50 protein-coding genes and 3 pseudogenes (1 of these 53 running past the window's edge) are annotated in these 57,671 nt (G+C 63.1%); 23 read left to right on the top strand and 30 right to left on the bottom strand.

Features of this window, described 5'->3' with window-relative positions; genetic code table 11:
* The 3 genes and pseudogenes from HMPREF2559_RS05645 to HMPREF2559_RS05655 form a co-directional block, all read left to right on the top strand.
* Positions 1-560, top strand: a 560-nt coding sequence (locus tag HMPREF2559_RS05645; protein WP_148138781.1) for an ImmA/IrrE family metallo-endopeptidase, incomplete at its 5' end; no start/stop codon positions are given.
* Between the two features lie 36 nt (positions 561-596).
* Positions 597-2,156 carry a hypothetical protein gene (locus HMPREF2559_RS05650; protein WP_070539831.1) on the top strand — a complete coding sequence of 520 codons (1,560 nt, stop codon included), beginning with the start codon at positions 597-599 and terminating at the stop codon, positions 2,154-2,156.
* A gap of 232 nt (positions 2,157-2,388) precedes the next feature.
* Positions 2,389-2,865, top strand: a pseudogene (locus HMPREF2559_RS05655) (response regulator transcription factor); the annotation flags it as partial.
* A 100-nt stretch (positions 2,866-2,965) separates the two neighbouring features.
* Here HMPREF2559_RS05655 and HMPREF2559_RS05660 read toward each other — a convergent pair.
* The 4 genes from HMPREF2559_RS05660 to HMPREF2559_RS05675 form a co-directional block, all read right to left on the bottom strand.
* A complete protein-coding gene (locus HMPREF2559_RS05660) occupies positions 2,966-3,553 on the bottom strand; it encodes a CAP domain-containing protein (RefSeq protein ID WP_066512897.1) in 588 nt (195 codons plus the stop codon).
* A gap of 141 nt (positions 3,554-3,694) precedes the next feature.
* Positions 3,695-4,165 (bottom strand): hypothetical protein, encoded by a 471-nt coding sequence (locus tag HMPREF2559_RS05665; protein ID WP_066486402.1) that lies wholly within the window; start codon positions 4,163-4,165, stop codon positions 3,695-3,697.
* Complete coding sequence (locus tag HMPREF2559_RS05670; RefSeq protein ID WP_070539834.1) at positions 4,165-4,485, bottom strand: hypothetical protein; 321 nt, start codon at positions 4,483-4,485, stop codon at positions 4,165-4,167. Before HMPREF2559_RS05670 ends, HMPREF2559_RS05665 begins: the two co-directional genes overlap by 1 nt.
* A gap of 168 nt (positions 4,486-4,653) precedes the next feature.
* A complete protein-coding gene (locus HMPREF2559_RS05675) occupies positions 4,654-5,349 on the bottom strand; it encodes a hypothetical protein (protein WP_070539836.1) in 696 nt (231 codons plus the stop codon).
* Between the two features lie 676 nt (positions 5,350-6,025).
* Here HMPREF2559_RS05675 and HMPREF2559_RS12385 point away from each other — a divergent pair.
* A complete protein-coding gene (locus HMPREF2559_RS12385) occupies positions 6,026-6,718 on the top strand; it encodes a TIGR02391 family protein (protein ID WP_148138783.1) in 693 nt (230 codons plus the stop codon).
* 369 nt (positions 6,719-7,087) lie between these two features.
* Here HMPREF2559_RS12385 and HMPREF2559_RS05685 read toward each other — a convergent pair whose 3' ends face one another.
* The 5 genes and pseudogenes from HMPREF2559_RS05685 to HMPREF2559_RS05700 all read right to left on the bottom strand — a co-directional run bounded on the left by HMPREF2559_RS05685 (position 7,088) and on the right by HMPREF2559_RS05700 (position 11,850).
* Positions 7,088-7,783 carry an IS3 family transposase gene (locus tag HMPREF2559_RS05685; RefSeq protein ID WP_083297786.1) on the bottom strand — a complete coding sequence of 232 codons (696 nt, stop codon included), beginning with the start codon at positions 7,781-7,783 and terminating at the stop codon, positions 7,088-7,090.
* Positions 7,784-7,993: 210 nt separating this feature from the next.
* A pseudogene (locus HMPREF2559_RS13245) lies at positions 7,994-8,312 on the bottom strand (transposase).
* A 58-nt stretch (positions 8,313-8,370) separates the two neighbouring features.
* On the bottom strand, positions 8,371-10,350 hold the full coding sequence (locus HMPREF2559_RS05690) for a TRAP transporter permease (RefSeq protein ID WP_070539842.1): 1,980 nt from the start codon (positions 10,348-10,350) through the stop codon (positions 8,371-8,373).
* A gap of 24 nt (positions 10,351-10,374) precedes the next feature.
* Complete coding sequence (locus HMPREF2559_RS05695) at positions 10,375-10,848, bottom strand: DUF1850 domain-containing protein (protein ID WP_083297787.1); 474 nt, start codon at positions 10,846-10,848, stop codon at positions 10,375-10,377.
* An 18-nt stretch (positions 10,849-10,866) separates the two neighbouring features.
* Positions 10,867-11,850, bottom strand: coding sequence for a TAXI family TRAP transporter solute-binding subunit (locus tag HMPREF2559_RS05700; protein WP_070539849.1), 984 nt, complete (start codon positions 11,848-11,850; stop codon positions 10,867-10,869).
* A 1,144-nt stretch (positions 11,851-12,994) separates the two neighbouring features.
* Between HMPREF2559_RS05700 and HMPREF2559_RS13250 the strand changes: the two genes are divergently transcribed.
* Positions 12,995-13,873 carry a hypothetical protein gene (locus HMPREF2559_RS13250; RefSeq protein WP_233423575.1) on the top strand — a complete coding sequence of 293 codons (879 nt, stop codon included), beginning with the start codon at positions 12,995-12,997 and terminating at the stop codon, positions 13,871-13,873.
* Between the two features lie 66 nt (positions 13,874-13,939).
* Here HMPREF2559_RS13250 and HMPREF2559_RS05715 read toward each other — a convergent pair whose 3' ends face one another.
* From HMPREF2559_RS05715 to HMPREF2559_RS05745, 7 genes are all read right to left on the bottom strand, one after another.
* Positions 13,940-15,184 carry an NAD(P)/FAD-dependent oxidoreductase gene (locus tag HMPREF2559_RS05715; RefSeq protein WP_070539852.1) on the bottom strand — a complete coding sequence of 415 codons (1,245 nt, stop codon included), beginning with the start codon at positions 15,182-15,184 and terminating at the stop codon, positions 13,940-13,942.
* Between the two features lie 408 nt (positions 15,185-15,592).
* Positions 15,593-15,865 (bottom strand): hypothetical protein, encoded by a 273-nt coding sequence (locus HMPREF2559_RS12970; protein ID WP_070540000.1) that lies wholly within the window; start codon positions 15,863-15,865, stop codon positions 15,593-15,595.
* 20 nt (positions 15,866-15,885) lie between these two features.
* A complete protein-coding gene (feoB, locus tag HMPREF2559_RS05725) occupies positions 15,886-17,868 on the bottom strand; it encodes a ferrous iron transport protein B (RefSeq protein WP_070539855.1) in 1,983 nt (660 codons plus the stop codon).
* Complete coding sequence (locus HMPREF2559_RS12405; RefSeq protein ID WP_246817225.1) at positions 17,865-18,173, bottom strand: FeoA family protein; 309 nt, start codon at positions 18,171-18,173, stop codon at positions 17,865-17,867. The genes feoB and HMPREF2559_RS12405 overlap by 4 nt, the downstream gene beginning before the upstream one ends.
* Positions 18,174-18,582: 409 nt before the next feature.
* Positions 18,583-19,398 (bottom strand): endonuclease domain-containing protein, encoded by an 816-nt coding sequence (locus HMPREF2559_RS05735; RefSeq protein WP_070539858.1) that lies wholly within the window; start codon positions 19,396-19,398, stop codon positions 18,583-18,585.
* A gap of 139 nt (positions 19,399-19,537) precedes the next feature.
* The gene (locus HMPREF2559_RS05740) at positions 19,538-21,304 is read right to left on the bottom strand and encodes a DEAD/DEAH box helicase (protein WP_066486451.1); all 1,767 of its coding nucleotides are present in this window, start codon (positions 21,302-21,304) and stop codon (positions 19,538-19,540) included.
* A complete protein-coding gene (locus tag HMPREF2559_RS05745; protein WP_066486456.1) occupies positions 21,301-21,555 on the bottom strand; it encodes a DUF3039 domain-containing protein in 255 nt (84 codons plus the stop codon). The genes HMPREF2559_RS05740 and HMPREF2559_RS05745 overlap by 4 nt, the downstream gene beginning before the upstream one ends.
* A 49-nt stretch (positions 21,556-21,604) precedes the next feature.
* On the opposite strand from HMPREF2559_RS05745, the gene HMPREF2559_RS05750 reads away from it, so the two are divergent.
* The 6 genes from HMPREF2559_RS05750 (at position 21,605) to galE (ending at position 27,535) form a co-directional block, all read left to right on the top strand.
* A complete protein-coding gene (locus tag HMPREF2559_RS05750; protein WP_230384119.1) occupies positions 21,605-22,078 on the top strand; it encodes a DUF3099 domain-containing protein in 474 nt (157 codons plus the stop codon).
* Positions 22,079-22,087: 9 nt separating this feature from the next.
* Entirely contained in the window at positions 22,088-23,638 is a 1,551-nt protein-coding gene (locus tag HMPREF2559_RS05755; protein ID WP_066486458.1) for a DUF7782 domain-containing protein, read from the top strand.
* A gap of 14 nt (positions 23,639-23,652) precedes the next feature.
* Entirely contained in the window at positions 23,653-24,105 is a 453-nt protein-coding gene (gene dtd / locus HMPREF2559_RS05760; protein WP_066486460.1) for a D-aminoacyl-tRNA deacylase, read from the top strand.
* A 193-nt stretch (positions 24,106-24,298) separates the two neighbouring features.
* On the top strand, positions 24,299-25,306 hold the full coding sequence (locus tag HMPREF2559_RS05765) for a sigma-70 family RNA polymerase sigma factor (protein ID WP_066486463.1): 1,008 nt from the start codon (positions 24,299-24,301) through the stop codon (positions 25,304-25,306).
* 329 nt (positions 25,307-25,635) lie between these two features.
* Positions 25,636-26,313, top strand: a complete 678-nt coding sequence (locus HMPREF2559_RS05770; RefSeq protein ID WP_066486468.1) for an iron-dependent transcriptional repressor DtxR — start codon at positions 25,636-25,638, stop codon at positions 26,311-26,313.
* A gap of 232 nt (positions 26,314-26,545) precedes the next feature.
* A complete protein-coding gene (gene galE / locus HMPREF2559_RS05775; RefSeq protein ID WP_066486471.1) occupies positions 26,546-27,535 on the top strand; it encodes a UDP-glucose 4-epimerase GalE in 990 nt (329 codons plus the stop codon).
* Between the two features lie 75 nt (positions 27,536-27,610).
* Here the strand turns inward: galE and HMPREF2559_RS05780 are convergent, their stop codons facing one another.
* Positions 27,611-28,768, bottom strand: a complete 1,158-nt coding sequence (locus HMPREF2559_RS05780; RefSeq protein WP_082723188.1) for a DUF4192 domain-containing protein — start codon at positions 28,766-28,768, stop codon at positions 27,611-27,613.
* 298 nt (positions 28,769-29,066) lie between these two features.
* Here HMPREF2559_RS05780 and HMPREF2559_RS05785 point away from each other — a divergent pair, with 298 nt between their 5' ends.
* Positions 29,067-30,149, top strand: a complete 1,083-nt coding sequence (locus tag HMPREF2559_RS05785; RefSeq protein WP_066486475.1) for a PAC2 family protein — start codon at positions 29,067-29,069, stop codon at positions 30,147-30,149.
* Positions 30,150-30,182: 33 nt separating this feature from the next.
* Positions 30,183-32,735, top strand: coding sequence for a DEAD/DEAH box helicase (locus HMPREF2559_RS05790; protein ID WP_066486477.1), 2,553 nt, complete (start codon positions 30,183-30,185; stop codon positions 32,733-32,735).
* Positions 32,736-32,782: 47 nt separating this feature from the next.
* Here the strand turns inward: HMPREF2559_RS05790 and HMPREF2559_RS05795 are convergent, their stop codons facing one another.
* Positions 32,783-33,355 (bottom strand): hypothetical protein, encoded by a 573-nt coding sequence (locus tag HMPREF2559_RS05795; protein WP_066486479.1) that lies wholly within the window; start codon positions 33,353-33,355, stop codon positions 32,783-32,785.
* Positions 33,356-33,441: 86 nt separating this feature from the next.
* Between HMPREF2559_RS05795 and HMPREF2559_RS05800 the strand changes: the two are divergent.
* Positions 33,442-34,005: pseudogene (locus tag HMPREF2559_RS05800) on the top strand (PTS sugar transporter subunit IIC); the annotation flags it as partial.
* 200 nt (positions 34,006-34,205) lie between these two features.
* Here the strand turns inward: HMPREF2559_RS05800 and HMPREF2559_RS12975 are convergent.
* From HMPREF2559_RS12975 to HMPREF2559_RS05810, 3 genes are all read right to left on the bottom strand, one after another.
* The gene (locus HMPREF2559_RS12975; RefSeq protein WP_168162237.1) at positions 34,206-34,349 is read right to left on the bottom strand and encodes a hypothetical protein; all 144 of its coding nucleotides are present in this window, start codon (positions 34,347-34,349) and stop codon (positions 34,206-34,208) included.
* A 223-nt stretch (positions 34,350-34,572) separates the two neighbouring features.
* Positions 34,573-35,097 (bottom strand): alkylhydroperoxidase, AhpD family, encoded by a 525-nt coding sequence (locus HMPREF2559_RS05805; protein ID WP_066486484.1) that lies wholly within the window; start codon positions 35,095-35,097, stop codon positions 34,573-34,575.
* A 116-nt stretch (positions 35,098-35,213) separates the two neighbouring features.
* Positions 35,214-35,807: a peroxiredoxin gene (locus HMPREF2559_RS05810; protein ID WP_066486487.1), complete on the bottom strand. Its 594-nt coding sequence runs from the start codon at positions 35,805-35,807 to the stop codon at positions 35,214-35,216.
* 170 nt (positions 35,808-35,977) lie between these two features.
* Between HMPREF2559_RS05810 and HMPREF2559_RS05815 the strand changes: the two genes are divergently transcribed.
* Complete coding sequence (locus HMPREF2559_RS05815; protein WP_066486490.1) at positions 35,978-36,934, top strand: hydrogen peroxide-inducible genes activator; 957 nt, start codon at positions 35,978-35,980, stop codon at positions 36,932-36,934.
* Between the two features lie 83 nt (positions 36,935-37,017).
* Here HMPREF2559_RS05815 and HMPREF2559_RS05820 read toward each other — a convergent pair whose 3' ends face one another.
* The gene (locus HMPREF2559_RS05820; protein WP_066486493.1) at positions 37,018-38,064 is read right to left on the bottom strand and encodes a hypothetical protein; all 1,047 of its coding nucleotides are present in this window, start codon (positions 38,062-38,064) and stop codon (positions 37,018-37,020) included.
* A gap of 177 nt (positions 38,065-38,241) precedes the next feature.
* Here HMPREF2559_RS05820 and hrpA point away from each other — a divergent pair, with 177 nt between their 5' ends.
* Complete coding sequence (gene hrpA / locus HMPREF2559_RS05825; RefSeq protein WP_070539861.1) at positions 38,242-42,138, top strand: ATP-dependent RNA helicase HrpA; 3,897 nt, start codon at positions 38,242-38,244, stop codon at positions 42,136-42,138.
* Between the two features lie 106 nt (positions 42,139-42,244).
* Here hrpA and nrdR read toward each other — a convergent pair whose 3' ends face one another.
* Entirely contained in the window at positions 42,245-42,703 is a 459-nt protein-coding gene (nrdR, locus tag HMPREF2559_RS05830; RefSeq protein ID WP_066486500.1) for a transcriptional regulator NrdR, read from the bottom strand.
* 197 nt (positions 42,704-42,900) lie between these two features.
* A complete protein-coding gene (locus HMPREF2559_RS12730) occupies positions 42,901-43,101 on the bottom strand; it encodes a hypothetical protein (RefSeq protein ID WP_141629113.1) in 201 nt (66 codons plus the stop codon).
* Positions 43,102-43,656: 555 nt separating this feature from the next.
* Between HMPREF2559_RS12730 and lexA the strand changes: the two genes are divergently transcribed.
* Positions 43,657-44,358, top strand: a complete 702-nt coding sequence (gene lexA, locus HMPREF2559_RS05835; protein WP_066486503.1) for a transcriptional repressor LexA — start codon at positions 43,657-43,659, stop codon at positions 44,356-44,358.
* Positions 44,359-44,732: 374 nt separating this feature from the next.
* A complete protein-coding gene (locus HMPREF2559_RS05840) occupies positions 44,733-45,518 on the top strand; it encodes a DeoR/GlpR family DNA-binding transcription regulator (RefSeq protein WP_066486512.1) in 786 nt (261 codons plus the stop codon).
* A 180-nt stretch (positions 45,519-45,698) separates the two neighbouring features.
* On the opposite strand, the gene ptsP is transcribed toward HMPREF2559_RS05840, so the two are convergent.
* Complete coding sequence (gene ptsP, locus HMPREF2559_RS05845; protein ID WP_070539863.1) at positions 45,699-47,384, bottom strand: phosphoenolpyruvate--protein phosphotransferase; 1,686 nt, start codon at positions 47,382-47,384, stop codon at positions 45,699-45,701.
* 234 nt (positions 47,385-47,618) lie between these two features.
* On the opposite strand from ptsP, the gene HMPREF2559_RS05850 reads away from it, so the two are divergent.
* From HMPREF2559_RS05850 to HMPREF2559_RS05860, 3 genes are all read left to right on the top strand, one after another.
* Positions 47,619-48,581, top strand: a complete 963-nt coding sequence (locus HMPREF2559_RS05850) for a 1-phosphofructokinase family hexose kinase (RefSeq protein ID WP_066510088.1) — start codon at positions 47,619-47,621, stop codon at positions 48,579-48,581.
* A gap of 33 nt (positions 48,582-48,614) precedes the next feature.
* Positions 48,615-50,672 carry a PTS fructose transporter subunit IIABC gene (locus tag HMPREF2559_RS05855; RefSeq protein ID WP_066486528.1) on the top strand — a complete coding sequence of 686 codons (2,058 nt, stop codon included), beginning with the start codon at positions 48,615-48,617 and terminating at the stop codon, positions 50,670-50,672.
* Between the two features lie 90 nt (positions 50,673-50,762).
* Positions 50,763-51,029 (top strand): HPr family phosphocarrier protein, encoded by a 267-nt coding sequence (locus HMPREF2559_RS05860; RefSeq protein ID WP_066486533.1) that lies wholly within the window; start codon positions 50,763-50,765, stop codon positions 51,027-51,029.
* A gap of 313 nt (positions 51,030-51,342) precedes the next feature.
* Here HMPREF2559_RS05860 and HMPREF2559_RS05865 read toward each other — a convergent pair whose 3' ends face one another.
* The 3 genes from HMPREF2559_RS05865 to hflX form a co-directional block, all read right to left on the bottom strand.
* Positions 51,343-51,798, bottom strand: a complete 456-nt coding sequence (locus HMPREF2559_RS05865; RefSeq protein ID WP_066486540.1) for a GyrI-like domain-containing protein — start codon at positions 51,796-51,798, stop codon at positions 51,343-51,345.
* Complete coding sequence (locus HMPREF2559_RS05870; protein WP_066510086.1) at positions 51,798-53,081, bottom strand: uracil-xanthine permease family protein; 1,284 nt, start codon at positions 53,079-53,081, stop codon at positions 51,798-51,800. The genes HMPREF2559_RS05865 and HMPREF2559_RS05870 overlap by 1 nt, the downstream gene beginning before the upstream one ends.
* A gap of 61 nt (positions 53,082-53,142) precedes the next feature.
* Positions 53,143-54,660: a GTPase HflX gene (gene hflX / locus HMPREF2559_RS05875; protein WP_066510083.1), complete on the bottom strand. Its 1,518-nt coding sequence runs from the start codon at positions 54,658-54,660 to the stop codon at positions 53,143-53,145.
* Between the two features lie 157 nt (positions 54,661-54,817).
* Here hflX and HMPREF2559_RS05880 point away from each other — a divergent pair, with 157 nt between their 5' ends.
* A complete protein-coding gene (locus tag HMPREF2559_RS05880) occupies positions 54,818-55,597 on the top strand; it encodes a hypothetical protein (RefSeq protein ID WP_066486554.1) in 780 nt (259 codons plus the stop codon).
* 154 nt (positions 55,598-55,751) lie between these two features.
* Complete coding sequence (locus HMPREF2559_RS05885; protein WP_068801840.1) at positions 55,752-56,333, top strand: hypothetical protein; 582 nt, start codon at positions 55,752-55,754, stop codon at positions 56,331-56,333.
* A gap of 158 nt (positions 56,334-56,491) precedes the next feature.
* Here HMPREF2559_RS05885 and dapF read toward each other — a convergent pair whose 3' ends face one another.
* Entirely contained in the window at positions 56,492-57,340 is an 849-nt protein-coding gene (gene dapF / locus HMPREF2559_RS05890; protein WP_070539866.1) for a diaminopimelate epimerase, read from the bottom strand.
* Between the two features lie 9 nt (positions 57,341-57,349).
* Positions 57,350-57,671 carry the 3' end of a tRNA (adenosine(37)-N6)-dimethylallyltransferase MiaA gene (gene miaA / locus HMPREF2559_RS05895; protein WP_148138784.1) on the bottom strand. Its footprint extends 590 nt past the window's final position, so only the last 322 of its 912 coding nucleotides appear in the window; its start codon lies off the right edge, out of view; its stop codon occupies positions 57,350-57,352.

Here is a 57,671-nt window from a genome sequence, read left to right on the forward strand (position 1 = left end):
TCAGAGGTGTCTACCTAACGGGGGTCAGGTCCCCTGTCGATGCCTTTTCATTGTGGGATGACGGTCGCCCCTACATCTTTACTGCGCGTCGCCGTAGCCCCGAAGGCGAGAGGTTCACGCTGGCTCACGAGCTCGGCCGCCTCGTTATGCACCCCAACGATCCCACGACGCCTGAGGCTGAATCCGAGGCCGATGCCTTTGCCGCAGAATTCCTCATTCCGCACACGGCGTGCTTCGAATACCTTCCCTACAACCCATCGTTGGAAAGGCTGCTCGAGTTCAAAACCGCCTTTCGCGTCTCAGCCATCGCAGCCGCACGGCGCGTGCACGAAGTCGGTCGTTGCTCAGACTGGCACTACACGGAGCTCAATCGCATTCTCACGCTGCGCGGATTCCGCTCCGCTGAACCTGGCGGTCGTACCTTTTACGAACGCTCGCGCGTCTTTGACACGATCGCAGGCAACGATAAGTATTCGCTTCACGATATGGCGACTGAGCTTGGCCTTCCCACCGAATTGGCCCGCAGTTTCGCGCTCCAAATACGCCTTTCGGTGGTCTAGTCTCGCACCTCGTCGCGTCACAGTACAGTATCCAGCATGACCACACCACCGCCTGCACCGGATGTACGCCAGTTCCTCAACGACGAATCCCCCGTCGACCTCATCGAGTTTCTCAATGGACTCTTCTACGTCGAGCGCGTCGCTCGCGAGGAGGGCATAGATGAAGGCACGCCCGTCGGCACGACATACTTCGAGGAGCTCTGGGGCGAGGATTCTCCGGAGTCCACCATGGCGCTGGCCGTGGCGGCAGTTCTAGATCCCAACGACGAGCGTAAGTCGCGAACGCAGGAAATACTCGCCTCCCGCGAGCACGAACTTCCGGCGTGGGCCGAAGGCCTCACCCAGGCGAGCATCGGCGAAGTCATCGAGTCCACGCAGTACGCCGGCGACATCGTCTACTACGCACTCGAGCTCGCCATCCCTGGCTCGGAGCCGGTGGCCGTGAACGTCTCGATCGACCTCACGGAGACCAACGGCGCCATCTACGACTGTTTCGCGACGGCACTCCCGCTCGACGCCGTCCGCGACGTCATGCGCCGCAATGAGGATCAGGAACGCACCATGACGGTCCCAGTAGCAGGTCTGAAGAAGGTGCTCAGCAACGCACTCTACCTCGACGAAATCACCATCCCCTCCCATGAGAACGAGTCGTGGCCGCTCAACCGCCCGCTGCTCACCTGGGTCATCTCGCTACTGCCCGACAATGAAGCACCAGCGAACGGGCAGACTTTCGCCGCAGCCCGCGCCCGTCAAGAAAACGATGACTTCAGCGACCGTGACAAGGTCCTCAAGGAGTTCCTCAAGGCCGAAAAGCTCACCGGCGATGATCGCGATGCCGCCGAGCAACTCTTCGAGATCGCCTCCAACTACACCATGGCCGACCTGCTTCATTGGTCCCCGCTGCGCATCGAGATCGTCCTCGACACCATCGCCCGCAAGGTGATCGCTGCGCAGGACTACCTGGAGGCCTTCCCACTCGTTCTGGAACGCCTCCTTGTGTGGTCGAAGAAGCAGATCAAGCGCCCCGCCGATCTCCACACGCGCCTCATGGAGGAGCTCGAGGAGCAGCACAAGAACTTCGCCAAAGAAGTCACGGAGGAACCGAAGTACGCCGAGGGGACGATAGGCGCTCTGCTGCAGAAGGGACGCCCACGCCTCGACGAGTCGCCGCTCCCTCTCGAGGCGCTCAACACCGAGGACCTCTCCCCGGAACTCGTCGACCGAGTCAAGGCGACCGGCAAACAGATTCTTCGATGGTTCCGCACCCATCAGACCGCCGATGTGGAAATCCTTACGGCCACCCGTCGTCTTCTCCACGATGTCGCCGTCGTGCGTCCCGACCTCATCTCCGATCCCCGGTACACACCCGCCCAACTCGGTGCCCTCATCGTGCTCGTGACCTATGACAACTCGCTCGTGCTCATCGACGAGGATTCGGTCCTGCGCGGGTTTGATCTCGCAGAACCTATCGACGAGGAGGTGGAGGACTTCTTCGAGGCTCTCGACGATATCGACGAGGAACTGGCTCGCCCCGCGGGTTATTTCCTCACCTCCGAGATGCGCAGGCGGTGGAACGTGGTCTATAAGACCACGTAAGCCTCACACGCGCCGAAGTAGGATCGACAGTAGAGACCCGAGCTCCCTGAAAGGCGGCAATCATGGCTTCGCCATGGTGACGTGCCACCTGGCGCACCTGCTACCCCGCCCTCTTTGCGGTCGGCCTCGGCTGCGCGTGCGCTGTCCTCGTGACGCTGTCTATTCCGGTGGGACTCCTCCTTGATTTCAGCGAAGCGGGGTGCATCTGGCTCCACGCCGCCTTCGTGTCTAGCGCGTCCTCCAGGTCGGCGTGCCCATAATCGTGCTCACCGCCCGCACCAATATCGAAGCCCGCGTCAAGGCCTTGGAGGGCGGCGCGGACGACTACGTGCCCAAGCCTTTCCAGTTCGCCGAGCTCTTAGCCCGCGTGCCCCTGCGGCTTGCCCCACGCGCCCCGGCGGCTGAGACGAGTTCAGCTCCCGAAACTTTCACCATCACGCACGAGGACGTGAGCCTCGACCTGCGCACCCAACGCGTGGAGGTCGCCGGCACGTCCAAAGACCTCTCCCGCCGCGAGTTCGGCCTGCTCGAGACCTTCCTGCGCCACCCCGGCCAGATTCTCTCGCGCGCGCAGCTGCTCTCCATGGTCTGGGAGATGGACTTCGATCCTGGTTCCAACGTCGTGGACGTCTATATCCGGACGCTGCGCAAGAAAATCGGCCCCGAGCGCATCGAGACCGTCCGCGGCTCCGGCTACCGCCTCGTCTAGTCTGCACAACCCCGTTGCGCATTCACGAAAAACACCGGAGAACATCAACGACCCCACCTCCCATATGACCATGGGAAGGTGAGGTCGCCGCATTCAAGCGTTAGCGCTCGTTGTGGTCATGCCAGAACTGCACGATGATCCAGTCGCCCTTGTTCGGGCCCGCGGTGTACTTCGCGAAGCCATGGCCCACGGCAACGGAGGTCGTGTAGTACATGCCCTCGCGGTGACCATCCTTCGAGCGCTTCCAGACATCGATGGCCGCGGTCGGGTCGCCGGCGATCGCGATGTGCTCGTGCGGGCAATCCGTGTAGGTCCAGCACTTCAGGGTGCTGTGGTTGAACGTGCCCTGCGCGGCCTCGTGCTCGGCCCACTTCTGCGCGATGGCGTTGAGCTCCGCAGACTCAGACACGGGTGCAACCCCCTGCGAGGCACGGAACTCGTTGAGCTGCCGCATAAGCGACGCACGCACCTGCTCCGGCGTGCGCTCCACCGGCTTCGGTGCCGGCTGCGGTGCCGGCTGCGGTGCCGGCTGGGAATTGGTCCCGCCCGACTGCGCGGTGCCATTGCCACTGATGCTCGAGGAAGCAGTATCGCCCTGGACCGCGCCGATGATGGCGCCGATAATCGAAATCACCGTAACGATAAGGCCGATGATTTTGTTGATGTCAATATTCATATTGACGTTCATAAAAACTCACTCCTGAAGAGACGATGAAGGAAATAGGGGTGCTGAGCAGACTGAGAAAGAAAAGCCTTAACGAGCACTCAGTTTAGTTTAAGGATTATGACAGGCGCCATTCGTGCCCCTTATCGGGGCCACGGGCGGCGGTCATCCTGGACCGTCACGCAGAAGTGCCTGTACGTTGACCCGCAGCTCCTCCGCGCCGAGGACGCTGCGCAGACGCTCCGGCTCATTCGGGGCGGTGCGCACCCGCACCGCCGCAGCCATAATCTGCTCGCGGATGCGCTCCGCCATGCGCGGGTCCTGTGCGAAGGCCTCCTGCAACGGGCTTCCGATGCCCTGGGTGACCGCCGCGTAGTCCCACTCCAGCAAGAGCGCATCAAGGTCCGCCGCGGATTCCACGCCCAGCGCGACAATCTCCGCGTCGAGCTCATCCTGGACCGCGCCCTTGCCGGTGTCTTTCCACGCGCGGTAGATGAGCACCCCGGCGTAGCCCACACCGACCACGGCCACGGCCAAACCCGCGACCCACAGCGCAATGGCAAGCGCCCATACTGCAATGGCGATGAGAAAGACGAAGGCGATAATCCCGCCGCAGCCGCTACTCTTCGAGTTCATTAGCTGCCCTCCCTCAGGGATTGCATCCACTCGGCCGCGCCCTGCATGATGGTGATACCGACGAGCACGGCCACCGCGGCGAGCACGAGTGCCGCCACCGTAATGATGACGGCGGTGCCAACGCTCTTGCCTCGGTCCACGCGATACTCCGCGACGGCATCGAGCGTCGCCTCACGAAATTCGGCCAAGATGACCGGCCCCTGAATCTGCGCGCGCAACCACCGCAGCTTCGCCACATCAGCAACCGTGAGTGGCTGTGTCGCCGGTGCGGACGGCACCGCGGGCTGCTCAGCAGCAACTGGGTCGTACTTCTTATTCATGCTCCCTACCGTAAAGCCCACCCCCAACACGACCCCGCGACCGGACACTGGGCTTCGAACGGTTGTTTCTCTTGCCAGCTTCAAGACGTGAAAGAACCCCGCGTGGCGACCGTTCATTGAACGAGCCTCAGCGGGGTTCGTGCGACAAGAAACGCCGCAGCAGCAGTCTTACTGACCGAAGGAGCTATTGATGTTATCCTCGACGCACTTTTGCTGCTCGGCGGGATCCGTGATGTTCATACACTCTTCCAGGTTGGCGCTGTTGAAGATACCCACGCCAATAACCGCGAGGACAACAATGAACAGCAGCGACAGGACGGAGAGCACCAGACCCGTAACAGACATCCACGTGCGGCGTGCTTCCTTGGGCAGCTTGCGCGCAGTCACGAGCGCCACGATGCCCAGAATGATGCCAATCGGGCCCAACACGACGGGCGGAATGACGAACAGGCACGACAGCAGCGCGATGATACCCACGCCGAGTACCCACGGCGCGAGCTTCGACTTCTGCGCCGCAGCCGCGCCCCAGTCACCGGCGCCCTGGTAACCCTGGCCGTAGCCCGGGGTGCCTGTTGCACCATAGCCCGTGTAGCCAGAGCCAGCACTCGCACCGGTGCCATAGTCAGCGCCTGCGCCAGTACCTGCACCATAAGCGGTGCTGCCCGTGCCACCGGCCGGGTACGAGGTACCCGTCGGGTTCGCATCGCTCGAGCCGTAATTGGGCAGGCCCTGGCCGGCACCGGCGCCGGGGCTCGTGGAACCGTTCGAGGGCGTCGCACCGTTTGCGGCACCATCGCCAGCACCATTCGCGCCAAAGCCGCCGTTCGATGCGGAGTCGCCGTAAGGATTATTCGGGGTGGTCATCGTCGAGCCTTTCTCGTGGTCGCTATCACTAATTCAGTGTCCCCACCCTACTGGTAGCCAGTGTCAGTGTGCTGGGGACTACCCCCAGGTGATGGTAAAAACGAGCTCACAAAAAGGGAACACCCGACAGATACTCACGCCCCTGCCACCCACGTGACTATTGGCTTCATCCTTTGCTTCGCTGTTTCGCGGACACACCGGTATCCCTTCGGCGCAGCAAGCTAGCTCAGTCCCGTCAGAGAGGGTCGAGCCGAATTGCACTTGGGCTCTGCAAACAGATGTACGCATGCTCACTCCTATACAAACGCTGACTGGTACCCTAAACACAGCTCGACCACGTCCGGAAATAACCGCTGGCTAAACCGAAACCCCCTGTCCATTTCGGGCCATATGCCCCAAATAAAGGATACAACAAACGCCGGCGACACTCGTGGTGCAATCTTGTAGCCCCTGATGTCTTTGAAGCCGAGACTTCAGCTACACTGACCAAAGCAGCATAGCTAACCCCCGACGTGTCCACTTTCCGGGGGTCAGGCCCCTCGCCGGTGCCGCTCCAGTGCGATCCATCTACGAAGCTTTCATGCCACGACGGATACAAAACGAGCGCGAACCTCGTTTTGGTGGCGTGACTGGTTAAAACTTGAGCTGATTGTTTCAGATTAGAGAGGAGATTTCCGTGACCGTTGAGCCGCCAATGTTCCGTACGTTTGGCCACGAAACTGTTGAAGTAGTTCACGCCGAGGGCACTGCCGACGAGAGACGTTTTTCTGTCGAGGCACATGTCCAGCCCGATTCGGGTTTCGTCGCGGTAGACACGCCTATCTACGAGGGAGACATTGTTGAGATCAAAGACCCCCGTGGCAGCATTGAACGCAAGCTCGTAAGCGAAGTTAAAATCTACGATCCCAAAGGGGTTTCATTTCGAAAAATGCGTTATACGGAGCTTAAATGGGGCAAGGCTCCGCAGGCGCGTATTGCACCAGTTCGACGCCTCACCATTGAAAACTTTCACCCTCGCGTCATTGAGTCCGCAGGAAAGCTCTTCGCGGACGGCCATTTCAGTAGGGCCGTAACTGAAGCATTCGTGTCAATTGAAGTACGAGTTCGTGGTCTCTTGGGTTCTGATAATTCGGGCACGAAGCTGATGGATGAAGCCTTCGGCGGCAAAAACCCGAAGCTCTCGATAGCGCGGCATGAAGGACGTTCCGGCGAAGATGAGCAAGCTGGATTCCACGCACTATTTCGTGGAGCAATGTTAGGTGTCAGAAACCCTGGATCGCATGAGCTTGCGTTCGAACAGGATCCGCAAGAAGCCCTAGAATTTATAGCACTAGCCAGCTTGCTACATCGAAGGCTCGACTGTGGTTAGTTTGAGGCGACCGCGGCATCACTGACGTAGTTTTACGCTTACGCCTAGGCGGTGTGAGCCTAAGCGATTTCACTCTTCTAGTTATTCCTACTAAAAAATTGAAAGAAAAGACGAATGAGCCAACTGGGATCCTTTGTCCGCTTGCCCCCAAGACATCAACCTCCTCCAGGCACTGCTTACAGTTGTTCGAGAATCTGGAAGAACTGCGAGCTCGTATATGCGCCCTCCAGCGGTTCGACACCGTCTTGGAAAACCATGTAGTAACGGAACCCCTCACCAGCCATGGACGCCCACACGTTTCCAAGCCGCACCTTGCGACGTGAGTCATCGTTCTTTAACTGTGCACCTGAAGTGCCCCAGGTTTTGTTCCTAGGCTTGTGCCTTGATTTCCATTATTTCGCGACTGGGGTGGTGTTCCCCAAACTCAGTTTCCACTTCAGCCGGCGTGCGGTAGGCCAGGCTCTGGTGGAGCCTTGACTCATTCCGCCTATTCACCCACTCGAACGTCGCGATTTCCACATCGACGAAATCGGCCCACGTTCGCCTATGAATCAGCTCATTCTTGTAGGCACCATTGACATTCTCAGCCAAAGCATTGTCATGGAAGTCGCCCACCGTCCCAGTAGACGCTGCGATACCGTGTTCCGCCAAGCACTCGTTGTAGACGATGCTCACATATTGTAAGCCGTGGTCTGAATGGTGAATCAGACCCGTTGTTTCCTCAGCACATACGATCGCCTGGTTGAGCGCTTGCAGCGGCAGGGCTTCGGTGCGCATCGAATCCGACAGCGCCCATCCGACGATCCTCCGGGAGTACACATCGGCCACGAACGCGGTGTACACGAACCCTTTCCTGGTGCGCACGTAGGTAATGTCCGCCACCCGCAGCCGATGAGGGCCAGGAGCCCTAAATTCACGATTTACCAAGTCTGGGCGAAGATCCGGGCCTGTGGGTTTGCGCGTTGTCATTGGTGCCCTACCTTTGCCCTTGCCGGAAAGTCCAGCGCTGCGCATCAGCCAGGCTGTTTCATCGCGTCCAATGTCAATGCCCAGGCAGGCCAGCACGCGCTACATCTTCCGCACGCCGTAGACGCCGTAGTTTTCGGAAATGAACGTCGCGACTATGTTCCACGAGAACAGCGTCGCGAAGAGCGCGGAAGCTTAAAGCCCCTGGCCTGGGATTGGCGGTACCCACGCGAGCTAAGAAAACCGCCTTCGCGATGCGTGTTGAACCTCTGGCAGAGGAACTCGATTAAGAAACGATTCCCATACTCATCAATGAACCGGATCATTTCTTAGTGTTTCGGGCCTGGTTCGGATGCGAAAAGCTGAGGCGGCTTTCAACAACTCATTGATGTCCCGCAGCTCTTGATTTTCTCGACGCAGCTTGACGACCTCTGCCACAAGGTCCTCGGGCATTGATTCCACAACACGTCCCCCACGTCGAGCGGCCTGCGTCCATTGCCTCGCCGTATGCCACGAAACACCCAGCTTTGGAGCTACTGCCTGGCACGCGGCTTGCATCGACATGTTTTCCGCCAGAATGCGATCTTCAACGAGGCGGACGACTCGGTCCTTCGCATCCGGATCACATTATCTCGGCATGTGCCTTGTTTTCCCAGCTACTCAAACGGAACAAACCCTGGGGCGCTTCAGATCGCCTTGAACGACAAACTGTTTTCCTTCTTCGCAAGCACTGCCTGCACTGCAAGGCCGACGACAGCGAGCACAATTCCGATGGCATCTGTGATCAGGGTGGGCGACATCATGGTGAGTGCGGCCGCGAGGAAGACCAGGCGGAGGAACCACGGGATCTTGACCATAAGGTGGCCTTCGACGGCGACCGAGAGGAGCAGGACACCGATGGTGCCAGTGATGATGACAGTGAGTCCACTGACGAAGCTGACGTCGATGAGGAGCATCGCCGGGTTAAAGACGAATATGAACGGGATGATGTAGCCAGCTAGGGACAGTCGCATGGACTGCAGACCGGTGCGCATCGGGTCTGCACCCGAGAGACCAGCGGCAGCGAAGGCGGCGAGGGCGACCGGAGGCGTGATGTTGGCGAAGAGTCCGAAGTAAAAGACGAACATATGCGCCACGACCGGTTCCACGCCGAGGAGGCCGAGGGCTGGTGCGGCCATGGTGGCGGTGATGATGTACGTCGGGATGGAGGGCAGGCCCATGCCGAGGATGATGCACGCGAACATCGTGAGGATGAGCGAAAGCAACAGGTTGCCCGCGCCGAGAGCAACGATGGCATTGGACAGCGTTACGCCGAAACCAGTGAGCGTCACAACACCGACGATGACGCCAACGGCGGCACAGGCGATAGACACGGAGACGGCGGTCTTGGCTCCATCAGCAAGCGACTCAAAGATTTCCTTCACCGACATGCGGGTGCTGGGACGCAGCTCCGCCACGACGATGGTCACGATGATAGTGAGCAGCGCCGAGAACAGGATGGTGCGACCGGAGAAGAAGAGCATGTAGATGAGGAAGAGCAACGGCAGGACGAGGTGGCCGCGTTCTTTCATCACTTCCATGGCGGCGGGCAGGTTCTCTTTGGAGATGCCGCTCAAGCCGTCCTTTGTGGCGCGCAGATGCACCTGAGCGAGGATGCCGAGGTAGTAGAGCAACGCTGGAATTAGTGCCGCGATGGCAATCTCTTTATAGGGAACGCCGAGAGTCTCTGCCATGACAAAGGCGGCGGCGCCCATGACCGGCGGAAGTATCTGACCGCCAACGGACGCAGACGACTCGACGGCACCGGCAAAGACTGGCTTGTAGCCAACGCGCCTCATGAGCGGAATGGTAAACGCACCAGTGGTCACGACGTTGGCGACGGCGGCGCCGTTGATGGAGCCGAGGAAGCCGGAGGCGACAACGGCAACCTTGGCCGGGCCACCGCGCCCGCGGCCGGCGAGTGCCAGGGCGATGTCATTGAAGAACTGGCCCATACCAGACTTCTGGAGCACCGCGCCGAAAAGAACGAAGAGGAAAATGTAGGACGCGGCCACGCCGGTAGCCGTACTGTAGATACCCTCGCTGGTGAGGTAAATGAAGTTGACCGTGTCATCCCAGGAGTAGCCGCGGTGGCGGAACATGCCAGGCATCTCGCGACCAAAGATGGCGTAGCCCAGGAAGAGGACGGCGAGGATGGGCAGCGCCCAACCGGTGATGCGACGGGCGGCTTCGAGGACCGCGACGATAAGGATGACACCGAAGACAAGATCGAGCTGCGTGGGGTTACCGGCACGACGGACGATGGAGTCATAGTCCATGAAGATATAGACCGTCGTCGCGAGCGAAGCAGCGATGAGAATCCAATCGTAGAAAGGAATCTTCTCACGCGTTGCCTTCTTCAGCGGCGGATAGAGCGCGAAAGCCAGAGACAGGATGACCGCGACGTGGAGCGAGCGGTGCTCAAGCAGCGGCGGCGCTCCGAAGTAGGCCGTGTACATGTGGTACAGCGAGACGGCAACGGCGAAGACCGTGACGATGGACGTGATGACCTTCGAACGGAACTCGCGAGTGCGTGATTCGCGGTCGAACTTCTCAAGGACCTTATCTGCCTCTTCTTGAGTCGTCAGATGCTGGTCCTTAACGGGACTGGTGGTGGGCGCTGTCATTGCTGCCTCCTGGTCGCAAACGAGTTAGTGAACAACGAGCTCAACGAAGCTCTGGTGCGGGATTTCGGTGGTCAAAGTCGTAGTGCCAACTGTGATCCCGTGCTGGGTTTTGTGCGAGTGGACCCATCGCAGTTGATCGAGACGGCGGCCGATGTTGTACATGCGCACTACCCCATCCTTCGTTTCGACGTCGCCTTCAATCTGGGCCGGGACGCCGGCGCCATAGCCCTTGATGAGAACCTCGTCGAGGACCAGGTGCGTGTCTTCGACGTGGTAGCGCTCTACCCACGGCTCGTGCTCGATCGAATGAATCCAGCTGAGCTCAATGACCGTATCCGGGGAGATATTCGCTTGCTCGAGGAAGACCTCTCCACCGCGCTGATCGCGGACGTAGAGGGTGTGTCCCTCGCTGCGTGCCGCGACTGCCTGGGTGCCCACGATGATGAGGGCCACGGCAAGGACAAGCGCGGCGAGCGAGGACGCCTTCCTTCGAGACATGAGCTTTATCCCAGCTGTCTAGAGAGCACCTTGCTCTTCGAAATAGCGCTTGGCACCGGGGTGCAGTTCCGTCGCGAGACCATCCTCGACCGAGTCAAGCGTGATCTGCTTTGCTGCGTTGTGAGCTGCGTGGATGGTGTCCAGGTTCTCGAAGATGGCCTTGGTTATCTCGTAGACCTGGTCATCGTTGAGAGAGTTCGAAACGAGCAGCTGGTTGGTAATCGCCGCCGTAGGCACATCCTCTGCCTGGTCGTAGGTACCGCCCGGGATAACCGAGGCGTCGAAGAACGGGTACTTCTCCTTAAGTTTGTCCATGCCCTCTCCCTCGATGGGGACGATCTCCACGTCCTCGCTCGTGGCAAGATCCATGACCGAAGCGTTCGGCAGACCGGACGTGACGAACGCGGCGTCCACCTGGCCGTTCTTCATCTGGTCGATGGCATCCGAGTAAGACAGGAAGTCTTCCTCGATGTCGTCATAGTTCATGTCGTGAGCGTCGAGAATCATCTGAGCGTTGAGCTCCACGCCGGAGTTCTGGTCGCCGACGCCAACACGCTTGCCCTCGAGGTCTGCAACGCTCTTGATGCCGGACTTGGCAGTAGTGACGATCTGGACGTAGTTCGGGTAGAGCGCGGTAATCGCCTTGAGATCCTTGAGAGCGTTCTGGCCCTCGAACGGGCCGGTGCCTTCGATTGCCTGGCGGGTGGCGTCGCCCATGACGAAAGCGATCTCGGCACGATCCGAGGTGATGAGCTGGATGTTTTCCACCGAGGCACCCGTCGCTTGGACCGATGAGTCCGCACCGAGAGTATCTCCAATGACTTGCGCCAGCGCGGCACCAATCTGGTAGTATGGACCGGACGTGCCGCCCGCGGCGATGGTGACGAAGTCGACCTTCGCGTCGCCGGAACCACCGCTGGCGGAATCAGCGTCTGAGGACGAGCAAGCCGTGAGCGTCAGGACGGCAGCGGACAGAGCCGCGAGGGTTGCGCGGATTTTCATGTTGTCTCCTTTGAGATGCTCCAAGGTGGAGGGTGATAGAACGAGAGTTCACCGACTATGCGTCACCCCATATGCATTCCACAGTGTGACTCATCTATCAGTGTTGGAGCTAACGTATCACATACCACAGGGCCAACATGCTAATTTTGTAAACGATGATCGCGGATTACCCCCGTGCCCCCCACTCTCCACCCGCGTTCCTTTTCGACGCGCCAACCAAGTGCTTCCATGCGATACATTCCCACTTGAGCCGCGAAAAAGAAAGTAGTCCTCCCAACTTTTCTGCGAAAGAACTTCTCATGGTTTTCTCGGCCCGATCCTCGCGGCGCATCGCTGCGCCAGCCAATACTCTGGGCATGGCGGCAGCATCCCTCTCCGTTCCAGCTAACGCCATGGTCAACGCACCTATCACGTTGCCGCAACTAGCTATGCGGACTAATTGAGGTCAGCCCCTAATGCCTAGGCGGCTGCGAACATAATCAAACGGTCCGCGGGCCATGGAAACGCGGTAGACGCACCGAGTTATCCCAGTTTCACTGAGTGCTGAATGCAGTTTTGACAAGCCGACGCCTCCCGAGAGTTATGTAAAAAGAGGCACTGAACAAAACGGTCAAGTCCGCGTAGGTAGTGTATGAGTTCGCCAGAGGGCCGCCCACTGCTCACGCACCGCCGACTGGGAACAGAACTCACCATCAGTGCGGGTAGCAAGCACACTGGCAATCCGCCACAGATGGCGAACTTCCACAACGCGCGCGGATCCGGAACCGAACGTGCGGCCGCGCATCAGCCGGAGCTATTCACCTTCGCCTCACCAGACTTCGCTACAAACTCGCACCCGGAGGAACTCGAGCGCGATGATCTTCGCGGGACATGGGTGTAGCTCTACCGAATCCACGGGCCGCACGCTATCTCGCATGAATTCTCCTGTCCGGTAAGCCTCACATACGGCAAGGTCGAGCATTGGCGAGCGCGCGTCATGGTGCCGACGCTTCAGCGTGACGGTACGCGGCTCAGCATCATGAACCGGAAATAGCCGCAGCTCCGATGAAGTCCCTGGGCATAGACGTATCCAAGACAAGTCAGGCGCATGCAAATGTGCGACCAAAACCACCCCGAGGATCACTGCAAGGATTACACTCTTCTCATGATTAAAGACTCTCGTCTTTCTCTGCACACTCAGTCGCGCGCTGTTGCCCTCGGTGTTGGTGTTGCAATTGCCGCTTCAACGGTTGTCGCGCCGGCACATGCCGCTATCGTCTCCGGAAACACCTCCACCTGCACCCGCGAATTCACGTGGGCGGAAACGAATGAATTCAGCAATGGTCCGTTCCACTTCTTCGACGCACTGCGCGATGAAATGGAGAAGTCCCTATCTTCTGATGAGGCGCGTGCGCAGCTTGACGAGTACCAGCAGGCCGCGTACAGCGGCCTCAACGACGAAGCGCCGACCGACAAGGTCGTCGCGGAAGCGCTCGCTGCTGGCTACACGAAGGATGAAATCGACAACTACTTGCTGCTCATCATGGACTCGGAGCGTTCAGAAGCAGGTGTCGTCACGACGCACGAGCTCGCCCAGGATCCTGTCGACATGATTAGCTCTGGCGAAGCCAACTCTCACCTTATGCCCGTGCTGCCCGCCGAGTCCGAGCGCAGTGACGCTCTGAAGAAGGCGATTGCTGGAATCGATCCCAAGACCGCCGCGGAGTACGCGGCATGGTCGAAGACAGTCGCTGCCGCAGACGCGAAAGCCGTGGAGTTCTGCGAGAAGGGCACCATCGGCTCCTCCATCGTCGACTACCCCACCGGCGGTGCCAGCGATGCCGACATCCTGTCCTCTGAGGAAAAGATTGCGCTCTCCAGCGACGACCCGTCGAACCGGGTTCCGGAGTCAGTGTCCTCGCAGGCAGCCATCGCGGGTCCGATCCTCGGGGTGCTTGCGATCATCGCGGCCGTGGCAGGAGCGCTGCAGCTGCCGCAGGCTCAGCCCATCATGCGCCAGCTGCGCTCGTTGCTCGGGGTGTAAAACTCACGCGACGCCGAGGTTGGGGGCTCGGCGTCGCGAGGGGCATCGGCAAGCAGGGCGGGCTTGCTAGCGCAGCGGGTCGAAGTCCCGGATCTCCGGCAGGGTCTCCCCTGTCTCAATGAGGTGAGCGAGGGCGCGGCCGGAGGCGGGGCCTAAGACGACGCCCCACATGCCGTGGCCGCCGGCAACAAAGACGTTGGGGGCTTTGGTCACGCCGATAAGCGGCAGGCCGTCCGGGGTGACGGGGCGGGAGCCCACCCACTCGTCTTGGCGGTTGTCGAAGTTGAGGCCGGTGAACATTTCCTTGGCGGCCTTGACCATGGACTGGACGCGCTTGGGGTCGAAGGGAGCGTCGGCATCGCGGAACTCCATGGTGCCGGCAATGCGGAAGCGGCCCTCGTACGGGGTGCAGGCCAGGCGCTGCGCGGGCAGGTAGACGGGATACTCGGCGGGGTGCGCGCCGGTATCAACGCTGAATGAGTAACCACGTCCGGCTTGGACGCGGGTGCGCACGCCGAGCTTGCGGGCGAGCTTGGGCAGCCACGCGCCGGTGGCCAGGACCACGTGGTCGACTTGGAGACGCTCGCCGGTGGAGAGCTCCACCACGGGCTTGCGGGTGGACTGGACGTCCACGACGGAGGCGCCGGTGCGGATGGTGACGCCGCGGTCGCGGAGGGCATCGGCAAGCTTGTGGCAGAACGGACCCGGCTCAAAGTAGCGCTGGTTGCCCAGCTGGAAGACGAGCTGCGCGTTATCGCTGAGGAAGGGCACGAATTCGCGAGGATTGGCGACCTCCTCAAAGGGAACATCCTGGCCGTGGCGCACGGCGCCTTCGACCTCATGAATAAACCCCTCGGCCTCCTGCTCGTTCTTGAAGGCGATGATGAACGGGCTCTTCTTCGTCCAGGACTCGACGCCGCCGTCGACCATCTCGTCATAGGCGTCGAGTGCCTTGAGATCGATGGGAGTGAGCGCAGCCATCGTCTTATCCCAGGCCTTCTGGGTGGCGTGCGCCATAAAACGCACGCCAAAGTCGATGACCTGCGGGCTGGGCGGAAGCGGGACGTGGAGGGCGGCATCCGGATTGAAGAAGGCCTGCGGGGTGTAGCGCCACAGCTCCGTGTTGGCGAGCGGAATGGTCTTACCGGGGCTCAGCCACCCGGCATTGCCCCAGGAGGAACCGGCTGCGACGCCATCGCGGTCAATGACGGTGACCTCGTGGCCTTTCTGCCGGAGGAACCAGGCCGTGGACAAGCCGACCATGCCTGCGCCGACGACGATCGAATGTGGGGTGGACTGGGGTGCTGCCATGGAATGCTTCCTCTCAGGGTGTCGAGTGGGTGTGTTGTGCGTAGAGCCCTTGTGAGGCTCGCACAGTGGGGTGTGGATTGTGAGACATATTACTACCGCATTGGTGGTTGTGTGGGCGAAATGACGTCTGGATTAAGTGGGTGCTGTGGGGCCTCGGCAAAGGTGGCTGATAGTTCGGTGCGGCGGGGTGAGTGATGGCCCGGCGCGCGCGAAGCGCCGCCATCAAGGAAGGATGGCGGCGCTGTATGTGGTGACTGTTAACGGAGGTGATGGACTTCGGCCAGCTTGTAGACCGGGGTGTCAAGTCCCTCGTAGCGGGCCTTCAACTGGAGCGCGAGGTAGCGCGAATAGTGGCGCGACTGGTGGAGGTTACCGCCGTGGAACCAGAGGTTGTCCTTGTCTCCCCATCTAAGCCGGGCGGTGAAGGTGCAGCTCGATGGGAACCGTGCGGCCTGGAACGTGGGCTGCGCAGTTGCCGGCCCAGGAACAGCCGTCGCAACTCGAGGCCGCGCACTCGCCGAGCGCCGCGCGCGTGAGCTCGCCGGTGGCCTCGAGGTGCGCCAGGACAAGGTCGACGGTCTCGGCGTCGAGCCCGGTCGCGGCGGCCAGCGCCGGGGTTCCGCTTATCCCCTGGGCCAACGCGGCGGTGACGGCGCGGGACGGTGGGAGGGATGGGGGCATCGGAAGGCTGCGGCGGAACATTACAGCACCAGCTTGAGGAGCTGGAAGGCGATGACGGAGAGCGTCCACGCGAGGGCGAGCTGCACGCCGAAGCCGAAGAGGGTCCACCGCCAGCCGATTTCGCGGCGTTGCGCGGCGATGGTCGCCACGCACGGGGTGTACGAGAGCAGGAAGAGCATGTAGGCCCACACCGCGGCCAAAGCATGGCCTTCCGATGCCGCCTCAAAGTCAGCGCGGATATTGCCGGCGAGGGGGCTGGCGGCTTGCTCGGTGGGATCGGCATCCGTGACGTCCGCGACGGCATAGGTCTGCGCCCACGTGGAGATAAGCGCTTCCTTCGCCACGAAGCCGGTGACGAGCGGGCCAGTGAGCGACCACGAGTCAAAGCCAGCAGGCGCGAAGGCCGGGGCGATGGTGCGCGCGACGGTGCCGTACGCGGAATCCTGTGGGGCGACCTCACCAATCCGGGCGTCCGTGCCGACGGGGATGGCCATGAGCAGCCAGATGACGATGACGGTGGAGACGATAATGCCGCCGGCGGTGCGCAGGAATCCTCTGAGACGAATCCACATGACGGACAAGGCCAGGCGCGCGGTGGGCAGCTGGTAGGAGGGCAAATCAATGACAAGTGCCTCGGCGGGCAGGGCGCGCCACAGCGTGTGGCGCAGGAGCAGGCCGGTGAGCACGACGAGTGCGATGGAGACGACGTACATCGTGAAGACGGCGCTGCCTGCATGCGCCGGGAAGAAGGTCTGCGCGAGCATGAGGAAGACGACGAGTCGCGCGGAGCATGACGTGAATGGAATGAGCAGTGCGGTGAGGATCCGCTGGCGTGGTGCGGCGAGCACGCGCGTGGCGGCAATCGCCGGGACATTGCAGCCAAAGCCCACGATGATGGGGATAAACGCCTTGCCCGGCAGCCCGATGGCGCGCATGACGCGGTCGGTGACCACCGCCGCCCGCGCCATATAGCCGGAGTCCTCCAGCACGGCCAGGCAGATGAACATGAGCGCCATGAGCGGGGCGAAGGTGAGCACGGTGCCCACGCCGCCGATGAAACCGTCGACAAGGAGGCCTTCCACCAGTCCCCCGCCCAGGCCGACTTTTTCGAGCCCGGCGCGCGCCGCATCAGAGACTGGCCCCAGGATGAACGCCTCGAGGCCATCCTGCAGCGGTGCCGCGACAGTGGTGGTGATCTGGAAGACGAGCCACATGACGCCAAGGAAGAGAATGGGCCCCAGGACCGGGTGGAGGGCGAAGCGGTCAATCTTCTCCGTGGCGGTGGTCGCGGCGGGACCGCGGGTGACGGCGGCCTTCACAGCAGCATCGACATCTCGGAATCGATCGTCGGGATCATGGGAGGTGCGGAGGGTGGTCTTAGTCGTGGCCAGTGCTGCGCGGACGGCGCGCTCTAGTTCTGCGATGCCGGAGCGCGTGCGTCCGTTGACAGTGACGACGGGCATCCCGAGCTGCTTTTCCAGCTTCCTGACATCCACGGTGATGCCGCGGGCGGCGGCCGTGTCCGTCTTACTCAGCGCGATGACGACGCGGTGCGGGTACTCCGCAACCTGCAGCGCCATGTTGAGACCGCGCGCCACGGCGGTGGCGTCGACGAGGACTACGACGGCATCGGGACGCTCGTCCACCGGATGCCTGATGAGCATGTCCCGGGTGAGCTCCTCATCCGGGCTCATAGGGTCGAGCGAATACGCGCCAGGAAAGTCGATGAGGTCGATCGCCTGCGCCTGGTGAGGGCAGTGGCACTCGCTGGTCCCGGCACACGCGCAGTCGTGCGCTGTGCTGAGCCGCCAGGCGCCGCGGGCGACCTCGACGGTGGTGCCTGGCCAGTTGCCGGTCTGGGCCTTCGCACCGGTGAGCGCGTTAAAGAGCGTGGACTTGCCGGAGTTCGGTGCGCCGACGAGCGCGACGATAGGCGCACCCGCGGGAGCTACTGCCCCGCCGGCATTGCTGTGACAGCTGGCGGCTTTGTGTGTGGTGCTCATCGTTGGACGTCCAGGCTCGCGAGGGTCGCCACGTCGAGGGCGTAGCGGCAGCCGTCCACGGTCACGACGCGGCCGCCGCCGGCCGTCTTATTGCCAATGGTGAGTGTCGCGCCCTCGCGCAAGCCGAGCTCGCGCAGGCGAAGGGCCAGCGCCGGATTCGTGACGCGGGCGACGCTGGTGAGCACGGCTTCGGCGCCGACGGGCAGTAGGTGGGCGCGGGCAGTGCAGTCGCGCTCGGCCTCGCCAGGCAGCGGTGCAGAGGTCGCGGCGCGGTGGCCGGTGGCAAAAAGCGACAACATAACCATGAGGACTTCCTCGTCAATGAGTGAGGCTGATAATTAATCTCATAGTGAGTTTAAATCGCGAAGGCTTGCCTTAAGAAGGCGATCCTTGGCTTTGACTACTTTGTCACACCCAGGGGTGGATCCCCTCCTTGTTTCGGCGCCGCGGTACGCGGCCATCAATTGCACTTTGTGCAGGGTTTTCCCCGCGTCGCTGCTTGTCTCTTGAAAGTCGCTACCGCGGCGGCCTGACCGTCGTGCAGGCCGCTCTCGTCTCGGGCAATTCTGAGAACTGCACTCGCGAATTCACGGGAACGCTGGCCGCATGCACCGGCCGAGTGCAGCGGCGTGCGTCTCGACAGCAGGTGGAGCTGCGAAGTATGAATGAGTCGCCGAAAGATCACTCTGTTTTTCGCGACTCATTCACGTTCCGTCATTCCAGAACAACCATCTCGTCGTGCATACCCCAGTGCCACTGTCGTACGAAGAGCCTGTGCCACCGCTCGCCCAGTCGCGGGGCCTTCGCTGAGAGGATTTGCCCCACCACGTCCTCGAGATGATGCTTCACGCAAGAACCGGAATATCGAAGCGTCGTCCAGCCGCGCAGGACAGCATCACTATTCTTCCAGCGGTCATGGATGAACACGTCACGCTGGATGTGGAACTTGAATCCGTCAAGTTCGATTGCGACCTTCGTTTTCGGGATCACCAGATCCCAGCGGTAAAGCCCGATCAGGTGATTGACTTTTACCTCGACGCCATGTTCCCGCAGTGCACGGGCGACAGTGCGCTCGAGCAGGGACTCAGCCCCGACCGCGGCGCGGTTGATAAGTTCCCGCGTCCGCTTGGGAAGCTCGCGCACGTGCGAGAGATCCTCGTCGAGCAACTTCTGTCCCCTCTTTCCGCCGTAGCGGCTCGCGAGCAGCCGAATGGCCCGGTCGTCATTGGCGATATCGGCCACGGCGAGGGGGTGATACAGGATCTTAAGGTCGCCACGCGTGAGGTACACCAACCGGTTCCGTCGCGACACGGTCCATAGCTGCGAAGACGGTAGCGATGTGCGACTCACCAAGCGCAGCGGAAAGGTGAGCTGTTCACCCAGCAGCACCTGTGCGGCGCTCTCGCCGGTTAGATACGCACCCCTCTCGCAAGCGAGCGCCGCGAGCTGTTCCGGCGTCGGCTCTTCAGGCAAGTAAAGGCCCTGGCCTACTTTGAAAGCCCCCGGAAATTTTCTGTCAACAATCCCCATGCTGATCTCCCCCGTGTGTTGTGAGCATCAGCCTAACCGAAGGCGCCCGAGCGTGCAGCACAAGTATGAATGAGTCGCCGAAAATTCACCCGATTTTCGGCGACTCATTCACGTTTCGACAAGCGAGAGCACCTGCGCTCTACCAAGCCCGCAGAAAATCAATCCGCGCCTGCAGCTGCTCCGCGTTGCACAGTGCGGTGGGCGGGCCGCCGCAGGCCTTTCTGACCTCCGTGTGGATAGCGCCGTGCGGGCGGCCGGAGCTCTGCGCCTTGATGGAGACCAAGGTGTTGAGCTCCTTGCGCAGCTCGGCGATCTCATCGACAACACCGCTGGCTTCGCCAGCGGCATCGGAAGCAGCGGGCTTCCGGTTCTGCGGCGCGCTGGGCAGGCCGAAGATTTCGCGGCGGTGGGCCTCGGCGGCCTCGGCGGCGCGCTTGGCCTTCTCTTCCTGCTCGCGGCGGTCGAGTTCATCGGACTGCTTCTTGCGCAGCAGGTCCTTGACCTGATCGGCGTCGAGGAGGCCGGGGATGCCGATGAAGTCCTGGTCTTCCTGCGTGATATCGCCGGTGGTGAACTGGGAGCCGTTGAAGAGCAGGCCGGAGAACTCAGCCTCCGCACCCAAGGACTCGTAGGTCGGCTCGAGCATGTCCTGCTCGGTCTTCTTCTTGTTGGCTTCGGCCAACAGATCGTCGTCCCAGCCCTCCTTATCCGGGGACTTCTCCGCACCAAGGACGTGGTCACGGGACTTTTCCATGTTCTCCGCCAGGCCCAGGAGCACGGGGACGGAGGGCAGGAAGACACTCGCGGTTTCGCCCGGCATGCGCGAACGCACAAAACGGCCGATGGCCTGCGCGAAGAAGAGCGGCGTGGACGCGGAGGTGGCGTAGACGCCCACGGCCAGGCGCGGGACGTCGACGCCCTCAGAAACCATGCGCACAGCGACCATCCACTCGTCGGTGGACTGGGAGAATTCCTCAATGCGGTCCGAGGACGTCGGATCGTCGGAGAGGATGACGGAGACCGGCGTATTCGACAGCTTCTTCAAGATCTTCGCGTACGCGCGGGCGGTCTGCGTGTCCGTGGCGAGCACGAGGCCGCCGGCGTCCGGCATGTTGCGGCGCATCTGCATAAGCCGCGTGTGTGCCGCATTCAAAACGGTAGGAATCCACTCGCCCTTGGGGTCCAGCGCCGTCTTCCACGCGCGGGCGGTCTGCTCCGGGTTGAGGATGTCGCCCAGGCGGGCGGCATGCTCCTCGCCGGCGGAATCGCGCCAGCGCGACTCGCCAGAGTAAGAAAGGAAGACCACGGGGCGCACGACGCCATCGGCAAGCGCGTCACCGTACCCATAGGTGTGGTCGGACTGGCTAACGAGGTGGCCCTCACCGTCCTGCTCGTAGCGCACGAAGGGGATCTGCGAGTCATCGGAACGGAACGGCGTACCTGTAAGCGCCAGGCGGTGCTCCACGTCGTCGTAGGCCTCGCGCACGCCGTCGCCCCAGCTTTTTGCGTCGCCGGCGTGGTGGATCTCGTCAAGGATCACCAACGTGCGCTTGGACGAGGCCACGGCGCGGTGCTTGAACGGGTGCATGCCTACCTGGGCATAGGTGACCACAATGCCGTCGTACGCCGGGTTGACCGCAGACGAGTTCTTAAAGTTCGGGTCCAGCGACAGGTTCACGCGCGCGGCGGCGTGGGACCACTGCACCTTGAGGTGCTCCGTGGGGACCACAACAATGACGCGGTCGACCGTGCGGTCATCGATAAGCTCCGTGGCAATGCGCAACGCGAACGTCGTCTTACCGGCACCCGGCGTTGCCACGGCCATGAAGTCACGCGGTTTGGTTGCCAAGAATTTGTCCAATGCCGCCTGTTGCCAGGCGCGCAAAGGACCGCGGCGGGCGCTCACTTACGACGCAGCCCCTTATAGATTTTCTCGCAGTCCGGGCACACCGGAGAACCCGGCTTCGCCTGTTTGGTCACCGGGAAGGTCTCGCCGCACAGTGCAACGACGTATTCGCCGCTCACAGCGGAATTCAGGATCTTGTCCTTGCGCACGTAGTGGAAGAACTTCGGGGTGCCATCACCCGTCGACGTCTCTTCACGAACGTCGGGGCGTTCAATCGTCTTCGTCGTCGTAGTACTCACTCGACCTATCATGCCCCACGAGGGTTAAAAAATGCGACTCTAGGGGCTAGGCTGGGTTGTCATGAGCACTCGGGACAATGGCGACGACACCCCAGACGATCCTATGACCGGATCGTCGTCTAGCGATCCCTCCATTATTGAGGGCGTCGCAGAGGAAGCTCCCCGCCGCCGTTTTGCCCGCCGCAGTGCCCTCATTACAGACGCGAAGGTCGGCCCCGGCCAGGATCGCCTCCGCCGCGAGAAGCAATACGCTTTTCTCCAGTTCCTCCGCGTGCCCTCCCTCCTGCTCGGCGCGTTCTTCCTCGTCATGCACTGGTACCTCGCCGCGACCATCGCGCTGGCCGTCTCCGTGCCGCTGCCGTGGATTGCGGTCGTGCTCGGCAACGGCCGCGGCCAGAAGCGCGACGAGCGCGAGCGCATGGTCTACCGCCCCGCCCTCGCCCGCCAGCAGCAACAGCACTACGCCCAGCTTGAGCGTGAACGCACCGCCGAGCTGCCCGCCTCCCGCACCATCGACCACGACGACACTCAGTAAAGGCCCGCTATGACCGACTTCTTCGCGCCGCTCAACCCCAAGTTCCCGCTTGCCGATGCCGCCGCGGACCTCGCCGCCGCCTTCGAATCCGCCGGCTTTACCGACGCCGGTCTCTCCGGCCACCTGGGCCCTGAGGTCACCGAGGCCCTCTATCGCGGCGAGTCCGGCCCCGTTCTGCTCGCCACCTCCGGCGGCACGCAGCTCGACGCGCTCATTCGCGCGTTTATCCTCCACGAGCCGCTAACCCCCGCCGAGCTTGCCGATGCCCTCTCTGCACCGCTGGCCACCCGCCTCATCGACGCCGGGGTCACCGTCCCTGCTGCTACCGCCGGGACGCTCCGTATCGCCCTCGACGTACGCCCGCACGTCATCGCGGGCGCCAACCACTGGGTCTTTTCCGACGTGGACGCCACCTTCGTCGACCACGTCCCCGGCCCCGATCACGTATTAGGCGTCGGTTCGGCCTCGCTCTCCCTCCTCCAGTCGACTCCGCACTCGCCGGTCGAGTCCGTCCTCGACCTCGGCACAGGCTCGGGAGTGCAGCTGCTCGGCCAGCTGGGCAACGCTACGCGGGTTGTCGCCACAGACGTCCATGCGCGCGCCCTCGAGCTCGCCCGTGCCACTGTCGCCGCGGCCGGTGCCACCGAGCGCGTCGATCTCCGCCAGGGCTCCTGGTTCGAGCCTGTCGACGGCGAACGCTTCGACCGGATCGTGGCCAACCCGCCCTTCGTCGTGGGCTTGCCCACCGTGGGCCACGTCTATCGCGACTCCGGCCTCAACCTGGACGGCGCCTCCGAGCTCGTCATCTCCCAGGCCCCAGAGCACCTCAACCCCGGCGGCACCGCCCACCTGCTCGCGGCCTGGGTCCACCAAGGCGACGTCCCCTGGCAGCAGCGCGTCGCGTCCTGGTTGCCCGCCACAGGCGTGGCCGCGTGGATCATCCAGCGCGACGTCGCGGACCCGTCGCTCTACGTCTCGACGTGGCTCAAGGACGAATCCGTGGACCTGCGCTCGGACACCGGCAAGGAGCAGGCGCAGCGCTGGCTTCAGCACTTCCATGCCCACGACGTCACGGGCATCGGCTTCGGCTTCGTTGCTCTGCAGCGCATCGGCGACGACGAACCCTCGGACATTCTGGCGGAGTACATGCCGCAGCCGTTTAACGATCCGCTCGGCCCCGAGGTCGAGGAGTACTTCGCGCGCGTCGCGTGGCTGCGCGGCCTCGTCCCCGGCAAGCTGGAGCGCTCTCACTTCGCGGTGCGCCCGGGCCTCGCCCGCGAGGACGTCGCCCTGCCGGACGAAGCCGGCCAAGGTTTTCACCGCGCCGCACTGCGACTCACCCGTACCGAGGGCCCACGCTGGCAGCACGACGTGGACCAGCACCTCGCCGCCATCGTCGCGGGTCTCAACCCGGAGGGCCTCACACTCGCCGATACCGTCGGCGTCTACGCCGCACTCAACGACTTCGACGAGGACGAGCTCCTCGCCTCTGCCCTGCCTGCCGTCGTGGATCTCGTCCGCCACGGCTTGCTCATACCCACCGACCTGCTCAACGACTAAGGAGTCTTTCTTTCATGCGCGCCGTTCTCACTCGCGTCTCGTCCGCGTCCGTCACCGTCGAAGGCGAGGTGGTCGGCGCTATCGACTGCCCCGAGACCGGCGGGCTGCTCGCACTCGTGGGCGTGGCCCGCGAGGACTGCGACGACGCCAGCACGCTGGCGTCGAAAATTGACAAGATGGCAGACAAGATCTCGGGCCTGCGTATCCTCGACGGCGAGGTTGCCGTCCGCGACGCGGGCGCGCCGGTTCTCCTCGTCTCCCAGTTCACGCTCTACGGCCGCACCGCCAAGGGCCGCCGCCCGTCATGGTCGGACGCCGCGCCTGGCGAAGACGCCGAGCCCGTCATCGAGGCGCTGCGCACCGCGCTCGAGGGCCACGGAGTGCACGTGGAGACAGGCCGCTTCGGTGCCATGATGGAGGTCACCTCCGTCAATCAGGGCCCCTTCACGGTCCTCGTCGAGTGCTAGCCTCGCGGCCCGAGTCTGAATTTCCACTAATTTTTTGTTTTAAATGGATCTCAGGAAACCGCAGGTTACCCCCGGTGAATTACCCCCATTTGTGCGACACTTATCGCAGCAATAATCGGCGGCGGGAACTCATTTCACCTCTCGGCCGTTGAACAATGTGTTACCGGCGAAACCTTATAGGAGGCCACAAACAATGAGCAGCTCTTCCGCAGCCCACACCACCGCAGAAAACGACGGCTTCGCGCCCGACGACGCGGACCGCGGCTCCCGCCGCAATCAGACGAACGATAATCCCTCCGCCGACTTGGTTCGTGTTTATCTCAACGGTATCGGTAAGACGGCGCTGCTCTCGGCCGAAGACGAGGTGGAACTCGCCCAGCGTATTGAGGTTGGTCTCTACGCGGAGCACAAGCTCGCCAACGCCGAGAAGCTCACCCGCGCTGAGAAGCGTGATTTGAAGATCCTCGCCCGCGACGGCAAGAAGGCCCGCTCCCACCTGCTGGAAGCCAACCTCCGTCTCGTCGTCTCGCTCGCGAAGCGTTACACCGGCCGCGGCATGCCGCTCCTCGATCTCATCCAGGAGGGCAACCTCGGCCTTATTCGCGCCATGGAAAAGTTCGACTACTCCAAGGGCTTTAAGTTCTCCACGTACGCCACGTGGTGGATTCGCCAGGCCATTACGCGCGGCATGGCTGACCAGTCGCGCACCATTCGCCTCCCAGTCCACCTCGTCGAGCAGGTCAATAAGCTCTCCCGCATCAAGCGCGAGATGTACCAGTCCCTGGGCCGCGAGGCCACGAACGAGGAGCTGTCGGAGGAATCCGGCATTGACGAGTCGAAGATTGAGATGCTCCTGCGCCAGTCCCGCGACCCGGTCTCGCTTGACATGCCGGTCGGCGCGGACGAGGAAGCACCGCTGGGCGACTTCATTGAGGACGCTGAGGCGACCGACGCCGAGTCCGCCGTCGTCGCCGCGATGCGCCACTCTGATATCCGCTCCGTCATCGGCTCTTTGGAGCAGCGCGAGCAGGATGTCATCCGTCTGCGCTACGGCCTGGACGACGGTGTGCCGCGCACCCTCGACCAGATTGGCCGCAAGTTCGGTCTCTCCCGCGAGCGCGTCCGCCAGATCGAGCGCGAGGTGATGGCTAAGCTGCGCGACGGCAACCGCGCCGCCCGCCTGCGCGAGTACGCCCAGTAAACAAGCCCACACTCATTCCGGGCACCACCGCGCCCCTTTCCACCGCTCTCGGCCAGCCGGCCGGGGGCGGTGTCGTATGTCACCTACAGGTTTCGGCGCTTAGTCGCCCACATCCCATAGTCCGCGACTATCAAAAATCGGCAGTTAAGAGTGTTTTCCTGCGCGCGGGACCGTGCTTTTACGCTAAAGTATGGGAGTAAATCACACCGCGCGGCGGCAGGTCGTGGAAATAAAACGGCGTGCTGGCGCGTTGGCGTGGGCGAGTATTTCTTTATTACAGCAGCTGGGGCCGTCGCGCACGTCGGCTCCAGACAGAAAGGCCATACAGCATGCGCGATCTAGTCGATACCACGGAGATGTATCTTCGTACCATCTATGAGCTGGAAGAAGAGGGTATTACTCCCTTGCGCGCCCGCATTGCTGAGCGCCTCGAGCAGTCCGGCCCGACGGTCTCCCAGACGGTCGCCCGCATGGAGCGCGATGGCCTACTGCACGTGCGCAACGACCGCAGCCTCGACCTCACGGCGCAGGGCCGCTCACTGGCCACGGCCGTTATGCGCAAGCACCGTCTCGCTGAGCTCCTGCTCACCGACGTCCTGGGCCTCGACATCCACCAGGTCCACGACGAGGCCTGCCGCTGGGAGCACGTCATGAGCGAGGACGTCGAGCGTCGCCTCGTCAACATCCTGGACGAACCATTCCGCTCCCCGTTCGGCAATCCCATCCCGGCCCTCGACGAGCTGGGCGTGACCCCGCCGTCGCTCGAGGCGGGCGTGCGCGTCATCGATCTTCCGGACAACGAGGAGACGAAGGGCACCATCGAGCAGATCAACGAGATCCTGCAGGTCGATGCCTCCCAGTTCCGTGAGCTCTACGAGGCTGGCATCGTGGTCGGCGCCGCGGTCACCGTGGTCAATGACAACGGCACCGTGACGATGACGACGGACAACGGCGCCACCGTTGAGCTCGTCGACGACCTCGCTCACGCCATTCGCATTCGCACGTAGCGTGCCGGGCCGGTGCTCGCCTTTCGCACCGGCGTCTTCTCCGCGGCCGCGCTCCCTGTGCCGCTCGTTTCGCCCCTCACTGGGCCACACGAGTTTCGCACCGGGACCGCGGCCGCGTTCGCGTCTACAGTGGGAGATTGTTGTATACAGACCAACACTCCTGACTCGACTCGCCTGCCCGCAGCATGTACCGCGGGCATTGCCCCAACCGCCTAATGGAAAGGTCCTATTCATGAAGCTGCTTGTCACCGGCGGTGCCGGTTACGTGGGAAGCGTGTGCGCCGCCGTCCTCGTCGAGGCCGGCCACGACGTCACCATCATTGACAACTTCACCACGGGCAACCGCGAGGCCGTCCCGGCCGCCGCCCGCCTCGTCGAGGGCGACGTGCGTGATAAGGCCGCCGAGGTCCTCGGCGAAGGCGGCTTCGAGGGCGTCGTCCACTTCGCGGCACGCTCGCTTGTCGGCGAGTCCATGGAGGTGCCGGACGAGTACTGGCAGCACAACCTCGTCACCACGCTGGCGCTGCTCGACGCGATGCGCGCCAACGACGTGAAGAACCTCGTCTTCTCGTCCACCGCGGCGACCTACGGCGAGCCCGAGGTCGTGCCGATCACCGAGGACTTGCCTACCAAACCCACGAACACGTACGGCGCGACGAAGCTCTCCATCGACTACGCCATCACGTCCTACGCGAACGCCTACGGCCTGGGCGCGACCTCGCTGCGCTACTTCAACGTTGCGGGCGCTTACGGCGAGATTGGCGAGAACCGCGAAATCGAGACCCATCTCATCCCGCTCGTGCTCCAGGTGGCGCTGGGCCACCGCGACAAGATCTTTATCTTCGGCGATGACTACCCCACCCCGGATGGCACGGCCGTGCGCGACTACATCCACATCCGCGACCTCGCGGACGCACACGTCCTCGCGCTCGAGACGAATACGCCGGGCACGCACCGCATCTACAACCTGGGCTCGGGCGACGGCTACTCCGTCAAGCAGGTCATCGAGGCCTGCCGCGCCGTGACAGGCCACCCCATCCCGGCCGAGCTTGCCCCGCGCCGCGCTGGCGACCCGGCGACGCTCATCGCGTCTTCCGCCAAGATCAAGGAAGAGCTGGGCTGGAACCCGACGCGTACAGAGCTCACCACCATCGTGACCGACGCTTGGAACTTCACGAAGAACCTGGGCGAGCGCGCGCACTCCGCCAAGCGCGTCCGCTAAGCGTCTTCCACACACGAGTCCCGACGCCGATTACGGTGCCGGGATTTCGTCGTTTCGGGCATGGACACACGTCCGCTAGGCACACAAGGCGCGCTCGCCGTCCTCGTCGAGGCCGAGGCTCGCACGCGCCTTGGCGGATCCGCGCCGGAAGTTCGCCACCATCTTGTCCTGCAGCCCGGCGCGATACCCACGCATAAGCAGGCCCGCGAGGGTGTGCTCCGGGTCTTCCTCGAGGGCGACGGACAACACGGTGCCGGCGACCATCGGCAAGCCGAGCGCGACCTGCGCCATGGCATAGAGCGCCAACGCGTTGGTGCGCGCGGGTCCGTGCACCGTCTGCGCCACGGCGAGCAGCACTCGCGCCGCGCCCTTGGGTTGGTCGCACAGAGCGCTCACGATGAGATCGCGCAACGCGGTGTCGTACAGGATGGTCGCCATGCGGGTGAGCAGGACGGCATCGGCACGCACGGGGTCGTCCTCCGGCGGCTCACCCGTCATATTCGACAGCTCGCTAAAGACCCGCGTCGCCAGCGGCACGATGTCGCGGTCCTCGAAGCGCAGGCGGACGTCCTCGGCCAGGGTGCTGGCCGCCCCGCCGGCTGCCATGGGCACAGGCCGGGCGGGACGGCCTTGGGCGAGCAAGGGGGCATCGGAAGCAGCGGCTCTCACCATGGCTGCGATATCGCGCGGGCCGAAGTGAGGATTGGCCTCGTCGAAGCAGGCGAAGGCCTCGTCACGGGAAATCTCTGGCAGGCGGCCAGCCTCGCGCCAGCGCTCCATGGTGGGCGACGCGGCGATGGAGTCAATGGTGCCCTGTTGCCATTCCGCGGTGTGCGTGAGCGGAATCTCCGCCGGGGCAAAGCACATCTCATAGGGCTGGCCGACGGAAATCTCTGGGGTAAACCAGCAGGCGTCGACGGTGCGGTCAGTGTCGTCGAGGTCAGCAGAGAAGTCGAAGAGGAGATCGGTGAGGTCATGAATGGCGGGGTCGGGGCGGTGGGAAACGATGAAGGCGAAGACGACGTCCGCCCCCGCGGCGACGACGGCGAAGGCCTCAGGCAGTTGGCGCGAGGCCAGCGCGATGTCGAAACGGGCGACGGGCCCTAAGACGAGGCGATTGTCCTCTGAGCTAAAGCCCATGAGGATGATGGAGTCGCTGGGATAAAATCCGAGCGCCCCAGGGATAGAAGCGAGCAGGTAACCAGGTGTAACAGCATCATGTGAAGTAGTCATGCTTTCACTGTGGCGGGTTACTTTACATGGTGTCGAGACCGGCGCGTTCGTGCCTGTGGAAAACGTGGGTGCATTGCCCAATAGAGTGTGCAGTCCCCCGGGGATTATCCACAGATGCACACATTGGTATTGACTCCACAGGAATAGATGGGGCACAACCGGCACGCTTGGCAGGTTTTTCGCGCTAAAATAGTTGGCCACCTACCCCATTGCCGCACCCCTGAAATTTGATTGCGTGCAAGGGAATAACAACGGTGAGGTTCGCTGTTGTGGAGGGTATAGACGCTAGGAGGACACCATGGCGAACGAAGATCGCATGTATGAGCTGGAGTACCCAGCACCGGCGGTGAACGACACCGCGGCCGGCGAGACGGACGGCCCCACCCTTATCGTCGCCCTGCACGGCTACGCGGACGCGGGCCAGGCGGTCGAGCACAGTGCCGACCACCTCAAGGCGGCGCTCGATAACAGACTTATCGCATCCTTTAACGCGGACGAGCTCATCGATTACCGCTCGCGCCGCCCTGCGGTGACGCTCGATAATGACGCACCGATAGAGATTGAGAATCTCGATCTCGATATGCGCGTGCTGCGCGATAACGCGGACAAGGCTTTCCTGCTGCTGTCTGGCCCCGAGCCGGACCTGCGCTGGCAGGCTTTTACCAAGGCCGTCACTGACCTGGTTGATAAGTTCGACGTCAAGCAGACGGTCGCGCTGTATGGCGCGCCCATGCCGGTGCCGCATACGCGCCCCATGGTGATTACGGCCCACGGCAACTCACCGGAGCTCGTGAACCGCATGTTCCGCCTCGACTCCACGATGATGGTCCCGGGTGCGGCGCAGATGTACATCGAACGCGCCCTGGCGAAGGCCGGCCGGAACGTGGCGGGCTACACGGCGCACGTGCCGCACTACCTGGCCAACTCCCCGTACCCGCAGGCGACGCTCGAGCTTCTCGAGTCCGTCGCCTCCGTGACGGGCCTCAAGCTGCCACTGCGCGCCCTGGAGGCCGACGCCGCGCGACTCAACCACCAGATTGAGGAGCAGGTCAACGACTCCGAGGAGATCGCACAGGTCGTGGGCCAGCTGGAGAACCAGTACGACGCCTATATGGAGCGCTACCGCGAGGAGCACCCGCAGGCCATCATGCCGGGCGAGCAGGGCGCGCCTACCGGCGAAGAGCTCTCGGAGGAATTCGAGCGCTTCCTCGACGCCCTGGGCCACGAGAATTCCTGGCGCGACCAGATCCTCACCGCAGACATCAACGACCGCGAGGATAACTTCGGTCGGGACTCTTCGGGCCCGCAAGAGCTGGGTGGTCCTTCTGCCGGAGACTCGGATGCTTCCGATGACTCCGACGATTCGGGCGAAGCCAAGTAACTCGCGTCGGCCTGCCTTGTAGACTGGTGAGTCGTGAATACCGCGACGTTGTCTGACAAGCTGGCCGACCTTGAGGATGTCCCCTCCTCCCTCTTCGACGAGGCGGTGTGGGACACCTTCATCGCGTGGACGAAAGACCGCGGGATTAGCCTCTACCCCGCCCAGGAGGAAGCCTCGTTGGGCATCCTCGCCGGCGACAATGTCATCCTTGCGACACCCACCGGCTCCGGCAAGTCCATGGTCGCCAACGCCGCGCACTTTATTGCGCTCGCCCGCGGCCAGCGCAGCTTCTACACCGCACCCATTAAGGCGCTGGTCTCCGAGAAGTTCTTCGCGCTGTGCGAGATCTTCGGCCCCGATAACGTGGGCATGATGACGGGCGACGCCACCGTCAACGGCAACGCGCCGATTATCGCGGCCACCGCGGAGATCGTCGCCAATATCGCGCTGCGCGACGGCGCGGAGGCCTCTATCGACCAAGTCGTCATGGATGAGTTCCACTACTACTCTGAGCCCGACCGCGGCTGGGCCTGGCAAGTACCGCTCCTGGAACTGCCCAAGGCGCAGTTCCTCCTCATGTCCGCCACACTCGGCGACACGTCGTGGCTCGAGGAGGACCTCACCCAGCGCACCGGCCGCGACACCACGCTCGTTGCCGGGACCACCCGTCCCGTGCCGCTCGACTTCTCTTATGTCTTTACGGGCGTGCAGGACACCATCGAAGAACTCCTCTCCACGGGCAAGGCACCCATCTACGTCGTGCACTTCTCCCAGCGCGAGGCCTCCGAGCGCGCCCAAGCGCTCACCTCCATCGGCACAATCCTCACGCCCGAGGAAAAGGACGCAGTCGCGAAGGAAATCGGTGGTTTCCGCTTTACCACGACCTTCGGCCGGGACCTGTCCAAGCTGCTACGCAAGGGCATTGGCGTCCACCACGCCGGCATGCTGCCCAAGTACCGCCGCCTGGTCGAGCGCCTCGCCCAGCGCGGCTTGCTCAAGATCATCTGTGGCACGGACACCCTGGGCGTGGGTATTAACGTGCCCATCCGCACCGTGCTTATGACGGGCCTGGCCAAGTACGACGGCACCCGCCAGCGCATCTTGAAGTCCCGCGAGTTCCACCAGATCGCCGGCCGCGCCGGACGAGCCGGCTACGACACCGAAGGCACCGTCGTTGTCGAGGCCCCCGAGCACGAAATCGAAAACGCCAAGGCCCGCCGCAAGGCCGGGGACGACCCGGCGCGCCTGAAGAAGCTCAAGAAGAAGTCCGCCCGCGACGGCGAGGTCACCTGGTCAGAGAAGACCTACCTGCGACTCATCGATGCCGAGCCTGAGCAGCTCACCAGCCAGTTCAAGGTCTCCAACTCCATGCTGCTCAATGTCCTTGCCCGCCACGGCGACGGCTACGAGCACATGCGCCACCTCCTGCGTACCAACCACGACACCCGCTCCAAGCAGAACCAGGATATCCTCACGGCGCTGGATCTCTTCCGCGGGCTCGTGCGCACCGGCGTCGTCCAGAAGTCCACCAAGGGCCTCGACATCTACGGTCGCCCCTACCACGTGGTGCGCGAACTCCCCCGCGATTTTGCGCTCAACCAGCCTCTGTCGCCTTTCGCGCTCGCCGCACTGAGCCTGCTCGACCCAGAGTCGGACACCTACACGCTCGACATTATCTCCGTCTTCGAAGCCATCCTCGACGACCCCCGCCAGGTTCTCATCGCCCAGCAGAAGCAGCGCCGCGGCGAGGAGATCGCCCAGCTCAAGGCCGATGGCGTGGACTACACCGAGCGCATGACCATCGTCGAAGACATCACGTGGCCCAAGCCCCTGGAGGAACTCCTCGAGCAGGCCTATGACACGTTTGCTGAGACCAATGCCTGGGTCAAGGAATTCCAGATCGCGCCCAAATCCGTCGTGCGCGACATGCTGGAGAACGCCATGACCTTCTCCGACCTGGTGGCCACCTACGGCCTCGCCCGCAGCGAGGGCGTCATCCTGCGTTACCTCACCGACGCCTGGCGTACCCTCCGCCAATCCGTCCCCGACGAGTACTACACGGACGAGCTTGCCGATGTCGTCGAATGGCTCGGCGAGCTCATCCGCCAGGTCGACTCTTCTCTCGTGGACGAATGGGCTCAGATGGCCGGCGAGGACAACCCCATCTCCCAGGAGGACTTGGACCGCGAGCTCGCCTTCGGCGTCGAGGACCCCACGGCCCTTACCGCCAACCGCCGCGCGTTTACCATCATGGTGCGCAACTACTTCTTCCGCCTCGTCCAGCTCTTCGCCCTGGAGAAGGAAGACCGCCTGGCCGAGCTCCTCGACTATCTTGACGAGGTCCCCGACTTCGGCGCTGTGCTCGACGATTACTTCGACGAGTACGACGACATTGAGACCGGCCCCTCCGCCCGCGGCCCCGAGTTCTTCCGCGTGAACGACCAAGAGACCCGCGCCTGGACCGTCCGCCAAATCATTTGCGATCCCAAGGGCGAGCACGCCTTCCAGTTCGTGGGCACCGTCGACCTCGATGCTTCCGATGCCGCCGGTGAGGTGCGCCTGTCCTCCTTGCGCGTCGAGTACTAGACGTCGAGTCCCAGACGCCCCTCGGCTCCGGCTTGCCTAACGCTGTTCTAACGCTGCGCGAGCGAGGAGAGAACCTCCGGGAACTGCTCCGGGTACTGCGTCAAGATAGACGACAAGATGATGGCGTTGACCGAGGACGTAGTGACCGGAACCAGGCCACCGCCATTCGCGGACAGAGCGAAGTTCGTGGCGTCGCGAATGGCATTCACCGGGAGATCCGGGCTGATGTACATTCCTTCCCAACCCTGGCCAACGAACTCGAGCTTCTTGCCGTGCTGATAACACGGGCCAATGACCCACCGCGTGTGGACGCACACGAGGCCATCGTTGCCCTGCGGCGAGACAATCCGGTTGCCGCCCACGTTCTGGTTCCAGAACGCCGGGTCGCTCGGCGTAAGAAACTTCTCGGTGTCCCACGAGCGCTGAGAGTTGGTCGGCGACCGGTACGGCAGGACGACCTCACCGCTCGTCACTGCGTCGAGCTCCTGCTGGAACTCGCGGTCCAACTGCTCATCCGCGCTCGCCACAGTGGGGCTGACCGCAGCCATTCCTGCAGCGAGGACGGCAGCCACCGCCGCGCGGATCGTGAGGCGGGAGCTGGACTGGAAACGAGACGACATAAAGAGTCCTTTCATCATGCTGGTGTGAGTGTTACCGCTGGGGCTTATATTACTCTTCGGCGCCCCGCGCTACCGTCCCGGCGCCTGGCCCACCGCTTAGCGCTGCGACGACGCTCGAGCCCGTACTCATGGGCATCGTGCTCTCCACGCTCTTCGCATTCCTTATCGTCTCGCCGATTTCCACCGTCGGCATCGCCACCGCCATCTTCATGGAGGGCGTGGCCTCCGGTACGGCGGACCTCGGTGCCGTCGCCACCGGCTTCACGCTGCTCATCATCGGTTGGAAGGCCAATGGCTTTGCGACATCCATCCTCCACGTCCTCGGCTCCCCCAAGGTCCAGATGGCGAATGTCTTTTCGCGCCCCATTACCCTGCTGCCGATTTTAAGCTCTGCGGCCATCCTCGGCGGCATCGACGGCGCCGTGGGCGTTTCCGGCACGCCTATCTCGGCCGGCTTCGGTATTTCCGGCCTCATCGGCCCGCTCGCCGCCCTCAATTACGAAGGTTGGGGCTGGAGCGCTGGCAACGTCATCATCGTCGCCCTCGTCTTTGTCGCCGCCCCCATCGCTCTCGGCTTCCTCTTTACTTTCGTCTACAGCACGCTCCTTGGCAGGGTGAAGCCGGAGCACTACAAGCTGGACTTCGAGTAGAGCTCCGGCACCACGCCGCTGCGAGGAACGCCGTTACCTCAGACGGTGCGCGTCGGCGGCGGCTTCGGCACGCAGCCACTCCCCATAGGCCAGGGCATCTCGATAGGCCTCCCAACGCTCACCACATTCGCGGAAAAGCGGGCACAACGCGCGACGCTCCTGGAGTTCCTCGCCGCGGAAAGCACGGCAAAGCCGTACCCCTAAAATGTCGCGGGGCTCTCGGTTTCCTCAGCCGTGGCGTCGTGCGGGCTGGCAACGGCGGAGCCGTCAGAAGAAAAGGCGGCGATCCCAAAGGCCGCGGCAGCGACCAAACCGCTAAATGCGAGGCGCGACGACGTGCTCATAGACCTTCCTTAACTAAAAGTGGGCAGGATGCGAAGACCTAGTCAATGCAGTTCTCACAACTGCTCTTAATTTAGCGCACAACGCACGCCCGTTCTAGCTCAATCGGAAATGATCTCACCTGTGGATTGTCCCCAAGGATCACAAAAAGGCCCTGCGCTCGTGTGAACGCAAGGCCCAGTGCAAGAGAACTGGAAGCTCCACCGGTTCTAGGAGTGCATGCTCTTAGCGAGCAGCCTCAATCTGAACAGCCTGTGCAACAGCCTGAACGGTGGCAGCCACGCGGATGCCCTCCCAGACCTGCTCCTTGGTCAGGCCCTCCTCCTGGAGGGTCTTGGTGTGAGCAACGAGGCAGTGCTCACAGCCGTTGATGGCGGAGACAACAGTGTTCCACAGCTCGAAGTTGGCCTTCTCAACGCCCGGCTTGGAAATGATGTTCATGCGCAGGCCGAACTTGACCTGAGCGAAGTCATCGCCCAGCCAGCCCTTAGCGCGGTACGCAACGTTATTCATTGCCATGACGGTAGCGGCGCCGAGGGCAGCCTCAATAGCCTCAGCGGACAGGTGCTCCTTGGCCTCTTCCATGATCTCGGAGAGGACGGTGTCGTTGCGGGTGGCAGCGGCCGCGGCGAGGATGGAGCCCCACAGCTGCTCCTCGTCGAGCTCGGTGGAACGAGTGAGGGTGCCCAGGTTCAGCTTCTGGTCCTTGGCGTACTCCGGCAGGGAAGACTTCAGGTTGTCGATAGACATATTCTTTGCTCCTTACAGCGTTTTATAGGTGTTTTTCAATCGATGGTCAAAAGCAAGCCCCGCAGCGTGTGCGAGGCTTGAAAGCTCATGGCCTAATGCCTGAGATGGGCGCAGCCCTAGAGCGAGGACTGGACGACGTCGAGCTTGTTGATGTTCTTGGTCGGGTCGTTAGCTTCCCAGTTGCAGGCGCACACTTCCTCAGACTGCAGAGCGTCGAGGACACGGAGAACCTCGTCAGTGTTACGGCCGACAGCGTCCGGGGTCACGGAGACGAACTGGATGATGCCATCCGGATCGATGATGAAGGTAGCGCGGTCTGCAACGCCGTCAGCGTTTTCGACACCGAGGGCGCGGATGAGGTCGTGGCGGACGTCAGCGAACATCGGGAACGGGATGGACTTAAGCTCCGGGTGGGTTGCACGCCAATTGAAGTGAGCGAACTCGTTGTCGGTGGAACCGCCCAGAACCTGGGTGTCGCGATCCTCAAACTCCTCGTTCAGCTTGCCAAATGCAGCGATCTCAGTCGGGCAGACGAAGGTGAAGTCCTTCGGGTAGAAGAAGACAACCTTCCACTTGCCCTGGTACTTGTCGAGCGAAACCTGCTCGAAGTAATCCTCCGGCTGCTGCGCGTTCACGTCGTGCAGGTCGCCGCCCTTCAGAGCGGTGAGGTCGAACTCCGGGAACTTCTCGCCAACGGTCAAGATAGGCATAGTGTGTGTTACTCCTTAGGGTGCAAACAACTTGAATGGTTTCACTACTGGCCGTTTCCGCAGGCCCCGCTCACAATGACCGGGACTGTGTGGCCAACATGCTCCATTATGCCTATCAAATCGCAGGCTGTCAATAGCTAAACTTATTAAGAAGTGTTAGAGTTATAGGCATGCACAATAAAGAGTATCGTCCCACGCTTGCTCAGCTGCGCACTTTCGTGACGATCGCCGAGAATAAGCACTTCGGCACCGCCGCTACCAAGCTGCAGATTTCCCAGCCTTCCCTCTCCCAGGCGCTCGTCGCGCTCGAGCAAGGCCTTGGCGTCCAACTTATCGAGCGCTCCACCCGCAAAGTGATTGTTACTACAGCGGGGGAGTCTCTCCTCCCTTATGCCAAGGCCACGCTCGAAGCTGCCGATGCCTTCTTAGCCCACGCCCGCGGCGCCAACGGGACCCTCACAGGCCCACTTACCATTGGCATTATTCCTACGATCGCGCCGTATATCCTGCCGGACCTCCTCACTTCCATCGCCGAGCGGTTCCCGGAGCTCGAACCGCGCTTCGTCGAAGAGCAGACGGATAACCTCGTCCAGCGCCTGCGCGACGGCCAGCTCGATGTCGCCATCATGGCGCTGCCTGCGGAGTCGCATGGTCTTGTCGAGGTGCCGCTCTACCACGAGAATTTCCGGGTCGTCACCAATGTCTCGCACCCACTCGCCGGCCGCACCGACCTTGAGCTCAAGCAGCTCGATGACCTCGATCTGCTCCTCCTCGATGACGGGCACTGCCTGCGCGATCAGATTCTCGACCTCTGCCGCACCGCGCACATTAATCCGGCAGAAGCGACGAACGCCGTGACCCGCGCCTCCTCGCTCACGACCATCATGCAGCTCGTCATGGGCAACCTGGGCAGCACGCTCGTCCCCGAGTCCGCGCTCGCCACCGAATGCGGCAACCCGGAGCTCGCCGTGGGCCGTTTCGCCCCCGACGTCGTCGCCGAGCGCACCATCGGCCTCGTCTTCCGTTCCTCGGCCGCGCGCTCCCAGGAATTCGAGGAGCTGGGCGCGCTCGTCACCGCCGCATTCCACAACGCCGTCGAGCGTTCGGCACCGCTCTCCCCTGCCTAAAGCGCCGAACTGCCCCCGCGTTCCATAGCAAAGCGCGCCGCCCACAGACCGGGCGGCGCGCTTCGCTGTATACGTGAAGGTGGCTATGCCTTGCGGCCTGCTGCGGGAATCTCGCCGCCCACGACCTGGCGGTAGTAGTGTGCAGTACCCAGCGTATACGCCGGTAGCAGCACGCACGCGCCTAGGCCCAAGGTCACGATGAGGCCAAACATCATGATGAGACCCATGAGCAGGGTGAAGCCCAGCAGCGGGAAGAAGTGACGCAGGCCGGCACGGAAGCCCTGCACGATGGCGTCCTTGACGCTGGCGCCGTCCGCCGCGTGCCACTGCATCAGCAGTAACAGCGGGGTCATGATCACGGTGACCACGAGAACGACGAGCAGCATGAGCAACAACGAGCCCAACGCCGCAAAGAGCTCGTCATTGCTCACATTCGGCTTGTCCATCAGGTCGATCATGCCGAACAACGGCGACGCGATAAGCGCGAAGGTCACGATGCCCGGGATGATGGAGGCGACAAGCCCCGCACCCAGTGTCGGCCAGAACTTCACGTCGCGGCCAACGAAGCCCCACTCCGTCGTGGGGTCATCGATCTGCCACAGCGCCAACCGGAGGATGAACGGCATGACGATAAGCGACAGAATGCCGGAAACGACATCGACAAATGTATTCGAGCCCTCATCGCCGCCGAGCGCAGCGCCCAGCGCACCGAATGCCGCGGCAGCCAGGAAGTAGACGAGGCCGCCGACGATCCACAGCTTGGCGTTGCCGAACGTCGCCTTGAAGCCCCACCCGATGGCATCCGTGACGGACGTCTCGGGCCCGGCCTTCACGGTCGCCGCGCCGCCGTAACCGAAGAGCGCCTCGTTCGCGCTGTAGCCCTGGTAGCCCGGTCCCGGCTGGCCGCCCGGAATTGCTCCGCTGCCCTGCCCCGGGTAGCCCGGGTAGTTCGGAATTCCACCCGCGGGCTGCTGACCAAAGCCCGGCGCGTCCTCCGGGTGATTCGTGGGGCCATACTCACCGTAGCCATAGTTTCCGCCGTTTCCGTAGACACCACCGTTCTCACCAGTGCCGTCAGAGTTGTAGTCACCGCCGCCGAACGGATTGCGTGGATCCTGTGGGTTCGTCACGTCACTGCTCCTCACACGTTGTTGCTACGGGGACTCTCCCCGCGCTGCTGAACGGTTCTAGAGTAGCGAAGAACCGCCACTGATGTGCTCACAATCCACAGCGCGGGAGGCTGCGGGGCGCCGGGCACGGCGGCATCGGAAAGCTACGCGCAGCGGCGGGTAGACTGGTGCGCAACTATGTCTGAAAACACCACAGCCCCTTCGCGCGAGGAACTCTTCGCCGCGCTTGAAAAGGTATCCCTCGCCGAGGCACGCAGTTTCAAGCGCCGGCTCCACAAGGCACGCTCCGAGGGTGCCCGCACCGCCATCGGCCGCGATATCGAGGCGGCCCAGGAGCGCGTCGCGCTTATCGATGCCTCCGTTCCGGAGATAACCTACCCCGACGCGCTGCCCGTCTCGGCGCGCAAGGATGACATCGCGGAGGCCATCCGCGACAACCAAGTCGTCATTATCGCTGGCGAAACCGGTTCCGGTAAGACCACGCAGATCCCCAAGATCTGCTTGGAACTCGGCCGCGGACGCCGCGGACTCATCGGCCACACGCAGCCCCGTCGTCTGGCCGCACGCACCGTCGCCGAGCGCATCGCGCAGGAACTGGATCAGAAGATCGGCGAGACCGTTGGCTACGCCATCCGCTTCGACGACCGCGTGTCGGCAACGACCGCGGTCAAGCTCATGACGGACGGTATTTTGCTCGCGGAGATGCAGCGCGACCGCTTCCTCAACGCCTATGACACGATCATTATTGACGAGGCGCACGAACGATCGCTCAATATCGATTTCCTGCTGGGCTACTTGAAGCGTCTGTTGCCCAAGCGTCCGGACCTCAAGGTCATCATTACGTCGGCGACGATTGACCCGGAGCGCTTTGCGTCCCATTTCGCGTCCCAGGATGGGACGCCGGCGCCCATTATTGAGGTCTCTGGGCGCACCTTCCCCGTCGAGATTCGCTACCGTCCCCTCGAGTTTGAGGCCGGCGGCAAGATTGTGGACCAAGATCCTCTTGACGGACTATGCGAGGCCATCGAGGAGCTCATGGCCGAGGGCGAGGGCGATATCCTTTGCTTCTTCCCCGGCGAGCGCGACATCCGTGACGCGATGGAGGCCCTCGAAGGCCGCACATGGCGCGGAGTGGAGGTCACGCCCCTGTTCGGACGCCTGTCCAACGAGGAACAGCACCGCGTGTTCTCCTCGCACCGCGGACGGCGGATTGTGCTGTCCACCAATATCGCGGAGACCTCCCTGACCGTCCCCGGCATCCGCTACGTCGTGGACACCGGCACCGCGCGCATCTCTCGCTACTCCACGCGCACCAAGGTCCAGCGCTTGCCCATCGAGCCCATCTCGCAGGCCAGCGCCAACCAGCGCTCCGGTCGCTGTGGCCGTGTCGCCGACGGCATCGCCATCCGCCTCTACTCCGAGGACGATTTCAACTCGCGCCCCGAGTTCACCGATCCGGAAATCCTGCGTACCAACCTGGCCAGCGTCATCCTGCAGATGATCTCGCTGCGACTGGGCGATATCTCCGAGTTTCCCTTCGTCCAGCCGCCGGACCAGAAGGCCATCCGCGACGGCCTACTCCTCCTTCACGAGCTCTCCGCTCTCAAGGACGAGGAGAAAGACGGCCTGCCCGTCCTCACCCCAGTCGGCCGCGACCTTGCGCGCATCCCTGTCGATCCGCGCATGGCCCGCATGCTCGTCGAAGCCCGCACCACCGGCTGCCTCGAGGACGTCATCGTCATCGTCGCCGCCATGACCATCCAGGACGTGCGCGAGCGCCCCACCGAATTCAAGGCCCAGGCCGACCAAGCCCACGCCCGCTTCAAGGACACAAAGTCCGATTTCCTGGCGATGCTCAAGCTGTGGGACTACATCGTGGAAACCCGCGACGAACAGTCCGGCAACGCCTTCCGCAAGCGCATGAAGAAGGAATACCTCCACTACATGCGCATCCGCGAGTGGTTCGACTTGGTGCGCCAGCTGCGTGACGTAGCGAAGCAGCTGGGCTGGCAGTTTAATGAGTCCTCCTCCAGGGATGATGACCGTATCCACATGTCCCTGCTGTCCGGCCTGCTGTCTAACATCGGCGCGCGCGACGGCAGCTCCAAGGAATTCCAGGGTGCGCGCAACACACGCTTCCTCGTCTTCCCCGGCTCCGCACTCGCGAAGAAGCCGCCAGAGTTCCTCATGGCCTCCGAACTCGTGGAGACCTCCCGCCTCTGGGCCCGCGACGTCGCAGCCATCGATCCCGCCTGGGTGGAAAAACTCGGCGCAGATCTGCTCAAGCGCCATTATTCGGAGCCCACGTGGTCGCGCAAACGCGCTGCCGCGATGGCGCATGAGAAAGCGACGCTCTACGGCGTTCCCATCTTCAACGACCGCCTCGTGCCCTACCACCGCGTCGATCCGGTGGCCGCGCGCGACATGTTCATCCGCGAGGCCCTCATCGCTGGCGACTGGAACACGCACCACACCTTCTTTAAGAAGAACGCGCAGGCCTTGGAAGACGCCGCCGAATACGAGGAGAAGGCACGCCGCCGCGGACTTGTGGTCGACGAGGACCGGCTCTTCGACTTCTACGACTCGCGCCTGCCCGCAAAGATTACGACCGGCCGCCATTTCGACTCCTGGTGGAAGAAGGAGCGCCAGAAGCACCCCGACCTCCTCGACTTCGATCCAGCGAAGCTTGTGGAAGACGACGCCGGCGTCACGGAGGAAGCATTCCCTGACCGCTGGCTCAAGGGGTCTATCGACTACGACCTCACGTACAAGTTTGAACCGGGCGATCCTCTCGATGGCGTCACCCTCATGGTGCCCATCCCGCTGCTCGCGGGTCTTGACACCGAGGGCTTCGATTGGCTGGTCCCGGGTCTGCGCTTGGAGCTACTCACCGAGCTCATCCGCACTCTGCCCAAGGCCCTGCGCCGTACCGTCGTTCCTGCGCCCGAGTTCGCCGAGCGCGCGCTCGACCGCGTCATCCCTTACGAAGGCACCGTCACGCAGCAGCTTGCCGATGTCCTCCGCGAGCTCGGCGGCTCCGGCATTCAGACCGAGGACTTCCGCCCGTCCGCCCTGCCCGCTCACCTCAAGATGAACTACGCGGCCATCGACAAGCGCGGCAAAATTGTGGATTCGGACCGTGACTTGGCCGCTCTCGTCGAGCGCCAAGCCGGTTCCATCAAGTCCTCCGTCTCCCGCGTAGGCCGCAAGTCCGAGTCCAAGGCCGTGAAGGAATGGACTGCCGAGACCCTCGGCACCGTGGAGGAGACCGTCTCCACCGTCGTCGACGGCCACGAGGTCCAAGCCTATCCAGCGCTCGTCGCCACCAAGGATGGCGTGGAGCTCAAGGTGCACCCGACCAAGGCTGCTGCCGATGCCGCCATGCTCACCACCACGCTCACCCTGCTGATGCGCGATATCCACGTGCAGGCTGGGCCCATGGTCAAGGGTCTGCCCTTGCAACAGCGGGTTGCCGTGGACTCGTATCCGCACGGCGGCGCCCAGGGGCTCGTCGACGACGCCCGCGTCGCCGCAATTCGCGACCTCATGATGTCCGCCGGCGGTCCCGTGCGCTCACCCGGGGAATTTGAGAAGCTGCGCGCCAAGGTCAAGCCCGATGTCCCCGGTGCCGTGCGCCGTACCGTCGTAGCACTCGCGCCCGGTCTCGTGGAATACGCTAACGTCGTCACAGAGCTCGCCAAGTGGGAAGGCCCCGCCATCGACGATATGCGCCGCCAGCTCGAGTTCCTGCTGCCGCGTAACGCCGTCACGGTCCACGGGCTTGTTCATCTGCAGCACCTGCCGCGCTACGTTGCCGCCATGCGTATTCGCTTGGAGGAAATGGGCATGGACCCTGACAAAGATGCCGACCGCCAGGCAGAGATCGACGAGGCCCACGCCTACCTGAAGAACCGACTGCGCAACCTCCCCGCTGGCCGCAAGAAGACCCGCGAGGTCAAGGAGATCCACTGGATGATCGAGGAACTGCGCGTCTCCCTCTTCGCTCAGCGCCTCGGCACCGCCCGCCCCATCTCGCTACGTCGCGTGCAAAAAGCCGTGGACAAGCTGCGCTAAACAGAGCCCCACGGCAACGCGTCGGGTCGGGGCGATCTCATGAATAAGGTCGCCCCGGCCCTTTGTGCTCTATGTATCCGGGCACAGTGCGCGCGGCCCGGCTCTTCTAGCTGTCTGCGCGGTCGCGACGCTTCATGAGGCGAATCTCGGACTCGAAGTCGTCTGCACTTTCGAAGGACTTATACACCGACGCGAAACGCAGATAGGCCACCTCATCGAGATGTCGCAACGGCTCGAGAATCGCCAAACCGATGTCGTTGGCGTTGACCTGGGAGCTGCCGTGGCTGCGCACGGTTTCCTCGACTTCTTGGGCAAGGCGCTTCAACGCGTCATCCGGCACGTGGCGTCCCTGGCATGCGCGGCGCACCCCGCGGATGAGTTTGTCGCGGCTAAACGGCTCCGTAATGCCGTTACGCTTGACCACGAGCAGCACGGCCTTCTCCACGGTCGTGAAGCGACCCGTGCAGTTCGTGCATTCGCGGCGCCGGCGAATGGCTGTGCCCGCGTCCACGACGCGTGAGTCGATGACGCGCGACTGTTCATTGTGGCAAAACGGGCAATACACTGGGACTCCTCTCCACGGTGCCGCAGCGACCACGGCCACTTGTGCGGCCATGGGTGCGGTACGGATTCGATGTCCCAGTGTAGCGCCCTGCCCTCGCGGGCCCTATTTACTTATGTCTCGCTTGCGAACGTCCCCGGCATGCCGCGCCGTGACGTCCCCAAGCGAAGCTTTCCCTACCGCCCGCGTGACCAAGCGACCTAGCGGGCACCGTTGACAGCGGCCACTTCTGCCTGCGGCGCCATATCCGCACCAGTCATGGTCTCTTCCGCGGCGCCGCCGCCGAAGACGATGGTGAAGAAGAGCGCTGCTCCAAACACGGCACCGAGCACTGCGCCGCCGCGCAACGATTCCCTCTCCTCCGTGTTCGAAACATCAACACGAGCATTGCGAGGACGCACGGATGCTGGTCCATGACCGCTCCGGCGTTCGATATCTAGCGTTCGAACGCTCCCACAGTAGGCGCCGGTTCGACGTGAAATGCGATGCCCCGCCGGGACATCCCACACGGCCGCCGGCGGCACGACTGCGGCGGAGTGATTGTCAACCAAAGACGAGGTACGAGCTGCGAAGCGACTAGTGTTCAATGCGATAGCCATGAGAGAGTCCTTTCGTCGTGTGCGGCCATCATACGAAGCGGTAAGAACATGTTCGAAAGTTGGTCGCTGCTATGTTCGAATTAGTTGCTATGTTCGATTTATAGCAAGGTTTCGAAAATTTGTCCACAAATCGTACAAATTTCTCGAACATCCGTGCTTAGCGTGCTACAAATAGAGGGGAAGCCATTTCATGGCAGTCGCACGTCTCTGGCACGACTCGGAGGTAGCATCACGGCGGATCATATTCCTCGCCCAGCCATCTCCCGGTTCGTGCAAATACGCCCAGTCCGTATCCGCACATTCGTCCCGTCCACCGACCACACGACTTTTCGCCCCACCCAAAGGAGCCTTGACCCCATGCCCCGCAAGTCAGCAAAAAATACCGGCAAGCCTGACGTTTCCGCGCTGAGCGAGCGCCAGCGTCGCATTCTCGAAGTCATCAGCGACGCAGTCCTGCTGCGCGGTTATCCGCCAAGCATTCGCGAGATTGGTGACGCTACCGGACTGCAGTCCACCTCGTCCGTGGCCTACCAGCTCAAGCAGCTGGAGGAAAAGGGGTTCTTGCGCCGTGACCCTAACAAGCCGCGCGCGGTGGACGTTCGCCACCTCCACGATCAGAAGAAGAAGCCGGGCCCTGCACCGAAGTCTGCGGACGCACAGCCGGTTCCGCCGGAGGCCTCGGGAGTGAGCTACGTGCCGGTCGTCGGCCGCATTGCCGCAGGCGCCCCCATCACAGCAGAGGAAAACGTGGACACTTACTTCCCCATGCCGGACGAGATTGTCGGCTCCGGGGATCTGTACATGCTCCAGGTCGTCGGCGAGTCCATGAAGGATGCGGGCATCCTCGACGGCGACTGGGTCATCGTTCACTCGCAGTCCACCGCCGAGGAAGGCGACTTTGTCGCAGCATTGTTGGGTGGCGATGAAGCAACGGTCAAGGAATTTCACCGTGACTCCACCGGCGTGTGGCTATTGCCGCACAATGATGACTTCGACCCCATCGACGGCACTCATGCCACCATTATGGGCAAGGTCGTGTCCGTTTTCCGCAAGATTTAATCGGATAACCTTTTACGAGTCAAGGGTGGGATTACCCACCCTTTTCTGGTATTTTTTACCCCTTAATTGGGGCGATACCTGCATGGACACTCATCACAGATTGAAGTCCGCACACAGCCGAAATCCCATGTAGAACAATTTTTAGGGGCGATGTGGCGCACACCTCAATGTGAGATTAGATCCGAACGCCTTTGTTTTACGCGTGTTTTGGGACAATGGTCTTATATCTTCATACGGCAACGCGACCGCAGCAATGCAGTGCGCCGCGACGCACCAGCTCCCGGCTCCCTTACCGAGGCCCGCGCAGCACTGGTCCTGTTCGCCGCACCACGCGTTGACCGGAATTGTCCCCGAGTAAAAGAAGTGATGCCGCCATGTACGCTGAGGAGCGCCGCCGCCAGATTGCTTCGTTGACCGCCGTCGAAGGGCGCGTCAACGTCACCGAACTTTCCGAGAGATTCGATGTCACCGCGGAGACCATTCGACGCGACTTAGCGGTGCTCGACCGCGATGGCGTCGTCCACCGCGTCCACGGCGGCGCTGTTGCTTCCCAGTCTTTCCAGACCGCGGAGTTTACCCTCGACGCACGCTCACGCTCCGCGTCAACCGCCAAGTCGGCCATCGCACGCGCCGCGGTGGACTACCTCCCACAGCCGGGCGGCTCCATCTTTCTCGACGCTGGTACCACTATCAACGCTCTCGCTGACCTCATCTCGGTTCAGCCTAACGCGCACAGCTGGTCCATCGTTTCCAATAGCCTTCCCATTGCGCTCTCTCTGGCCAGCAATGGTCTCTCCGAGGTCCAGCTGCTGGGCGGCACGGTCCGCGCCATCACGCAGGCGGTGGTCGGCGATACGGCGCTGCGCACCATGGCACTCATGCGCGCTGACGTCGCCTTCATCGGTACGAACGCGCTTACCCTCGACCACGGACTGTCCACGGCAGACTCCCAAGAGGCTGCAATGAAGTCCGCTTTCGTTACCCACGCACAGAAGGTTGTCGTGCTCTGCGACTCCACGAAACTGGGCAATGACTACCTCGTGAGCTTCGCGTCAATCGCTGACCTTGATGTGGTCATCACGGATTCCGGCGCACCGCAGTCCTTCATCGACCAACTGCGCGACCGCGAGGTTGAGGTCATTGTCGTAGAGGACAAGTAAACCAGACTTTCCAACGCTCCACTGCACAACGCCCCATCGGTTCACACAATGAGCCAATGGGGCGTTTCGGTATCTCCAACCATGTTCCGGTCGACCGACACGTGGCGAGACACACGAGTTGGCCAAGACGACAAAGCCGCCCATGCACGGGGCACGGGCGGCAGCGGCTGCAGAAGTCGCTTAGATGTTCGCGATGTACTCGCGGACAGCCTCGCGGGCCTCAGAAGCGCCAACGGAGTTGACGGCGATGTCGGCGATCTTCTGGCACTGCTCCAGGGTGAGCTCCGAGAGCTGAGCGCCCACGCCGGCGACGGCGGTGGCGGCGCAGGACAGGGAGTTCACGCCCAATCCGACGAGCACGCCGGCGAGCATCGGATCAGCGGCGGCCTCGCCACAGACGCCCACGGCCACGTTGTTGTCGCGGCCGACAACACAGGTGTGTTGGATAAGACGCAGCACGGCCGGTTGCCACGGGTCGGTGAGGTAGGCCAGCTGTGGGGACAGACGGTCCGCAGCCATGGTGTACTGCGTGAGGTCATTGGTACCGATGGACACGAAGTCGAGGTACGGCATGATGGTGTCGGCCATGAGCGCAGCGGCGGGGACCTCAATCATCGCACCCGCGGTGAGGTTGCGCTCACGGCACAGATCTGCGAACCACTTGGCTTCAGAGGATGTAGCAACCATCGGAGCCATGACCCAGGTGGGAGCGTTCTCGTCACGCTCAGCGGCGGCCTTCGCAATGGCGTCGAGCTGGCGCGTAAGAAGCGACTCGTTGTCACGGGCAATACGCAGACCGCGCACACCGAGAGCCGGGTTTTCCTCGGTCTCCATGGTGGCGTAGGAAATCGGCTTATCCGAGCCTGCGTCGAGCGTACGGACAACGACCTTGGACTGCGGGAAGGCAGCGAAGACCTTGCCATAGATGCGTGCCTGCTCATCAACAGTTGGCTCTTCCGTCGCGGACAGGAAGGACATCTCCGTGCGGTAGAGGCCGATGCCCTCTGCCTGCGTGTCAGCGGCGACGCGAGCGGCATTGCCGTCTGCCACATTGGCGAGCAGCTGGAAGCGGTGGCCGTCCTTGGCCTGGGCCGGACCGGTCCACTGCGCCACCTTGGCGGCGCGCTCGCGGTACTCCGCGACGGCGGCCTCAGAGGTAGCCGGGTCAGCACCGAGGGTCACGGTACCCAACGAACCGTCGACGAAGACCTTGGTGCCCGGCTCGATGTCGCGCAGCTTGGCGCCTACGGCGACGATGCACGGGATGTCGAGCTGACGCGCGATGATCGCGGTGTGCGAGGTCGGGCCGCCGAGCTCGGTGACGAGCGCCTTGATGTGGGTGCCGTCGAGGGTCGCGGTATCCGCCGGCGCGAGGTCATCGGCGAAGAGAACGGCTTCGCCCTCAACGGTGGGCAGGCCGGGCTCCGGCTCGCCGCGCAGCTGTGCAATAACGCGGTCACGCACGTCCTTTAGGTCGGTCGTGCGCTCAGCCATGACGCCGCCCGCAGCCTCGAACATGGCGATGAATTTGTCGGTCGCGCCGACGACGGCGTATTCCGCGTTATTGCCGGCGTTGATGTTCTTACGCACGGCCTTGTGCCAGCCGCGGTCCTTGACCATGCCGGCGGTCGCGTTGAGCACCTCAGCCGCGTTGCCTTCCGCGCCCGCGGCGCGGGTCTCCAGACGACCGGAAACGGTGAGCACGGCCTCGTTAAAGCGATCGAATTCTGCCGCTGCCTCATCTTCGGCGATCGGCGTGCCCGAGGTCGGCAGATCGGGGCGGGGTCGTACCCAGACGGCCTCAGCAAAAGCGACGCCCGAAACGACGCCGGTGCCCTTGATAGTGGACTGAGATGCGTTTTCCATGCGTGGAAACTCCCTTGCATTCATATCGAATGGTGTCTTTTGTTCAGATCATCACAAATCGGACGCAAAATCAATAGAAAACACAGGAAACCATTGACAAACGGACAGATTCGGACAAAAACCAACAGTGACCACAAATGTAATTCACAAGCGTTTTCCCAGAGTGTCCACCATCCGGGAGAAACACCAACAAACACCAGCATACGGAAATATCCGGAGAGGGATGTTTATTAGATGATCGTCACACTGACACCGAACCCCAGCGTCGACGCCACCCAGGAGCTGGGTGGACCGCTGGAGCCCGGCGCCGTCCAGCGCACCGTGGCTTATAGCCACGCCGCCGGTGGCAAGGGACTTAACGTCTCCCACGCCGTGCATCTCGCAGGCGCACCGACGCTCGCGCTGTTCCCGGCTGCGAACCGCGACGGCTTCCTCAGTCTCGTCGAGGATTCCGAAGTCCCGTTCGAGAATATCCCTATGACGGATCTCGTGCGTACGAACTCCACCATCACGGAGCCGGACGGCCGCACCACGAAGATCAACGGCTTGGGCCCGACGCTGTCTGAAGACACGCAGGCCGAGCTCGTCGCCCGCTTGAGCGCCGCAGCGGCCACGGCCGACTGGGTCGTCCTCGCCGGTTCTCTGCCACGCGGCGTGGACAAGGACTGGTACGCCACCCTGGTGCGCGCCGTGCGCGCGGCCAACCCCAACTCGCAGATCGCCGTCGACACCTCGGATGGCCCCATGGAGGCCCTCGGCGCCCGCCTGGACGACTCCGCGCCGGACCTCATCAAGCCCAATGGCTTGGAGCTGGGACAGCTCACCGGTCGCGACGGTCTGGCGCTCGAGCGCCAGGCGGAAGACGGGGACTTCAGCGGCGTCGTCGAGGCGGCGCGCGAGGTCAACGCGCGAGGCATCCCCCAGGTGCTCGTCACCTTGGGCGGCGCAGGCGCCGTCCTCGTTACCCCGGAGGGCGCCTGGATTGCGACCCCGCCGCCCGTCGAGGTCAAGTCGACCGTCGGCGCAGGCGACTCCTCTCTCGCTGGCTACATCCTGGCACGCAGCCAGGGCAAGAACTTCGCGGACTCACTCGCCCAGTCGGTTGCCTATGGCACCGCGGCAGCCGGACTGCCCGGCACAACGATTCCGCGCCCGGAACAATTGAATATTGAAGAGACCACAGTCTCTGCCCTGTAATCCACCCCAGATAAATGAAGTAAGGAGCCTGACATGGCATCCGATCTGATTACGACCGACCTGGTCGCGCTTGACGCCGACTTTGGTGACAGTGTCGAATCGGTCATTACGAACCTCGCCACGCTAGTCCACGGCACTGGCCGCGCGACTGACATCGAGGGACTCGCGCAGCCCGCCATCAACCGCGAGGCACAGGCCGGTACCGGCGTGCCCGGCGGCGTGGCTATCCCCCACTGCCGTTCCGAGGTTGTCACCGAGCCGACCCTCGCATTCGCGCGCCTGTCTCAGGGCGTGGATTTTTCGGGCCCGGACGGCGACGCTCACCTCGTCTTCCTCATCGCAGCCCCCGCCGGCGGCGGCAAGGCGCACCTCAAGATCCTCTCCAAGCTCGCACGCGCGCTCGTGAAGAAGGACTTCCTTGCGGCTCTTCGATCCGCAAGTACGAAGGAAGAAATCGTCACGCTCGTCCTCGACGTCGTCAACGCCGAGAAGAAGCCTAAGGCCCAGCCTGCCGATGCCCCCGCTACCGCAGCCGCCGCACCGGCTGCCAACGTCACGCGTATCGTCGCCGTCACGGCCTGCCCCACTGGCATCGCCCACACCTATATGGCTGCCGATGCCCTCACGCAGACCGCCGCCGAGCGTTCCGACGTCGACCTGCAGGTCGAGACCCAGGGTTCCTCCAACAACACGGCCCTGTCCCAGGCGACCATCGACGCGGCTGACGCCGTCATCTTCGCCACCGATGTGGGAGTCCGCGACCGCGAGCGCTTCGCGGGCAAGCCCGTCATCGAGTCTGGCGTCAAGCGCGGCATCAACGAGCCGGGCAAGATGATCGACGAGGCCATCGCTGCCTCAAAGAATCCCAACGCCCGCAAGGTAGCCGGCACCGCTGGGGCGGCATCGGCAAGCTCTGCACAGGAAGAAGGCGCAGGCCTGGGCTGGGGCAAGCGCATCCAGCAGGCGATTATGACGGGCGTGTCCTACATGGTGCCGTTCGTTGCCGCCGGCGGTCTGTTGCTCGCCCTCGGCTTCCTCTTCGGCGGCTATGACATGGCCAACGGTTGGGGCGCCATCTCTACGCAGTACTCGCTTAACAACCTGCCGGGCCACGAGGTCGACGTCGATGGCACGATGATGACCTTCGAGCGCTCCGGCTTCCTGCTCTACATCGGCGCGGTGCTCTTCGCGACCGGCCAAGCGGCGATGGGCTTCATCGTTGCGGCCCTGTCCGGTTATATCGCGTTCGCGCTCGCTGGCCGTCCGGGCATCGCACCGGGCTTCGTCGGCGGCGCCATCGCCGTGACCCTGGGCGCCGGCTTCATCGGCGGTCTGGTCACCGGTCTTATCGCTGGTCTCGTCGCCATGTGGATCGGCAACTGGAAGGTCCCGCGCTGGCTGGGCTCCCTCATGCCGGTCGTCATCATCCCGCTGCTTGCTTCCCTCGTTACCGGCCTGCTCATGTACCTCGTCCTCGGCGCACCGCTCGAGGCGATCATGAACGGCCTGCAGAACTGGTTGTCGTCCATGTCCGGCTCCTCTGCCGTGCTGCTCGGCATCATCCTCGGCCTCATGATGTGCTTTGACCTCGGTGGCCCGGTCAACAAGGCGGCCTACCTCTTCGCGACCGCTGGCCTGTCCACGGGCGACGAAGCCTCCATGCAGATTATGGCTGCCGTCATGGCCGCCGGTATGGTCCCGCCGATTGCCCTGTCCATCGCCACGTTCTTGCGCAAGAACCTATTCACCCCTGCCGAGCAAGAAAACGGCAAGTCTTCCTGGCTGCTGGGCCTGTCCTTCGTCTCCGAGGGTGCCATCCCGTTCGCCGCGGCTGACCCGCTGCGCGTCATCCCGTCCATGATGGCCGGTGGCGCCGTCACCGGTGCCCTGTCCATGGCCTTCCACGTCGGTTCCCGTGCTCCGCACGGCGGCATCTTCGTCTTCTTCGCCATCGACCCGATTTGGGGCTGGATCATCGCGCTGCTCGCCGGCATCGCCGTCTCCACCCTCGCGGTCATCGCCATGAAGCAGTTCTGGCCCAACAAGACGGTCGAGGCCGAGGCCGCCAAGGCTGAAGCAACCGCCGCGTAATTCTTCTCACGTATGGTCCCCGGCGCATCCGGCTGGGGACGAGTACACTGGTTTACAACGATTTACCCCGTATGAAAGGACTTACATACCATGGCTTCTAAGACCGTTAAGGTTGGTTCCTCCGTCGGCCTGCACGCCCGTCCGGCTTCCATCATCGCTGATGCTGCTGGCGAGTACGACGAGGACATCTTCCTCACCCTCGTGGGTGGCGACGATGACGACGAGACCGACGCTGCCTCGTCCCTGATGATCATGGCCCTCGGTGCCGAGCAGGGCGACGAGGTCACCGTTACCTCTGACAACGAGGACGCTGTCGAGAAGATCGCCGCTCTCATCGAGAAGGACCTGGACGCCTAAGTCTTCATCCTGACAAGCGGGCCCTCGGGCCCGCTTTTCGTGTTTTCAAAAGGCTTGTCCCCTGGCGTACCCGGATTTCACGACAACCAAGGCCTCAAAACCGAGGACATTCGGGCGCTTCGTTGTCGTGAAATCCCGTCTCCCCTTCCGCGAAGTCCGCGGGTTCGGTTTTCAGGACAACGAAGGCGCCCCGGAACGCGGACCTAAAGGGCTTCGTTGTCGTGAAATCCGCGCAAAGACTGTGCGGTGGGCGGCCAGGGACATGTGAAAGCCCGCTGCGGTGAGGCAGCGGGCAGGCAGAACAGCGGCGGGGTTAGACGTACCAGTACAGGTCCGTGACGGGGCCGCCGTCCTGTCCGGGCATGAGGACGTAATCCTCGAAGGCGACCTCGCTAGGGTCGTGACCGGACTCGCGCAGGGCGGTCTCAAACTGGTTCCATGCTTCGGGGAGCATGGCGTAGTCCTGTTCAAAGCGCGCGACCACGGCGGAACCCTCGGGGAAATCAAGGAGCTGCGCTGGGTACTCCGCGGCGTCGAGGACGGTGGCGACGGCGGCACGATGGGCATCGGAAAGCACAAAGGCAGCGGCGACGTCGAAGCTTTCGTCGGGTGCCGAGAAATAGTAGGCCCGGCAGGCGGCGGGAACGACGCCAGCGGCCTCGAGGACGCGCGCGAGAACCGGATAGGCGGCGTCGAAGAAGGTCCGGAGGTCAGTGACCTCGCGGCGCAGGGCAAGCACCGTGTGGCGCGGGAGGGGACGCGGCTCCATTAGTATTTCGCTCCATGCCCCTCACCCATGCGCTCATAGAGCCACCTGGCCAACGGGTAGACGACGATAACGCCCACGGAGCCCCAAGCGATGCCCTCGAGTGAGACGGAGCCGACATTGAGCGTGAGGTTGCCGATGCCGGCGACCAGTGCCACGGCCGCGCAGGTGAGGTTGACCGGGTTGTTGAAATTCACCTTATTGTCCATCCAGATGCGGATGCCGAGCATGCCGATGAGACCGTAGAGCACGAGCGTGGCGCCACCGAGAACGCCGGTAGGGATGGTGAAGATGAGTGCGCCGAACTTCGGGATGAAGGCGAGCGCGATGGCGAAGAGTGCCGCAACCCAGTACGCGGCCGTCGAGTACACGCGGGTCGCGGCCATAACGCCGATGTTCTCCGCGTAGGTCGTGGTGCCGGAACCGCCGAAGCCGCCCGCGATGGCGGTGCCGAGGCCGTCCGCAATGAGGGCGTCGCCAGCGAGATCGTCGAGGTCGCGCTTGGTCATCTCGGACACAGCCTTGACGTGGCCGACGTTCTCCGCGATGAGGACGACGAGGACCGGCAGCGCCACGAGGATGGCCGAGAGGTGGAAGGAGGGCGTGTGGAACTGCGGCACACCGATCCAGTCAGCATCGGCGATGGTCTGCGCGGTGTCCGGCGCGAGGTTGCCCGTCACGGCGGCAAAGACCCATCCGATGACGACGCCAATGAGGATGCCCAGGCGGGCAACCATTCCGCGGCCACCCACGGTCGCGACGATGATGGCGACGAGGGTGACGAAAGCAACGAGCGGCTGCGTCTGGAAGTTGGCGGTGGCGCTCGGTGCCAGGTTCAGGCCGATGAGCGCGACGATGGCGCCAGTCACGGCCGGCGGCATGACGGCGTCGAGGACGCGACGGCCAGCAGCCTTCACGATAAAGCCGACAAGCACGAGGACAAGGCCTGTGACGAGGACGGAGCCCGCCTGGACGCTGATGCCCTCAGACTGCGAGGCCGACAGCGGTGCGATGAACGCAAAGGACGAGCCCAGGTACGAGGGCAGGCGGTTGCGCGTGATGAGAAGGAAGAGGATGGTCGAGATACCTGAGAACAACAGCGTGGTGTTCACAGGGAAGCCGGTGAGCGTCGGCACGAGTAGCGTCGCGCCGAACATGGCGACGACGTGCTGCATGCCAATGCCGATCGTCCGGCCCCAGCTCAAGCGTTCTTCCGGCGCGACAACCGCGCCCGGAGCAATTTTCTGACCGTCACCGTGGACGGTCCAACCTAGAGAGTAAGTCACGAACCCTCATTATGGTCGACCTGCGACGAATACGGAAACGTGAACGCCTCAGCGGCTCCGTCTACGCGGCGTCGGAGACGTGGAACTCCTTGAGCTCGTCCGCGACGGCGACGGGCAGGCGCACGTCGAGCAGCGTGCCGTCCTCGGTGTAGGACTCGGAGCGCACGGTGCCCACGGCGTGGGCACGGGCCACGACGTCGCCGCGGGTAAACGGCACGAGCAGCTGTACGTGAGCGTCGCGGGCGTTGAGGAAGAGCTCGACGCGGGCGGTGAGCTCGTCGATGCCCTCCCCCGTCTTCGCCGAGACGTACACGACGTTGTCGCGGTCAAGGACGTGGCGCAGCTCTGCGAGCACGAGCGGGTCGGCCTCGTCGATCTTGTTGATGACGATGATCTCTGGCGGGGCGTCCTCGCCGGTCTCGCGCACGATGTCGTAGATGACCTTGTTCACGGCCTCGATCTGCTTGAGCGGGAACGGGTCCGAGCCGTCGACGACGTGGAGCATGATGTCTGCGGCGAGGACCTCCTCGAGCGTGGACTTGAAAGCCTCCACGAGCTGCGTGGGCAGGTGACGAACGAACCCGACGGTGTCTGTAAAGACGACTTGGCGGCCATCGGCAAGCTCTGCACGGCGCGTGGTGGGATCCAGGGTGGCGAAGAGGGCGTTCTCGACGAGAACGCCCGCGCCGGTCATGGCGTTGATCAGGCTCGACTTGCCGGCGTTCGTGTAGCCAGCGATGGCGATTTGCGGAATGGCCGACGCGCCGCGGCGGGCACGCTTGACCTCGCGCGCGGTCTTCATAGCCTTGAGCTCGCGACGTAGCAGCGCCATCTGGGTGCGAATGCGGCGACGGTCCGTCTCGATCTTCGTCTCACCGGGACCACGCAGGCCCACGCCGCCGTTGGAGCCGGCGCGGCCACCCGCCTGACGCGAGAGGTTGCCACCCCAACCACGGGTGTGGGTGTAGAGGTATTCGAGCTGGGCTAGGGAGACCTGCGCCTTTCCCTCTTTGGACTTCGCGTGCTGCGCAAAGATATCGAGGATGAGCATGGTGCGGTCGATGACCTTGGTGTCGAGCTCGCGCTCCAGCGCGGAGAGCTGACCGGGGGTGAGCTCACCATCGCAGACCACGGTATCGGCACCGGTGGCCATGACGATGTCTTTGAGCTCCTTGACTTTGCCCGAGCCAACGTACGTGCCCGGGTCTGGCTTATCGCGCTTTTGGTAGAGGGCCTCGACAACTTCAGCGCCGGCGGTCTCTGTGAGCGCGGCAAGCTCGGACATGGTGGCCTCAACCTCGGCGACGGTGCCTTCGGTCCACACGCCGACGAGCACGACCTGCTCAAGGCGCAGCTTACGGTACTCAACCTCGTAGCCGTCAGTGGTGTCTTCGGCACGAATGGTCGTTGCCTTCGTGACGCGGCGGAAGGAGTTACGCTCGGCGAGGTCGAGCTCGCCGGTGGTTGGGTCACCGTGGTCTCCGTGGTCGACTGGGCGCACACCGTGCACCGGCGCCGCATGGTCGCGAAAGGCCGCGGCGAGGAGATCCTCGTGGGATTGCTTTTCTTTCTCTGTCATATGCTTTCCCATCTTTCCACGTCGCGCGGGAAAACGGTGAATAATTCGCCCACAGCGCACAGCACCCCCACATTGATTAAATACGGAGAACCCTGTGGGAATGAACACGCCCGCGCAACGGTTGAACGTTACTGGAATTATTGGCCCCCACGCTAGGATGATCCCCATGACCACACCTGTTGAATCCACCGCTAATCCGGAGATGCAGGCCATCGGCCTCAACTACTCCCGTTGGCAGGACGCGGTTGAAGCCGCCATCGCCACGAACCAGCTCACCGTCACCGGCGAGGTCCGCGGCGGCCAGCTTATTCAGTTCGCTGATCCGTCGGGCGCACAGCTCAACATCCTGGCCGTTGAGCCTTTCGCGACCTTCATCGGCTTTGAGGCGACCACGCAGACCTTCGCCCACGTCGACATGGTCAACGACGTTCTGTCCTACATGGACGTCATCGACCCGTTCGGCAACTCGCTGGCTCAGGTCACCGCGAACTTGGCACAGGGCCCGCTACTCGCCGAGGAAGATACGCAGGAATGGCAGCAGGTGAGCCTCACCGCCATGGGCGTCGCCGTCGAGTCCTTTGACTCCGCCGAGGCCTACGAGGCCGCCACCGGCATCTTCCCGTCCGCCTTCGAGTCCGAGGGCGCCGAGATCGTCAATGCCGGTTCCGCCGCAACACCTACCGCTGCCGCGACCTTTGCAGCGCGTGTCATGGAGTCCGAGTGGCGCCACAACCAGCTCACGGGCGAGAAATTCATGCACCTCGTCATGGACGGTCTCTTCCCCTTCGATCTCTGCCTGCCGGCTACCTTCGGTGACGGCGAGCTCCCGGCCAAGGACACCGTCCTCGCTGGCCGCGCGATGATCGTCGCCTCCGTCAACCTGCCCACCGGCGGCTGCGGTTGCGGCGGTGGCGGCTGCGGTTGCGGCGGCCACTAGGACGACCCCTAGCGCGGCGCGGGATGCTCCGTGCCGCGCTTTCCTGATCCCGCACCCACACAAAGTTGACGCGGCACTTTTCATTGGGCATCGCCGCCGCGGTGCGGTAAAATTCCCTGAAGAATTTATTTATTTACGCGCGGAGGGCAGTGACATGGTCTTATTTTCGAATTCCTATTCACGTCGCTCCACGCTGGCCATGGCGCTCACGCTCGGCGCGTGCATCGTCCTCATCGCCCTGCTCAAGGTGCCGGGGCTCATGATTTCCTTCCTGCTCGTTGGCGCTGCCTTGCTCATGATGAGCGCCCGACCCGAGTCCACGGAGCACGACGCGCTGCGCACGTCCATCCAGCTCTCCAGCGAGGATATCCGGGACGTCATGGCGCAGTTCGAGGACTTCGAGGTTTCCCAGGACACGGACATCATCGCGGACCGCACGCTTCACCGCCCGGCTCTGCTCGATCTCGATACCAACGATCCGGACATCGAGGCCTTCCACTACCAGTACGCTTCTGCATCGCGCTTCCTCAAGCGCCTCCCGGCTCGTCTGGCCTCCCCCATGCTCGACACGAATCAGCTCGAGCAGATCTTGAGCGTCACTGACCAGCGCGCCGCGAGCCTCCAGGAATCCTGGCTCGCCGCCCGCCAGGCTGCGTTCCGCTTGGGCCCGGACTACAAACAGCAGCCTTCCAGTGCCCCTTCTGACGAGGATGAGGACTGGCGCGACTCCGCCTAGCCTCCCCCGCGGTCACTCCGCCCTCATGCCCACTTCATGGCGAAGGCACTATCTCAAAGGCAATAACCCCAGGTCAATAAAATCGGCACTCGCGCCGCGACCTGGGGTTATTGCTGCTACAACATTGCCTTCGTCTGAAAGGCGAATGTCTGGCGGTTTTAGAGAACCGTCGTGCCTTCCGCAACGAGGCGCGACGGGCCAGTAAGACGCGAGCCGCCGTCGAAGATGTCCACCACGACCTGCCCGCCTGGGACGTTGACGGCGACGGTGCCGGTGGGTTGGGCGACATCGGCAAGCGCGGCGCGGGCCGCGGCGACGGTGCCGGTACCGCAGGAGCGGGTCTCGCCGACGCCGCGCTCGAAGACGCGCATGTGGACGGCGCCGTCGACGAGCGGGGTGACGACCTCGACGTTGACGCCTGCGGGGAAGAACTCGTGGTCGAAGACGGGCTGCTCGAAGTCCATGGCGGCGAGTTCCTCGGACGTGAGCGACGGGATGACGGCAGCGAGGTGCGGGTTACCCATGTCGACGCCCAGGCCGGCGAAGCTCGTGCCCGCCATCGACGCGGTGGACACGCCGGTGACAACAGCGTCGCCCATCTCGATGGAAACCTCCGCGTCGAAGTCATCGAAGGAATGGACCTTCACCTGCTTAGCGCCCGCGCGGGTGCCGATGGTGAACTCATCTGCGTCGACGAGGCCGCGGGCGCGCAGGTAATGCGCGAAGACGCGGCTGCCGTTGCCGCACATCTCGGCCACGGAGCCGTCCGCGTTGCGGTAGTCCATGAACCAGTCCTCGCGGTCGCAGTCGATCGACTCGACCTCGCCGGCGTCGAGGAGCGCGCCCGCGCGGGCGACACGCAGAAGGCCGTCGCCGCCAATGCCGGCGCGGCGATCGCAGAGCAGCGCAACGCGCTCGGGTGCGATGGGAGTTGCCGCATCTAGATCTTCAATGATGACGAAGTCGTTTTCGGTGCCGTGGCCCTTGGTGAAATGAGTCGTGGTCATACGGCGATACTACGCCAGCGCGGCGCGCGCTTGGGCCGCGGTGTCCCCTGCCGCGTCGAGCCACATAATGCGCGGGTCGCGGTTAAACCACGAGCGCTGGCGGCGCACGTAGCGGCGGGTGCCGGTGATCGTGCGCTCGACGGCCTCGTCCCAGGTGAGTTCACCACGCTGGGCCTGGAAGACCTGGGCGTAGCCGATGGCACGGCCGGCCGTTGAATCAGAGACGAGGCCCTGTTTTTGAAGCGCCTCCACTTCCGCGACGAGGCCGCGCTCGAACATCTGGCGCGTGCGCAGATCGATGCGCGGGTTGAGCCACTCGGGAGTGGTGCGC

This window comes from Corynebacterium sp. HMSC072G08, from assembly GCF_001809185.1.
GTDB classification, from domain to species: Bacteria; Actinomycetota; Actinomycetes; order Mycobacteriales; family Mycobacteriaceae; genus Corynebacterium; species Corynebacterium phoceense.

Bases quoted from the DNA above. Each gene is read 5' to 3' on its own strand.
- HMPREF2559_RS05695 (WP_083297787.1), bottom strand. From the start codon at position 10,848: ATGTCTCGAAGGAAGGCGTCCTCGCTCGCCGCGCTTGTCCTTGCCGTG.
- HMPREF2559_RS05675 (WP_070539836.1), bottom strand. From the start codon at position 5,349: ATGACCACCCCGAATAATCCTTACGGCGACTCCGCATCGAACGGCGGC.
- HMPREF2559_RS05885 (WP_068801840.1), top strand. From the start codon at position 55,752: ATGGTCTTATTTTCGAATTCCTATTCACGTCGCTCCACGCTGGCCATG.
- HMPREF2559_RS05735 (WP_070539858.1), bottom strand. From the start codon at position 19,398: ATGGGGATTGTTGACAGAAAATTTCCGGGGGCTTTCAAAGTAGGCCAG.
- hrpA (WP_070539861.1), top strand. From the start codon at position 38,242: ATGTCTGAAAACACCACAGCCCCTTCGCGCGAGGAACTCTTCGCCGCG.
- HMPREF2559_RS12975 (WP_168162237.1), bottom strand. From the start codon at position 34,349: ATGAGCACGTCGTCGCGCCTCGCATTTAGCGGTTTGGTCGCTGCCGCG.
- feoB (WP_070539855.1), bottom strand. From the start codon at position 17,868: ATGAGCACCACACACAAAGCCGCCAGCTGTCACAGCAATGCCGGCGGG.
- HMPREF2559_RS05755 (WP_066486458.1), top strand. From the start codon at position 22,088: ATGACCGACTTCTTCGCGCCGCTCAACCCCAAGTTCCCGCTTGCCGAT.
- HMPREF2559_RS05865 (WP_066486540.1), bottom strand. From the start codon at position 51,798: ATGGAGCCGCGTCCCCTCCCGCGCCACACGGTGCTTGCCCTGCGCCGC.
- HMPREF2559_RS12405 (WP_246817225.1), bottom strand. From the start codon at position 18,173: ATGGTTATGTTGTCGCTTTTTGCCACCGGCCACCGCGCCGCGACCTCT.
- HMPREF2559_RS05850 (WP_066510088.1), top strand. From the start codon at position 47,619: ATGATCGTCACACTGACACCGAACCCCAGCGTCGACGCCACCCAGGAG.
- HMPREF2559_RS12970 (WP_070540000.1), bottom strand. From the start codon at position 15,865: ATGCCCCCATCCCTCCCACCGTCCCGCGCCGTCACCGCCGCGTTGGCC.
- HMPREF2559_RS05700 (WP_070539849.1), bottom strand. From the start codon at position 11,850: ATGAAAATCCGCGCAACCCTCGCGGCTCTGTCCGCTGCCGTCCTGACG.
- hflX (WP_066510083.1), bottom strand. From the start codon at position 54,660: ATGACAGAGAAAGAAAAGCAATCCCACGAGGATCTCCTCGCCGCGGCC.
- HMPREF2559_RS05860 (WP_066486533.1), top strand. From the start codon at position 50,763: ATGGCTTCTAAGACCGTTAAGGTTGGTTCCTCCGTCGGCCTGCACGCC.
- HMPREF2559_RS05810 (WP_066486487.1), bottom strand. From the start codon at position 35,807: ATGCCTATCTTGACCGTTGGCGAGAAGTTCCCGGAGTTCGACCTCACC.
- HMPREF2559_RS05665 (WP_066486402.1), bottom strand. From the start codon at position 4,165: ATGAACTCGAAGAGTAGCGGCTGCGGCGGGATTATCGCCTTCGTCTTT.
- HMPREF2559_RS05785 (WP_066486475.1), top strand. From the start codon at position 29,067: ATGGCGAACGAAGATCGCATGTATGAGCTGGAGTACCCAGCACCGGCG.
- HMPREF2559_RS05745 (WP_066486456.1), bottom strand. From the start codon at position 21,555: ATGATAGGTCGAGTGAGTACTACGACGACGAAGACGATTGAACGCCCC.
- HMPREF2559_RS05795 (WP_066486479.1), bottom strand. From the start codon at position 33,355: ATGTCGTCTCGTTTCCAGTCCAGCTCCCGCCTCACGATCCGCGCGGCG.
- HMPREF2559_RS05815 (WP_066486490.1), top strand. From the start codon at position 35,978: ATGCACAATAAAGAGTATCGTCCCACGCTTGCTCAGCTGCGCACTTTC.
- HMPREF2559_RS05880 (WP_066486554.1), top strand. From the start codon at position 54,818: ATGATCCCCATGACCACACCTGTTGAATCCACCGCTAATCCGGAGATG.
- galE (WP_066486471.1), top strand. From the start codon at position 26,546: ATGAAGCTGCTTGTCACCGGCGGTGCCGGTTACGTGGGAAGCGTGTGC.
- ptsP (WP_070539863.1), bottom strand. From the start codon at position 47,384: ATGGAAAACGCATCTCAGTCCACTATCAAGGGCACCGGCGTCGTTTCG.
- HMPREF2559_RS05690 (WP_070539842.1), bottom strand. From the start codon at position 10,350: ATGACAGCGCCCACCACCAGTCCCGTTAAGGACCAGCATCTGACGACT.
- HMPREF2559_RS13250 (WP_233423575.1), top strand. From the start codon at position 12,995: ATGATTAAAGACTCTCGTCTTTCTCTGCACACTCAGTCGCGCGCTGTT.
- HMPREF2559_RS05805 (WP_066486484.1), bottom strand. From the start codon at position 35,097: ATGTCTATCGACAACCTGAAGTCTTCCCTGCCGGAGTACGCCAAGGAC.
- HMPREF2559_RS05770 (WP_066486468.1), top strand. From the start codon at position 25,636: ATGCGCGATCTAGTCGATACCACGGAGATGTATCTTCGTACCATCTAT.
- HMPREF2559_RS05840 (WP_066486512.1), top strand. From the start codon at position 44,733: ATGTACGCTGAGGAGCGCCGCCGCCAGATTGCTTCGTTGACCGCCGTC.
- HMPREF2559_RS05670 (WP_070539834.1), bottom strand. From the start codon at position 4,485: ATGAATAAGAAGTACGACCCAGTTGCTGCTGAGCAGCCCGCGGTGCCG.
- HMPREF2559_RS05650 (WP_070539831.1), top strand. From the start codon at position 597: ATGACCACACCACCGCCTGCACCGGATGTACGCCAGTTCCTCAACGAC.
- HMPREF2559_RS05855 (WP_066486528.1), top strand. From the start codon at position 48,615: ATGGCATCCGATCTGATTACGACCGACCTGGTCGCGCTTGACGCCGAC.
- lexA (WP_066486503.1), top strand. From the start codon at position 43,657: ATGCCCCGCAAGTCAGCAAAAAATACCGGCAAGCCTGACGTTTCCGCG.
- dtd (WP_066486460.1), top strand. From the start codon at position 23,653: ATGCGCGCCGTTCTCACTCGCGTCTCGTCCGCGTCCGTCACCGTCGAA.
- HMPREF2559_RS05765 (WP_066486463.1), top strand. From the start codon at position 24,299: ATGAGCAGCTCTTCCGCAGCCCACACCACCGCAGAAAACGACGGCTTC.
- HMPREF2559_RS05660 (WP_066512897.1), bottom strand. From the start codon at position 3,553: ATGAACGTCAATATGAATATTGACATCAACAAAATCATCGGCCTTATC.
- HMPREF2559_RS05715 (WP_070539852.1), bottom strand. From the start codon at position 15,184: ATGGCAGCACCCCAGTCCACCCCACATTCGATCGTCGTCGGCGCAGGC.
- HMPREF2559_RS05780 (WP_082723188.1), bottom strand. From the start codon at position 28,768: ATGACTACTTCACATGATGCTGTTACACCTGGTTACCTGCTCGCTTCT.
- dapF (WP_070539866.1), bottom strand. From the start codon at position 57,340: ATGACCACGACTCATTTCACCAAGGGCCACGGCACCGAAAACGACTTC.
- HMPREF2559_RS05750 (WP_230384119.1), top strand. From the start codon at position 21,605: ATGAGCACTCGGGACAATGGCGACGACACCCCAGACGATCCTATGACC.